Here is a 57671-nt window from a genome sequence, read left to right as displayed (position 1 = left end):
AACCGAGCATCTTCAGTAATTTACCCTCAGTTAGCGCTTGTCTAACTTCCTCAACAATGATTTTGACTCGTTTCGGCTCAAGGTGGTGCAAATGCCCTGTCATTCGCAGGTTTTGTCCCTGTTCCAGATAGGTCATGTAAATTGCACACTTTGCAGCCGTTGCTGCTGCATCTAAAAATGCCCCATGCCTATGCCCACTTGTGCGCATAGCGCTAAAAGCTAGATATAGCATGATCTGATCCATTGCACTGGGGCCGAGACGTTTGATCAGATCTACGTCGTTACTCATATTACAAACAGTTGAATAGCACGTTTACAAAATTGTCAGTCAATGGAAAGTAAGTAGTATACACCCACGTTAGGGTAATGTGTTTCCCTTAGATCATCTATTATGCGTTAAGTATGAGTGTTGATGGTAGTCATCGTTGGTAATTCATGCGTGTTTTCAAGCAAAAAATCCGAGCTTGCACTCTATATGTAGAATTCCCTTAGGAAAAAACCGAAAATTTCTGTCACTTAATCGCAGGTATCATATAGAGCATATACGCAGGATAAACTGCCAACCATTTCGTAAGCGCACCTTTCCTCTAGAGGCTTGAACCAACACAATAGAAAATTAGTTCCGACAAAGAAGGCATGGTTTCAAGGAGAATCCCTGCTTTGAAGGGATTGTTTCAGTTCAACAACTAGCTAGTACGTACGGCTAATGGATGATGTATCTTTTAAACAAAGGTAACTTTCGTGGGGTTTACCCTGACTTGCGAAGGGTTCTTCCGAATTTAGGTAGTACTAGGTAGAGCAAGATAATTGTAAGCGAGTTACTCCCGAACCGCATTTATTCGATATCTTCCCTACAGTTTTAGCCTGCCTCAATATAGATCCCGATAAAATCCAGGTTTCAGTGTTTCACCTGCCTTGGTAATAAAGTTGACACAATAACAGGTGGTGCGGCTCTTTGCAAATTGCTATGCTGCTCAAAACTGATAGTTATGTTTTGGGTGTAAAAGCAACTTCTTTTCGGGAAAATCGCTGACCTTACGTTGAAAAGATAATCCAAGGTTCAAACTACCTTCCTGTTTCGACAATTTTTGTTAATTTTATCAATCTGGCTGAGAGAGTAATGTTAGACAAGATACAAAATATTCAAGTATTTTTTTGAAACAATATATATGACAATTGATTTATAGTATTAAATATATTTAAATATTTTTTATTAAATAAAAAGTCTAATTTATGGTATAAATGTAACTCAGATTTTCAAAAAAAAATCAACAAAAGGTACAAATTAACAACTTATTTGTCTAATAAATGCTTGACTTGTTAGTACTTGTAGGCATTTTTAGGAGCAAACAACATAAATGTATATCTTAATAAGTGGAAGAAAAGGGTGTGGGGTTTAACCCCTCAGTCTTAACAAGACAAAATTCTGAATGAAACCCTCCTTGTAATAAGTATTAAATTGCTAACAGTACATAAATGAAATGTGTAAAAGACAAACTTTTTTGTAAATTTTCCGGATTTAGCACTAAAGTTCAGAATTTAGAGCTAACTGTTTATTAACTAAATGCTTAGTGGGTTTGCGGTATAAGATTTCCTTTTTTTCTCCGGAGTTCAAGAACTGCTCGGTTAAGCTTCCCGTGCTGCCATAATGGGTAATACTGATTTCAAAAAATAATGCGACAGATGGTTAGGTTATGTAGGACACTTACCTCAGAAGAATAGAGGCGTCAGTCGCCACGAGGAGCCAGCACTGCGCACGAGAATTTCCTGACCGGGACGATTTTAGATTTTAAATTTTAGATTTTAGATTGGGGGTTGGTCGGTACAAGCCCCGTCCTTCTAGGACGGAATTAATTCCTCAATCCGTCAATTTTAGATTTGCGATTTTAGATTTTAGATTGGGTTGGTTCGTTGTCCCACGAGTTAATACCATTTCTCTAAATAGTGGCTACATTTAGCGCTTGAAGAATGTAGTCCCATCCAGTCAAAGAAGCTATCACTTCTGGAGTGCGGTTATTTAACACCGTTCTTGTATGCGATCGCAGCTGTTCTAAATTGTCGTAAATCCCCCAACAAATCGTGGTTTTTAATATACTGCCAGAGCCTCTCTATCGGATTCAGTTCTGGGCTGTGAGGTGGTTGAAATAATAAAATAATATTCGGAGGAACCTGCAGAGCTTTGGTAGTGTGAAAGCTACCATTATCTAGTTGAATAATATTCAGTTGTTCTGGATATTGCTCTGATAATTTATTCAAATAAATTATCAGAGCAATCGGTATCTAGATGAGAAAACTCTAAGAAAAAACTTTCCCCTGTTCTTGGTTCAATTACCCCATAGATATAAAATGCTTTAAAGTCCCACGCTCACTGTGCCGATAGGCTTCACCCCCAAACCTGTAATCCGTCGTCTCTCAATGGTTTTTAATCCCAAACGAGTTTCGTCTTGACACCAATAGCGAACTGACGCTAAAGATTTTGTAGCTTCAGGACAATACTGTTTTAACCATTGAATGACTTTGAGGACGAAAGGCAGTTTTTTTTAAAGGAAATTGCTAACTGCGAGTCTTTTTTCACACTTTGGCGTCGAGGGACTTTAAGTTTTGCTTTTAGCTGATAACGTACTGTTGCATAGACCGTTTTATAATCAACCTTTACGCCGTCAAATTCTTGCAACCACTTGTGAATTTCACCATAGCTTTTAAAGCCGTTGTTTGGGTCTTTTAGGCGTTCTTCTAAAACGGCGATCGCTTCTGGAGGAATAATCTTTTGCCTCCCTCCACCGTGACGCACCTCCAACAGTCTTAAAATCCCAGCTTGGCGGTATTTATGTAACCAATTTTGTACAGTTACTCGGTGGGAACCGATTGCTACAGCTATATCTTTGATTGTTTTTAGCTGACCAGTTTTGAACAAGTACAACGTTTGCACTTTTTGAAAACCTATGGCTGTTTTTTGCTGATTTAAAAGGGTATGAAGTTCTTCCCCTGTCTCCTTTATGTTTAGTTGGCAAACCCTAACCATATTGCAAGCCTAATAATTTTAACCACCATTATATGTAGCTTACCAAAAAAGAAATGGTATGACTCCTTCTTACAGCGCTTTTCAACAATTGTGAAGCACACTATCCACCTGCCCAATACGGTTCGGTTTAACCGAACCGTATTAGGACGGGGACTCATTCACTACGAAGACTGATGAAAAGGCTTAGTCCTGCGGATTTTCTCAAAACACAGAGCTCCTGCTCCAAAGCTAACCAGCAGCACTCCCAAAACTTGCTCAAGTTGCAAGGTTTCCTGAAGAATCAACCCAGCAAAAATGACCGTTAGAGCAGGGATACTGGCACCGATAATTGCTGAGCGTGAGGCACCAATTTTACGAATTCCAAAATTATTGAACAAATAGCTGAAGAGCGTTAGTACACCCAATAGGAAAGCACATAAAACAAGTTCTAGCAGGTAACCACGGTTTAGTTGCAAGTTCCAACTTGTGGGTAAAGGCAGTATCAAACCGAAGACAGACAACAGCAACATCGTAGCAAAGTTAATTAACGTAAGAGACACTGGATGCACTTTAGCTGCACACATGCGGGAAACTAGGAGGTACACAGCAAAAGCACCTCCTGCAGCAATTGCTGCAATGCTGCCGATACGAGTATTACCAATGACACTACTGTTAGAACTTCCTAAAACGAATAATTCACCCATGCCAATAACAGCTATAGCGCCAGAACTAAATAAAGTTAGGCGATCGCGGAACAAAAACCATGACACCAGTCCGTTGATAATTGGATAGACAAAGAAAAGTGCGATCGCCATCCCAGTCGGAATTTGACCGATAGCAAGGTAGATCAGGATCTGAGAAAGAAACAAAAAGCATCCACTAACAACTGACAGTATCAACACTCGTTTTGTACTCGGATTACTGGAGTTTCCTCGAACTGAGTCACCCAGGTATTGCAGATCTTGCCATACTCGTGAATGTAGCATGGGAGCCAAAAGCAACATTAGCGGTAGAACCACCAGCATCCTGAGCATCAAAATGAAAAGTGAATTACCCAAATTTGGTGATATCAGGCGTTGTGCATCAAACACACCCAAAATTTGGGAGCCAGGCAGGAAAATTACCTTAATAGCTACGTTGTACAGCGCTGTTGCGACTGTTGACAATGCTAGCAGCATAATTCCTGTGATTTGTAAAGAAGAAATTCCCCTCTGCCTTGGTGTGAGTTGTGGTTCTGGTGGAGGAGATGTTTCTGGCTCTAAAACGGCGCGTCTTGGAGATGCTACCGGAGTTGGTTCTTCTGACACAGGAGGAGACTGAGTTGTTTCGCTTGGCGAGACTATACTTTGGGAAAGAGAATTCCAAGCAGGGGTTTCTTCCTGGGGTAAACTCCTAGGTAAAACTGTAGTTTCTGGAGGAATTTCTCTTTGCAACTTTGTTGGTACTTCCTCAGAAGTCAGCTGTTGCTGTTGTAGAATTTGTTCAATCTCAGGAGGGGGAACTGCTGCAATTGTAGAATTTTGTGGTGTTTGTTCCAGTTCTCTACGCAGAGAATTCACTAATTCTATTAAAATTGCTTCGCCTTCCCTTTGTTGGACTATCATTCGGGATAACTGTTGAGAAAGACCGCCTTGATAGTTTTTCAACTCCTGCTGCAGTGAGTTAAAGGTAATAGTGAGGGTGTCATCCAAAGAACCCAGAAGTTTTTGGGCATACTCATTTGCTTCACTTGTGGAGCGACTTGTGGTTTGTGTGGATTCAGAACTTCCCACTGGTTGGGAAACACGCTCCATAGCTTGGGTAGCTAAAGTTTCCAAAGAAGATTGCAGCTGCGTTGATATATGATTAGCTAATACTTGTGACAACTGACGAATCAACGTTTGCTGCTCATTAATTTGATACGCCTGTTGAAGATGTTCTTTTTCCTCCTCCAGCCGTCTAATGTCTTGAGTTAAGCGGTCTTTTTCTGCTTGCAACCGCTTGGTATCTTCCTGTAAGGATCTAAGCAAATTCCGTTGGAGGATTTGCAATTCCTCAGTGACAGCTCGTAAAGCAGTTTCTGCTGTCCCATATGGATCGCCTTTTTCTCGTGGGTTATCTGGTCGCCTTTCGTATCGCCCCATTCGTCTTTAACCTCTGACCTTTGATGGTCAAGCAGCTTACTATTGACTTGACCGGCGCTTATATTCCTATTATTTCTGTTTTCTGTCAATGGATATATCTCTACCTTCAGAGAAAAATTGCTGCAAGGGCTTGAAAGGCAATTTTTCCTAAAACGGAATCCACTTCAGCCTAACTTGAAAATAGGAGTGAAGGCTACTAATTTATTTTCCTGTCATCTTCTACACAATTTGTTATAAAAATACTTGCTTTGCGCATTCTATATGTGCAATTATGTCTGTAGTCAAAATACTGTTAATCGAGCTTATTACCGGAATATTAGCAGGGACATAGCACCAATCAATTTGTAGCCTATAGGTCACAAATGTGTGTCCAACAAGTCTGAAGTTTCATCACTCAGGCTCGAATCACCATGCTTAACCTAGGTAATCAAAAACTGATCAGGAGAAATCAATGAACGAACGCAAACTACCAGCAATTGGTCGTCGTCAGTTTGTGGGGACTGCACTTGCCAGCACAGTCTTGACATTAGGAGGCTCAAGTGTGTTTTCTGCTGTCGCTGCCAAACGAAAGCGTCCGAACATACTGTTCATTTTGACGGATGACTTGGGCTGGGGCGACATTGGTATTTATGGAAAAACCTATCAGACGCCAAATTTAGACCAGTTGGCAAGGGAAGGTACACGCTTCACCAATGCCTATGCAGCACAAACTGTTTGCACGCCAACACGGATCGGCTTTTTTACAGGTCGTTATCCAGCGCGATTGCCAGTTGGTCTTCAAGAACCTTTAGCTGGAGGCGAGACTGTAGGATTACCGCCGGAACACCCAACAATCGCTTCCCTTTTAAAAGCCAATGGTTACCAGACAGCATTGGTTGGTAAATGGCACACTGGCTTTCTTCCCGATTACGGTCCACTTAAGAGTGGTTTTGATGAGTTTTTTGGAAATTATAGTGGGGCGATCGACTACTTTACCCACAAAGATGGAAGTGGAAAACTTGACTTCTATGAAGGTGAGGTGCCTGTAGAAAAACCTGGTTATGCTACAGACTTGTATACTGAGCGTGCTGTTGAATTCCTCAAAAGACCCCGCAATCAACCGTTTTACCTAAGCCTTCATTACAATGCGCCCCATTGGCCTTGGGAAGGACCAAATGATGAAGAGTTGAGTCGAACTTTCTACAATTCAAATGCTTTCACTGCCGGAGGGTCAAAAGAAACTTACGCTGCAATCCTAAAAAGTCTAGACGACGGAGTTGGTAAAGTCTTGCAAGCTTTAAAGGAGTCTGGGCAGGCTGATAACACCATAGTTATTTTTGTCAGTGATAACGGGGGTGAGAGGTACTCTGATATTGGACCTTTTCAAGGGAGAAAGGGTGGTTTGTATGAAGGTGGTATACGAGTTCCCACTTTAATCCGGTGGCCGGGAGTGATTCAACCCAACCAAGTGAACAGCCAAGTTCTTATCACGTTTGACTTGACAGCAACAATTCTGACAGCAACAGGTACTTCACCCGACCCCAACTATCCACTTGATGGTCGGAATTTGCTCCCTGTCCTTCTGGGTAAAAAACCTGTTTCCCCTCGAACGCTGTTCTGGCGCTACAAATCCAATATCGCTGGGCGTCCTTCAGGGACTCTTCAAGCAGCAGTCCGAAGCGGGGATTGGAAGTACTTGCGGCAAGGAGAGAAAGAATATCTGTTTAATCTTGCCAGTGACGAAGGCGAACAAACTGACCTTAAGGATAACAATCCTAGAGTATTCCAGCAGTTGCGCGATCGCTTTGAGGAATGGAACGGACAAGTTCTGCCTTACCCAGCATAAGGAAAAGTCATTCATGCAGGAACGTACAGTACATCAAGAGGTTTCATCTGGTAAATCTGACAGGCAAATCGCGATTAAGCGTCCTGGTAAAGCACCTGATAAAGATATCGTCTGGATACCAGGTGGCGCTTTTGTGATGGGGTCTGACCACCATTACCCAGAGGAAGCTCCAACCCATCTTGTCCGTGTAGATGGCTTCTGGATGGATCGTTATGGTGTTACTAACAAGCAGTTTCAACGTTTTGTGAAAGCAACTGGTTACGTGACAGTAGCAGAACGTCCACCAAAGCCAGAAGATTATCCTGGAGCGATACCGGAACTTTTAGTACCAGGTTCGGCTGTATTTCAGCAGCCGAAACATCCAGTGAATTTACAAACTTGTAGCTGGTGGGTTTATGTACCAGGTGCAAACTGGCGACATCCAGCCGGACCTGGAAGTTCTATCAAAGGGCGAGAAAATTATCCTGTGGTACATATTGCCTTTGAAGATGCTGAAGCTTACGCAGCTTGGGCTGGTAAATTGTTACCGACGGAAGCACAGTGGGAATTTGCGGCTCGCGGTGGGCTGGAGGGTGCTGTCTACTCCTGGGGAAATGAATTTGCTCCTAAAGGTAAGCGCATGGCTAACACTTGGTTCGGTGAGTTTCCTTGGCAAAACCTAAAGCCGCGCTCTCCTGGACCAGAATCTGTCGGCTCGTATCCTGCAAATGGTTATGGTTTGTACGATATGATCGGCAACGTTTGGGAGTGGACAACTGATTGGTATCGAGACTCTCACCCGGAAAATAAGACTAAATCTTGCTGTATTCCAGTCAACCCCAGAGGTGGAACCCAACAAGAGAGCTTTGATCCAAATACACCATCTCAAATACCTAGAAAGGTACTCAAAGGTGGTTCCTTTCTGTGTGCCCCTAACTACTGCCAGCGTTATCGACCAGCCGCACGTCATCCAGAAACAGTAGATACCTCAACTTGTCATATTGGATTTCGTTGTGTAGTTAATGTGTGAACTCTGCTTTAGCGACTCCAACTGTTTCTACGTTTCCAATACTCAGCAACTCGTTGTTCCCATTGCTTCCAGTAATCTTTCATGATTTCTGGCTCAAACCAAAATACCTCAGCTTCTGTGTCTGGTATTGCTACAACCAACAGGGCGTGATTCACTTCAATATCATATTCTTGATAACACTGGTTAACTGCTCCTATGTAAGCTGTTAATTGCAAGGGATGTTCATATAAACGCTCAACTGAACCTTTAGGTTTATCTGCTGTTTTCCACTCGCAAATGCAGGGAATACCTTTGTAACTTGCGACACAATCTACTTTGCCGGAATAGCTCATGTTGTAGTGAAAGACTGAGCCTTCTACAAGTTTGACTGTATCAATTTCTTCTAAAACAGGTTTGATACTTTCCCAATAAGGACGACTGGCTTCAGGACAAGTAGGATTTTCTCCGAGTAGATAACGTTCAATTTGTTTGTGGGTTTGCGTTCCGCGACGACTGGCTCCTGTTGTAATTCGCGTGGCTTCTTCACCTCCAACACGTGCTTTCCAATTTAACAGCCGATCACGGTCTTCTTGCGGTTTGGTGGCGTTAAGTATTGTCGTCACACTAGGAAAGCGATTTCCCTGAGTATCCACGTAATATTGTTTACCATTTTCCCGCATTGATTTGGCATTGATGCGGGGTAGCAGTTGGGTATCAAAGGACATTGCTGGTTTTTTTTCGTACTATATCATTCAAGCAAGGAATAAGTGTGTTTTAAGGAAAATCCAAAAGTCAGAAGTCAATGCACATCGCGTAACCGAGATGGTGCAGCATTTTTGCCAAGAGATTTTAGCGATAAGAACTCGTAATCGTTTTAGCTGTCGCTGCGATGACTTTTGCACGCTCCTTTGAGGATCGCCGTGACTCTGCCACAAAAACAGCAACTGAGATCGTACCGCCGTCCGGTGCGGTTAGTATTCCGACATCATTGGTCACCGCAGTAACGCCCCTCCAGGTAAGGCTAGTTCCTGTTTTATGGCCAAGTGTCCAGCCTTCCGGCACCCCTGCTTTCAAGCGATCTGGAAAGGTTACGGTTTCCTGCATCACTTTTAACAGATGCGCAGTTGATTTGGCTGAAAGGAGTTTCCCGGTGGCAAGAGCACTTAGAAAGCTCACCATTCCTCGTGGCGTCGCCGTATCACGCTTGTCTTTCAAGTACGCAGCAAAAGACGCATCGCGACGACCGGACGGTACAGCTTTTATCGCTTTCTCAAGTACATTTGCATCAACATACTCAGGCCGCCAAATCAAACCGACAATCTCAGTTTGGAGGTGTTTCTCGTCCCTATCCACGCTAAGACCTGAAATCCTCTTCGTTTTCAAAAACGTCCTAATACCTTCCGCACCGCCAACCCGCGCAAAAAGAAGATCTGTCGCGGCACTATCGCTCTCGATAACTGCACCAGAGATCAAATCGGCGACAGTTGTCTTTACTTCTCCACGTTCTGCAACAAGATCGGCAATCGGCTGGACATAAAGGCTTAGATCGTTCTTGCGGACAGTTACAACATCCTCAAGACGCATCTGGCCACGATCAATTGCATCCATCACGGCAGCAGCAACGACCAACTTCATAACACTCTGAAGCGAGAAACGTTGGTCACCGTTGACGCAGGTAATGACGCCCGATTTTATCTGCTCTGCACAGATTCCAACCCGACCATCAGACCCCTTTGCAACAACTTCCAAGTTCCGTTGCAGGGTAGAGGTGTCCGCTAGTGATCCAGCCTTGGTAGGGGAGATAGACACCAAGCAAAAAACATACAGAGCGCCTGCTAACCAGTTCAACGATCGCGTGCTTCGCGGTTTCTTCTTTTTGTCCATAAAGTTTTTCTTCTTGAAAACTAGCAAATCTCAACTATGCTTGTAGACATATCTCTCAAATGAGATGAAAAATTTACAAATATTTAATAACCTAGAAAAATAGTTATTGATTTGTGATTGGAGATAACAGCAATGATGAAAACTAGCTATCTAACCCAATTGACCAGGAAATTTTAAGAGAAAACTGTCAAGAGCCGTAATGGGTTTTCAACCAGAAACCATGAAAAATGTCTTACTTTCGTTCAGCTTTCTGGCAATAACAGCATTTTCTCAACTTTAACAAGTGTATATTCCAGTACCTTTTGTTTGTCAAGTTTACTCTCTAATCAGAGTAAAAGAGCTTTCTTATACAATTTTGTCCTAAAAATAATATAAAGTTTGGGGAAAAACAATGAATATCAAGATATTCGCTGCCTTAGCTATAGTGGCAGCAACTGCTGGATTACAAACCAAAGTTTATGCACAGTCCTCAGTCCCATCAAACTCAAAAACTGGGAATTACACAATTCAAGGAAATTCTTTAACTGGCGTAAATAATAGAACAGCCCAAGGTGATTTCGCAAGATTTTTTACAGGACTAAATTCTCAAAATAATGTCCCACAAAAAAATTATGCAGAAACTGTATCTCCAGGTGAAGTTTTGCAACTGGGCGATCAAGTCGAATTACGCCGTAGAGAACCGTTAACAACTCCAAACAATCTGCTTTTCCCCCAAGGAGATGACTCGTTTTACAGCAATGATGGGGTGAAAGTACAGGTTGACTTAGATAGAGATGGAAATTAGTAGAAATAATGAGTTTTCTTGTTGTTTTACAGGAATATTTGGGTAAAATCTCCATAAAAATGCGAAAGACTCAGATCCCCTCCAAATTTTGGGCTAAAATGCCTATAAGTTTGGAGGGTTCTTCATTTTCCGGTAATTACAAGAGTACTAAACACATGAAGTAGACTTCTGTCAAGAGATTATTCTGCTAACACTTTACAGTAGAATGATTCCTTTAGATAGAGGAGGGTAAAACGTGACTCGTGTAATTATCGTGCGCCACGGTCAAAGTACTTATAATACCGAAAAACGCGTACAAGGACGCTCGGATGCTTCTAGATTAACTGAAAAAGGTCGTAGTGATTCTACTCAAGTAGGCAAAGCCCTCAGTAATTTCCTATTTAACGCAATATATAGCAGTCCTTTGCAACGTGCAAAAGATACAGTAGATATTATTCACCGTGAGCTGACAATTCATACTGAGCAGTCTGCTATTCCCCAAACTTCTGATCTGTTGATGGAAATTGATCTGCCTTTATGGCAGGGAATGCTTTCTGCTGAAGTTAAAGAGAAGTTTCGTGAAGACTACCGCATTTGGCAGGAAACTCCCCAGCTACTGCGGATGTCTGTAAAAGATGGTGAGGAAACAAGAGAACATTTTCCTGTTGTGGCTTTGTATGAACAGGCGCGGCAGTTTTGGCAAGAAGTTTTAGCTCGCCATCAAAACGAAACAATACTTGTTGTGGGGCATAATGGCATTAATCGTGCTCTTTTGGGCACGGCACTGGAAATTCCTCCAGAACGTTACCATTCCATACAACAATCTAACTGTTGCATCAGTGTACTTAATTTTTCTGGAGGATTGGGAGAACCTGTCCAACTAGAATCTCTGAATCAGACGCAACATTTAGGAGATATTCTACCCTCCTTGCGCCCAAATCACAAAGGTGTAAGGTTGTTGCTGGTGCGTCACGGAGAAACTGAGTGGAACCGCCAAACCAGATTTCAGGGGCAAATTGATGTCCCTCTCAACGACAATGGTAGACAGCAGGCACAAAAAGCTGCTCAGTTTCTCAAAGACGTAGAAATTGATTTTGCAGTCAGTAGCACAATGGTGCGTCCTAAAGAAACTGCAGAAATTATTTTGCAGTACCATACTGATGTCAATTTGGAATTGCAGGATGGTTTACGGGAAATTAGTCACGGACTTTGGGAAGGTAAATTAGAAAAAGAAATAGAGCAGGAATTTCCAGGAGAGTTGGATCGCTGGCGCACAACACCAGCGCAAGTCCAAATGCCAGAAGGAGAAAACTTGCAACAAGTGTGGGAACGTAGTGTCGCAGCGTGGGAGTCAATTGTCCAAACTGCATTGGCAAACGGACTCAAAATCGGATTAGTTGTTGCTCATGATGCTACTAACAAAACCCTGCTGTGTCACGTTCTGGGTTTATCATCAGAACATTTTTGGAATTTTCGTCAGGGTAACGGTGCGGTAAGTGTTATTGACTACGCGTTAGGAAAAAATGGGAAACCAGTACTGCAAGCGATGAACATCACCGCTCACTTAGGCGGTGGCGTACTTGATAAAACTGCGGCAGGGGCATTGTAATGTATAATATGTCAGCCTTTTGCTGTTAGTTGATTCTTGGGTTATGTAACACAAACGCACAGTTAACAAAATAAAAAAGTTAAAAAGGTGATAGCTGAGATTTGATAGCTGGTAGCTAAAATGGCAAGTGAACTGCTACAACAAGTCAGGGTTATCGACCCTGTTTCTGGAACTGACCAAATTGCTGATGTGCTCATTGATGATGGCTATATCAGGTCTGTGATGAATCACATATCTGATGTGCCGGACAACACTCGTGTCAGAGATTGTCAAGGGTTGATATTAGGACCTGGGTTGGTAGATTTGTATAGCCACTCTGGAGAACCAGGATTTGAAGAACGCGAAACCCTCGTCTCTCTCCTGCAAGCTGCTGCTGCTGGCGGGTTTACACGAATTAGTATCTTACCCGATACCCTACCCGTGATTGATAATCCAGCTGTGGTCGCACAGTTGCAGAAGCGAGGAGGGGAGTTGGAGGTGATGAGCCACATGAAAAGCCAGCGCCAGGGTGAGCGTAAACTCCGGGAAGATTTACCAGAGCAGGTGACTGGTGTAGAAATCAGGGAGAAGCAAAATTCTCCCTTGTCCTCCTTGTCTTCCTCTACTCCCCTGGTGAATGTCTGGGGTGCAATCAGTTTGGATGTTGCTGGAAAGCAGATGACTGAATTGGCAAACTTGGCTGCAGTTGGAGTGGTTGGCTTTACTGATAGTCAGCCTTGGGAAAATTTTGGGCTGGTGCGTCGGGTGTTGGAATATATCCAACCTTTGAGGAAACCAGTGGCATTTTGGTGTTGCGATCGCCAATTGATGGGAAATGGCGTCATCCGGGAAGCTCCAGATGCTATCCGTTTTGGGCTGCCTTTTATACCTTCCAGTGCGGAAACCTCTGCGATCGCCGCTTTGTTGGAATTAGTCACCGCCACAAATACGCCAGTACATATCATGCGTGTTTCCACTGCTCGCAGTGTCGAATTGATTGCATCAGCCAAAGCGAGAGGTGTACCGATTACCGTCAGTACCACTTGGATGCATCTTTTACTTGACATACACGCAGTGAAAAGCTATAATACGAGCCTGCGTTTAGAACCACCTTTGGGGACTTCTAATGACGTAGCAGCGTTACGGCAGGCAGTACGCACAGGTGTTATAGATGCAATAGCCATAGACCACAGACCGTACACCTACGAAGAAAAAACCGTTGCCTTTGCCGAAGCTCCACCAGGGGCAATTGGTTACGAGTTAGCATTACCCCTTTTATGGCAGGATCTAGTAGAAACAGGAGAATTTACAGCATTAGAATTGTGGAAAGCTTTTAGTACTCGTCCGGCGGAGTGTTTACAACAGAGAATGAGTGCGATCGCGCCAGATCAAAAAGCCGAACTCACTTTATTTGATCCCCAGCAAAACTGGAAAGTCGAAAAGCAAAATCTACATACACTTTCTAGTAATACATTTTGGCTGGGACAGCAATTGACAGGTCGAGTTGTACAAACTTGGTGTTAGTTTCTAGAAGTTCCACAATTAAAAAGACCCAATTTCTCAAAGAAATTGGGTCTTTGACCGCGAATGAATTAACAGAAGATTGTATTAATCTTGCTTAATTCAAACCAGGTGCGTTCGCCAATCACTCCATCCACAGTTAACCCTGTGCGCTTTTGCAAAGCTTTGACTGCTTTTTCTGTATTATTACCAAAATTACCGTCAATTTTACCCTCGTAAAAGTCGCCGAGTGCTAATCTTTCTTGAACCTTCTTTACAAGTTCTCCCTTGCTATCTTTCTTCAGGATAGGCATATCAACTGGCGCATTTTTAAAAAGTGCTCGCCAAGTTTTATCTGCAACAATTCCATCTTGTAGAAGAAACACCTTACCTTGGAAGAGTATAACCGCATTTTTTGTCTTGGAACCAAATACACCGTCAACAACTTCTTCACCAGGAAATACACAAGCACCCTCGTCATTGAGAGATACAAAAGCACCCGATTTTAATAACAGTTTTTGCAGTTCTTTAACAGCGTCACCTTTTGAACCTTCCTTGAGAACAGGCTTATTAAGTTGAGCAGAAGCAGCTTCATTTGTAATGGTCATTGTTCTTTCTCAATGTGTTTGTATGCTTAGAACCACTGGCTGATTAGTTCATTCCGCAAAGAAAAATCTGAAACTTAGAAATTTCCCCCAAATCAATGAACAGTAAACAGTTACCAGGGAACTGGCTATCTATGGCTGACGCCACGCCTGACGGCTATCGTAGTCTGAAGGACATACTCGAAGGACTTTGGCATTCACGTTCACTGGAGGATATCAAACCGCCACTCACTAATCGCTTTTGACACTCAGCATGAGTATTCGCTTAATTTAAAGTATGCCCTCTGGGCAGGCTGGTTGAATAAAATCGCGAGTGCATCCACAGCAGTCGCTTTGTCTGTTGTTGAAACAATTGATGAAAGCTGACCAACCAGCAGTTCTTATCCAGATTCCTAGGCAAAGTCGTCGAAGAGTTAAAAACCTTGAACAATTTGAGAGTATCCTCGATATCAAGGTATCATCGGATATTGGCAGGTTGCCATGTGTATTGGTAGACATCAATGAGCGCTTCTTACTCTGCATCCCAAACAACCCAACCCAGTAACCCAACTGCACCTCACGCTGACCATCGGCTGGTGGATCGCAGTAAGCTGACTCAAATGTTCCAGCATTATGTGGATATCAAGGATAAGTATCCTCACGCGATGCTACTGTATCGAGTGGGAGATTTCTTTGAATGCTACTTTGAAGATGCTGTGACTTTGGCGCAGGAATTAGAACTCTCCCTCACCAGTAAGCTTGTAGGGGACGTCGGACGGGTGGCGATGAGTGGTGTACCGCATCACGCCTGGGAACGCCACGCGACGCAATTGGTGGAAAAAGGGTATGCGGTTGTTATTTGCGACCAAGTGGAAGATGCTGCTGAAGCGGCTGGTCGATTGGTGCGGCGGGAAGTTACCCGTATCCTCACCCCTGGAACTTTGCTAGAAGAAGGAATGCTCAAGTCAAGTCGCAATAATTACCTTGCGGCTGTGGTGATTGCTGGAGAGCATTGGGGTTTGGCTTATGCAGATATTTCTACTGGTGAATTCCTCACTACGCAAGGTAGCAATTTAGAGCATTTGACACAGGAACTGATGCGCTTGCAGCCTGCGGAAGTCCTCGTTCCGACGAACGCACCAGACTTGAGAAGTTTACTGCTGCGTGCAGGAGAAAAATCGGAACATTTACCTGAATGTTTGCCACCATCTTTTTGTTATTGTTTGCGATCGCAAATTCCCTTCTCTCAAGCAGAAGCAAGAGCAAGATTGTTGCAAAAATTTAAAGTGCGCTCCTTAGAAGGACTTGGCTGTGACCAACTCCCCCTAGCCGTCCGCGCTGCAGGTGGGTTGCTGGAATATTTAGAAGATACACAAAAAGAAAACGCGATTCCTTTACAGTTGTTACGCACCTATACCCTCACTGACTTTTTAATTGTTGATTATCAAACTCGACGTAACCTAGAAATTACGCAAACAGTCCGCGATGGTAGTTTTGTTGGTTCGCTTTTATGGGCTTTGGATAGAACCAGTACAGCGATGGGCAGTCGTGCGTTACGACGGTGGTTATTGCAACCGTTACTAGATGTTAAGGGTATTCGTTCCCGGCAAGACACTATCCAAGAATTGGTAGAAAATACAACTCTTCGTCAAGAACTACGGCAGTTGTTACGTCAAATTTATGACTTAGAACGCCTGACGGGACGGGCTGGTTCTGGTACTGCTCATGCAAGGGATTTAGTTGCTTTGGCAGACTCACTCTCTCGTTTACCAGAATTATCCCGCTTGGTGGGTAGTGCTCGTTCTCCATTTCTGAAAGCATTGCAGAAGGTACCACCTGTTTTAGAAGAGTTAGCACAGAAAATTCGCGCTCATCTGGTGGAGTCACCACCTATACATATCAAAGAAGGTGGGTTGATTCGCCCTGGGGTGAATGGTCAATTGGACGAAAGACGTGCAACTGTGGAAGACGACCAAAAATGGATTGCCAATTTGGAAGTTGACGAGAGAGCAAAGACGGGAATTCCGACGCTGAAAGTGGGATTTAACAAAACTTTTGGTTACTACATCAGTATTTCTCGTGCAAAAGCTGACCAAGTGCCGTCTAATTATATACGCAAGCAAACGCTGGTGAATGAGGAGCGTTACATCACGCCAGAGTTGAAGGAACGGGAGGCGCGGATTCTCACGGCGCGAGATGATTTGAATCAGTTGGAATATGAGATTTTTGTGGCGTTGCGGGAAGAAGTGGGGGGAGAAGCGGAAGTTATTCGCAATATTTCCCGTGCGGTAGCGGCGGCGGATGTGTTGTGTGGTTTGGCTGAGTTGGCGGTTTATCAGGGGTATTGTCGTCCGGAGATGGTGGAAGGACGAGAAATTATGATTGTGGATGGACGTCATCCGGTGGTGGAACAGTCTTTACCTGCGGGGTTTTTTGTTCCGAATTCGACGTCATTAGGAGGGGAAACGAACCGCAGAGGCGCAGAGAACGCAGAGGAGGAAGAGGAGAAGGGAAGAAAGAGACAAGGAGAAAGAGGAGGGAAGGAAAGTTCTCTCATTCCCTCACTCCCTGACTCGCCCCATCCTGATTTGATTATCCTTACTGGTCCGAATGCGAGTGGTAAGAGTTGTTATTTGCGTCAGGTGGGGTTAATTCAGCTGATGGCGCAGATTGGTAGTTTTGTGCCTGCTGGGTCTGCTAGGTTGGGGGTGTGCGATCGCATTTTTACTCGTGTAGGTGCAGTAGATGACTTGGCGACGGGTCAATCGACTTTTATGGTGGAGATGAATGAGACGGCGAATATTCTCAACCATGCAACGTCGAGATCACTCGTGTTGTTGGATGAGATTGGCAGGGGAACCGCAACGTTTGATGGTCTTTCTATTGCTTGGGCTGTGGCGGAGTACATTGCAACGGAGATTCTGTCGCGGACGATTTTTGCGACGCACTACCATGAGTTAAATGAATTGGCTTCGCTATTGCCAAATATTGCTAATTACCAAGTGACGGTGAAGGAGTTAGCTGACCAAATTATCTTTTTGCACCAAGTCCAACCAGGAGGTGCTGATAAGTCTTACGGAATTGAAGCGGGAAGGTTGGCGGGTTTACCTAAGGTTGTGATTGCACGGGCAAAACAAGTGATGGGGCAAATTGAAAAGCACAGCAAGATTGCTATGGGACTGCAAAATTTGGAATAGTTATTGTCGAATAACGAGATTATTTGTCGTCGTTAACAGATTAATGTCGTGAAGCTTTATCGGTCTTTCATAGCCCTTGGTGAGTAGCGATAGGTTCACTGCTGCGCTGCGTGCAGAACGCCCCCTCACGCAGCCCAATCCTTACACAGTAACTCTGCTTGTTGCAGGACTGTCACCATCGCCTTCTCTTGCTTTTCTGGTGGATAACCGTATTTCCGCAGTAACCGCTTGACTAAGCGCCGGAGGTTGGCTTTGACACTTTCTTTCTGTGTCCAGTCAATAGTAACGTTGCGACGAACTGTATCTACAAGGTCACGAGCGATCGCTTTGAGGGTATTATCGCCTAATGCTTGGACTGAGGTATCAGTTAAATCCAGGGCATCGTAAAAAGCGAGTTCATCTTCAGATAACCCCAGGTTTTCACCTCGCTTTGTCGCTTCCCGGATTTCTTTTGCTAGTGCGATTAATTCGCTCATCACCTGGGCAGTTTCAATAGCGCGGTTCTGGTAACGTTGAATTGTCTGTTCTAGCATTTCGGCAAAGGAACGGGACTGTACCAAGTTACGATGCGATCGCGTTTTGATTTCGTCGTTGATTAATTTCCGCAGCAGTTCTAAAGCTAGGTGACGTTGGGGTAATTGGCGGACATCTGCTAAAAATTCATCGGAGAGGATGGAAATATCAGGATTCTTCACCCCAGCAGCAGCGAAAATATCTAGCACCTCATTACTCGCAACGGCGTTAGAGACAATTTGGCGAATTGCAGTATCTACATCTTCGGGACTTTTACCCCCAGTTGTGGTATGTTTCACGAAGGCAGCGCGGATTGCCTGAAATAAACCGACTTCATCCCGAATTTCTATGGCTTCATCACTGGAACTGCACAATGCAAAAGCTTTGGCTAATTCATTCACAACTTGGATAAACTGCTGTTGTCCATCTTCCAGTCCGAGAATATGATCCATTGCGGCGGGGATGATGGAGACACGCTGGGTTGCAGTACCTGTAAAGAACAGCGAATAGTCGAAACCGTCTAACAGTGCTGTGACGTTTTCGTATTTTGATAGCATGAGAGCGATCGCTTGTGCTTGAGGAATGCCTGTTTGACCTTGGCTGTCAGCAGTATAATCTCTCAGAGCTGATCTGAGTTGGTCAGCAATACCCAAGTAGTCCACAACTAAACCGCCTGGTTTGTCTTTGAAGACGCGGTTAACTCTGGCTATAGCTTGCATTAAACCATGACCACGCATTGGTTTATCTATGTAGATACTGTGCAAACATGGCGCATCAAATCCTGTTAGCCACATATCCCGGACAATTACCAATTTCATCGGGTCATGTTCATTTTTAAATCGCTTTGCTAGTGCTTTACGTCTGGATTTATTGCGGATATGGGGTTGAAATTCTAGAGGATCTGCTGCGGAACCTGTCATTACAACTTTCAGGTTTCCTTTGTCGTCGTCGAGATGATGCCAATCAGGGCGAATTTTGATAATTGCATCGTACAAATTTACGCAAATTTGACGACTCATGCAGACAATCATTGCCTTCCCGTCGATAATTTCTTGGCGACGTTCAAAATGTTCTACAATGTCTTTTGCAACTAGGGCAATGCGTTTTTCTGCTCCTACCAAAGCTGCTAATTTTGCCCATTTGGTTTTTAACTGTTCTCTGGTTGACTGTTCCTCACCTTCGGTGACTTCTTCAAATTCTGGATCAATGTGAGGACGTTCTGATTCTGACAGTTCCAGTCTCGCCATGCGTCCTTCATAGTAAATGCGGACAGTGGCTTCATCTTCAACTGCTCTTTGAATATCGTAAATATCAATATAATCACCAAATATTGCTGGTGTATTAATATCAGTTGATTCTATGGGAGTTCCTGTAAAGCCAATAAATGAGGCGTTAGGTAAAGCATCTCTTAAATGTTTCGCAAAGCCATAAGCTATATACGTGTTGCTTTCATCTTGAGTTGTGACTACACGCGCCTCTAATCCATATTGGCTACGGTGTGCTTCATCAGCAATCACAACGATGTTGCGACGGGGAGAAAGTTCGGGGTATTGTTGCCTTGGTTCTGGTGCGAATTTCTGAATGGTGGTAAAGACAACGCCACCAGAGGACACTTGTAGAAGTTCTGTTAAATTTTCCCTATCTTGCGCTTGGACTGGGTTCTGGCGCAGTAAGTCAGAACAGTAAGCAAAGGTATTAAATAATTGGTCGTCTAAATCGTTGCGATCTGTGAGAATTACCAGAGTGGGGTTTGCCATTTCTGGATTCTGGATAATTTTTCCGGCGTAGAATGCCATTGTTAAACTCTTACCGCTACCTTGAGTGTGCCACACCACACCCACACGTTTATCACCTACGGGTGATGTGGCTATCACAGTGCGTTCAATGGCTTTATTGACTGCATGGAATTGGTGGTATCCTGCCATTTTTTTGGTAATGTCGCTACCGTCTACTTCAAAAACAATGAAGTGTTGCAGTAAGTCGAGAAAACGGTGTTTTTCAAAGATACCTTTAATTAAAACTTCCAGTTCTGCGGTTTTTTTAGGGGCGATGTCTTCTCCATCAATTGTGCGCCAAGGCATGAAGCGTTCCCAGTCGGCGGTGAGGGTTCCGACTCTGGCTTCTGTGCCGTCGGAAACTACTAATATTTCGTTGTAGGGAAATAAACTAGGGATATCTTGTTTATAGGTTTGGAGTTGGTTAAATGCGCCTTTAATTGTGGCGTTTTCGGTGACTGGATTTTTGAGTTCAATTGCAGCTAAAGGTAAGCCGTTGATGAAGACTACAACATCAGGACGGCGTTCTTTTTTATTTTCAATAACAGTAAATTGATTAACTACCAGCCAGTCGTTATTGTCTGGGTTGGTAAAGTCGATTAATTTAACTTGGTCGTAGACAATTCTTTCTGATGTTTGGTATTCAACATTTACCCCATCGGTGAGCAATTTGTGGAAGCGGCGATTGTTTTCAAATAAATTAGGTGTGTCAGTGCGGGTAAGTTTGCGAATGGCTTCTTCTATTGCGTCGGCGGGAATTTGAGGGTTAATTGTTTCTAGGGAAGAACGCAGACGGTTAATGAGGACAACATCGGCGTAGTCTTGGCGTTCCGCGTTGGGTTCACCAGGGGCAATTTCCGAGGCGTTGAGGGTAGTGTAGTTTAATTGTTCAAACCATTCTAGTGTGGCGGCTTCTACATCGCCTTCGGTTAATTTTCCTGACACCGTTATGAGTCCTTTGAAACTTGCTGTTGGTATCTATTTTGGCATAAGGAACCTAACCCCCCTGCCCCCTTCCCTGCTAGGGAAGGGGGGAAATAGAATTATTTAGGGCAACCACATCTAAAAATTGTAACTTATCACTCATCGTCTTGATAAGCTTTAATTTTTTCATACAAACTATCAACATCCTCCTGAACAAACAGTTTTTCTTTTAGTTGTAAATAATCACCTTCGCCTAATTTACAAGCAGCCCAGAATTTCATCACTTTGGATGGCTCTAGATGTGTGAGTAGAACTTGTATTACTTCTTGTAAATTTTGCTGTTCATTAATAACTTTAATTGTCATCTTCTATATCCAAAATAAAATCAGTAGGGTTGATTGTTTTAAGTGTTAAGCTTTGAGAGCGATTGATTAATCTCTTATCGCAAGTGATAAAATAATCACTTTGAGAAGCTTCGGCACAAGCAACGTGGAGAGCATCAATGGCTTTAATCCCTTGTTGTTCTAGTTGTTTTGCTCTCGCTCTAATGTTTTCATCTAGTAATACTCTCAATGTAGCTATTTGTAAGTATCGCTCCATTGACTGTTGGTTTACAGGAAACGGGTTACGGCTATTTTCATATTCTAGAACTGAAGAACTAACTAATTCTATTAATTTTGCTTCAACCATTTGTAAAATTAAGATGACCGCTTGTGTTTCTAGAAATATTTTTGGCTGTGTTTGGTCATCAAAGGGGCGGTTATAAATACTTATATCTAAATAAACCCTGGTCATGTCGCCGCCTCTAATACTTTCTCAGCTTCTTTGACACGGATTTCGCCTGATAGGAGTTTGGGTAGTAGGGTGTCGCGGATAGATGCGAGTGTCTGTGATTCTTGCTCATTCGCGCCAATTTTATCTTCGATAATTCTAAGAGGTTGACTAATTTTTTGTTGTTCAAAAAAAGGTGGAATAACTAAATCAACCTTACGCAATTCACTTTGGCGTATACCAAGAACAGTTGTACCAGTAGCTCTAGCATGAAGTTGTTCTTGTACGAACGATGACAGCATTAAAAATTTTAAATAAGTATTATCCATAACTCCAGGCTTACCCCGAAGTGTTATTAAACGTTGAGCAAGTGCAACTTTTCGCCCATCAAGTTGTGCAATTTCTCCTAGTGGAGCTTCCGTTGTCATCAGAACATCACCACGTTCTGGAAATCCCCGACGCATCCACAAATCATAATTTTTGGGTGCAATATATTCCTGTGGTTCGTTAATTCGCCCGTCTTTAACAATTTTGGCTGTAATTAAAGGAATACCAGATAAAGTTTTTGTAGGGGTTTTTCCTCGGTAATCAATTATTGCAGCCATACAGTCTTCTAATGGCAGTATTTGCCAGGTGTCAGGAAAGCTATCATCTTTAAACCAGGAATTAAAGATTGCCCGTGCGATCGCTTCCAGCGTTTGGTTCATCTCCCGGTTTAGTTCGATTTTGTCGTCGAGAGAGGAGAGGATTTGGGCGATCGCTTTTTGTTCAGGCAGGGGAGGAAGAGGAATAGGCAAGCATTTTATAGTTGGGATATTTGTGTATCCTTGAACAGAACCACTTTTGTAAGCAGAGTGTGCTTGTTTAAACAAATTACTAGTTACTACGTAGTACAAAAAATCTGGATGTAGGACTGATTGATCTGGTCGTAAAATGGCTACTGAACTTGATACACCAAAATAGTCTGTATCTTTATATCTATATGCGTTTCCAAAAGTTCCAATAATACCTATTAAGACATCCCCAGTTTGAAGTCTACGTGTTGCTTTCGACTTTTTAGAAAATAGTTTTTCAAAGTCTTCTTCACTTATAAAATCAACATCATCTAGTTTGAGATTACCGGAGCCTATATTTTTAGATGTTAAATACGGAATACCAAAAGTTTGACGAGTAACTTTGGAATGGGCACCATCTCCAACAGAGCATACATCCCGTATTGTTGTCCACAAAAACTCACTTGCCATACCCCAGTCTCCGCAAATTTTCTCTAATAGCAGTTTCCAACCTTGCCGACTCCTCAAACTGCTGCCCTAACTTCTTCGTCAAATGCAATATCTTCTCCTCAAACACCTCATCATCTTCAACTTCCTCTGCCCCCACATATCGCCCCGGCGTGAGAACATAGCTATCATTCAAATAAGAAATTTCTGCCACAACCTGTGGCAGATTTATCATCAATAATTTGTGCAGCAGACTGCTGCACAAATCAAAACTAGTCTGATGCATTAATATATTTCTACTCCAGCCATTTTCTATAGTTTTTTGTACATACCATAGCTTTGCTGAAGAATCTTTGACAGCATCCAAAATACGGACATTATGCCCCCAAGGTATTTGTCCAACAAGTTGTTGGACAATTTGTTGATCGGGGTAAGCTTCTGCAAAGGCTCTCATATAAAGCAGGTTTGTACGCGAGAATCCCTTCATATCTGGGAAAGCTGCTTTTAAATCTCTGGCGAGACGTTCGATAACTTTTGCACCCCATCCCTGCTGCTGCTGTCTGACGATAATTTCGCGCCCGATTTGCCAATAAAGTAACACTAACTCACGGTTTACAGACAAAGCTGCTTTTACTTGGGCGCTGCGTATGCGTTCTTTTAACTCCCGTAAAAAGTCATCATAGCCATCCATTGGTGATAACTTATCCGCCATACCCCAACCCGCGTAAATTCTCTTTAATTATTGCCTCTAGCTTGGCACTCTCAATAAACTGCTGCTCTAACTTCTTCGTCAAATCCAACATCTTCTCCTCAAACGCCTCATCATCATCCTCAACTTCCTCTGCTCCCACATATCGCCCAGGCGTGAGAACATAACCATGTGAGACAATTTCTTCTAACTTGGCATTCTTACAAAAACCAGGGATATCCTTATAGTTACCCGCTTCCTTTTCACCCCGCCAAGCATGGTAAGTTTGAGCAATCCGCTTTATTTCCTCATCTGTCAATTCCCGATGTACTCGGTCAAGTAAAACTCCCATCTTCCGTGCATCGATAAATAATGTCTCCCCAGTCCGGTTACGAAACTTGCCATTTTTCTTATTCCGCGCAAAAAACCACAGACAAGCCGGAATCTGGGTGTTGTAAAATAACTGCCCTGGCAATGCCACCATACAATCGACCAAATCCGCATCAATAATGGTTTTGCGGATATCACCCTCTCCCGAAGAGTTAGAACTCATCGAACCATTCGCCAACACAAAACCAGCAATGCCGTTACTTGACAAATGGTGAATCATCTGCTGTACCCAACCGTAGTTAGCATTACCTACGGGTGGTGTGCCATATTTCCAACGGGTATCTTCTCGCAACCTCTCCCCGCCCCAATCGCTCATATTAAATGGGGGATTAGCTAGGATAAAATCAGCTTTGAGGTCTTTGTGCAAGTCGTTGTGGAAAGTATCAGCATTGCGATCGCCAATATTCCCATCAATGCCGCGAATTGCCAAATTCATCTTGCACAGCTTCCAAGTTGTCGGGTTTGACTCTTGCCCATAGATAGAAATATCGCCAATCTTTCCCCCATGCGCTTCGACAAACTTCTCCGACTGCACAAACATTCCCCCAGAACCGCAACAGGGGTCATAAATTCGCCCTTTGTAGGGTTCAATCATTTCCACTAACAGCTGCACCACACAACGCGGTGTATAAAATTGTCCGCCTCTCTTTCCTTCCGCAGTGGCGAACTGTCCCAGAAAATACTCGTAAACTCGCCCCAAAACATCCTTAGAACGGCTGGCTTCATCTCCTAACCCAATTTTGGCAATCAGGTCAATGATTTCTCCCAGCAGTTGTTTATCTAAAGCTGGCTTATTGTAATCCTTAGGTAACACGCCTTTGAGCGATGGGTTCTCCTTCTCAATTGCATCCATTGCCTCATCTAGCAGTTTCCCAATGGTGGGTTGTTTGGCGTTAGCTTGTAAAAATGACCATCGTGCTTCTTTGGGAACCCAGAAAACATTTTCTGCTGTGTACTCGTCGCGATCTTCCGGATCAGCGTAAGGTTGCTTTGCCAGGATGTCGTAAACTTCACCGAAAGCATCGGAAATATACTTAAGAAAAATCAACCCCAAGACGACGTGCTTATACTCTGCTGCGTCCATGTGACCCCGCTGCTTATCCGCAGATGCCCAAAGGGCTTGCTCAAAGCCTAAAGTCGCCCCATTGCCGTTTTTCTGTTCGGTTTTTTTCTGACCACGAGCCACTAAGTACTACTCCCTTAAGTAAAATCTCTTCTGATGCGAGTTAAGGCCTAGTTTAATCCGTCACTGTGAATCCAACCGACAAACCTTACTTTTCACGGGATCTGGAAAACCTCGCTTCCATTCCTCTCTCCTGCATTAGCGAAGCGGCGCGTCAGCGCGGAGAGAGGCTTTGAATTCTCCCCCTTCCCGCAAAAAAAGTTTTTCCGCTTCCCTCTCCTTTTAGGAGAGGGTTAGGGAGAGGTGGGAAGGGGGCTGGGGGGTTAGGTTTTGCGTTGGTTTTTCCACATGACGTGAAAAGTCAGGCTGACAAACCCGCCGTAAATCATTAATAAAATATAGCAGTCCGAAATCATTTGTAAACAACAAGATCCCCGACTTCTTAAAAGTTGTCGGGGATCTGTGTCTCTCAATTTATGCGCTACGCGCAGCCACTTTCACACAAATCAAATAGGATTGCTATAAGTAAGTCGGCACAAATAAATCGAACGTACTTTTCAAACTCCTACCTTGTAAGTGTCTTGCATTTTTCTAGTGGTCGAAGGAACATCGTTGGTAACAGTTTTCGCATCTTCAAAAGCTTCTCTGCCTGTAATCAATCTAGAGCGACGACTACGAGTCAGATAATTCCATGCCCACTGAAATACTACTAGTAATTTAGTGTCGAACTCGATTAAGAAGTAGATATGAACGACTAACCAAAATATCCAAGCAAGGAAACCTTGGAGTTTGATGAAGCTTAAATCTACAACAGCTAAATTTTTGCCAATCATCGCCAAACTACCTACGTCATTGTAACGAAATTGTGGTAGCGTTTTACCTTGAAGGCGTTTTTTAATGAGTTTAGCTACATACTCTCCTTCTTGTTTGGCTACGGGTGCAACACCAGGTAAGGGTTTTCCATCTTGATGAGAGAAGTTGCCTAAATCTCCGATGACAAAGATGTTTTTATAACCCTTTATCGTCAAGTCTGGTTCTACAATGACACGTCCGGAGCGATCGCACTCTACACCTGTGCGGTTTGCTAAAACTTGCCCCAAAGCGGAACCTTTCACACCTGCTGCCCATAATATAGTTTTTGAGGCAATTTCTTGAACTTGATCACCTTGCTTGAAAGTAACGATATCATTTTCAATATTTGTCACTCTGGTATTAGTTTGGGTATCCACACCCAACTTTTCCAAAGATACTTTTGCGACTTTTGATAACTTTGGTACCATATGAGGGAGGATGCGATCGCCACCTTGCAATAATAAAATCTTCGTTTCTGAGGTGTCGATGTTGCGGAAATCGTCGTTGAGAGTTTTGTATGCCAATTCTGAGATCGCACCTGCTAACTCTACACCAGTGGGACCCGCTCCGACAATCACAAAAGTCAACCAAGCACGGCGTAGTTCGGGATCACTTTCTTTTTCTGCGGCTTCAAATGCCGAAAATATCCGGCGACGTATTTCTATGGCGTCTTCAACAATTTTCAAGCCAGGAGCCAGTGGTCTCCAGTTATCGTGACCATAATAGGAATGGTTAGCACCTGTAGCAACAATTAATGTATCGTAGGGTATTATTCTATCACGCAGAATAACTTCTTTGGCTTCTGGGTCAATATCATTTACTTCTCCCAACAACACTTTTGTATTCTTGCTTTTCCTGAATACAGCTCGTAATGGTGAAGAGATATCAGAAGGTGATAGCGTACCTGTCGCAACTTGATATAAAAGCGGCTGAAATAAATGAAAGTTACGTTTATCAATAAGAGTAACATTGACATTCGCTTTGGCAAGAGTCTTTGCTGTATACAGTCCACCAAAGCCTCCACCAATGATTACAACGTTATGTAGTTCATTATTTTCATGTACAACTACCATAAAAACTATTTCCTTTTGTTAAGGGCTTGTAAATTTTCTTAACAAAACTCTACCAAAGGTCGAATAAAGGCTGCCGTTTATTTGTAGCTTTTGAAGAAATACTAAAAGTAGTCAAAATTACAGCAATTAAAGCCGGTAGCTGATATATACGGACGTGTGAATCTGAGACAGGTCTGACTTTTCACGGGATGTGGAAAAGGGAAAGTGGTTCGCGAATATCGTTTTTAGTACTTATCTTGTAAAGAGTTTACATATATTTGAGCCACATTCTTAAACTTTTTGCATAGAAAATATCAATGTTAAATCTTTTATAAACAGATATTAAAGAGAATAACAACAACATAACTTTTAAGTGTTATCACTGAGTTTTAATTTGAAAAAAGTTTCTTAAATAAGTATTACTAGCATTGGCTGCTGATGAGCACTTATATGACTTTTTGTACAAATGTTAGCAAAATCACGTGTGTCTATAACGTAAACCATTTGACAATAAACAGCTATATTTTACAGATATGTCACACTATCAAGGTAAATTTGATACCAATCACCCAACAGTGACTCATGGTAAGTTTTTGACAATGTTTCAATGCAAACTTTTGCAAAAAAGTCTACAGCAAGATTTACCTGAGTTATACCGCCAGCGTATCCAGATTATGTTGCTGGTAGATGAGGGGAAATCCCAAACGGAAATTTGTCGAACTTTAGGGTGTTCTCCAGCAACAGCAAGGCATTGGACGCATATAGCGCGTACAGGTATGGCGCACCAATGGCAGGATTGTCCAATTGGTCGTCCAATGGCTGTGAATGACGAATATTTGCAGCGTTTGCAGCAACTAGTCAACGATAGTCCTCGTGATTACGGCTATTCTTTTCAACGTTGGACAGCAAACTGGCTGAGAAAACATTTGGCAAAAGAATTTGGAGTTGAGATAAGCGATCGCCATATTCTTCGCCTACTCAAACAAATGGGGTTATCTACTAAACCACAACCGAAAAATGCTGACAAAGACACGGATAAGAGTGACTTTGCCAAGAGTTCAAAAATTTTAATTCGTGACCTCAATTCGGCTAATCCGCCGGATAGCACTGAATTATTGCCTCTTAATCTCACAAAATTAGGGACTGATTCAGATATCTATGGCGCACAATCCAACACAAGCGCACTTGCTTTCTCTACAACAGTTGAACAATGCTCTAGGATATCCTCTTTCTGAACAAGAGTTTCAACGTTGTCTTCAGGCGGCTAAAATTCTTAATCCAAAAGTCGGAAAATTCTGGCAAGGAAACCACGTTGAACCTGGCATCTATATTGTTGTTGCTGGGAAGGTAAGGTTGCTAAACGACGCAGAAGAATTGATCGTCTCCTTGGAGGTGGGTGCGTCGTTTGGCGAATTTACTTTATTTCCTGAGTCTGATTTTCAGCCTTACAAAGCTAGGGCTGCTTTGAATTTACAAGTGTGCTTTATCCCAAAAGAGGTGCTGCTACCACTTATGGCTAAACACCCACAAATTCGGGAACACTTACACACCCAAGTGCAAACGCGCAACTCCCGACTTTTGGGGAGAAATGATTCTCAAACAACAAATGTAGACAAACCATATCCTAAGATAAATGTTTCCTCAACATCAGCAGTACAACCAAAGCAAGGGAAAAGGATAAGCAAAGCTTACTTCCCCAATCCTACGCAACGAGTTGGGCATTTTTGGCAACGGATGATTCGGCGCTATCCGTTTTTTGCCCAACAAAGTGCATCTGACTGCGGTGCAGCTTGTTTGGTGATGGTATCTCGTTATTGGGGGAAACGCTTCAGTATCAACCGCGTCCGGGATATTGCTAATGTTGACCGCAGTGGCGCGTCGTTGCGCGGGTTATCGGCGGCTGCGGAAAGTCTTGGATTTGGTACTCGACCTGTAAAAGCGAGTCTTGACCAGTTGGGGAAGCAAAAACTACCTGCCATTGTCCACTGGGAAGGCAAGCACTACATCGTTCTCTATGAAATTGGTCCAAGAAAAGTCGTAGTAGCAGATCCCGCCATTGGTCAACGTACCCTCAGCCATGCGGAATTTAAAGCAAAATGGACTGGCTACGCGCTGCTGCTGCAACCCACAGTCTTATTAAAGGATGCCAAAGAAACGACAACTGCTTTTTGGCAATTCTTTGAGTTGATCAAGCCCCACTCTGTTGTCATGCTAGAAGTGCTTGTCGCTTCTATATTTATCCAGATATTTGGACTTGTTACTCCCTTATTTACCCAATTAATTTTGGATCGAGTGGTGGTGCAGCGATCGCAAGTCACCTTAACGGCGGTGGGGTTAGGGTTGCTGATTTTTAGCCTGTTTCGTGTCGCGATTGTGGGTTTGCGACAATATCTGCTGTTCCATACGGCAAATAAGCTAGATGTGGCATTAATTGTGGGGTTTATTCGCCACACTTTGCGACTTCCGATGAGTTTTTTTGAATCCCGTTATGTTGGGGATATCATCTCTCGTGTACAAGAAAACCGCAAAATCCAACGCTTCCTTTCCGGTGACGCTTTGTCTATCCTACTGGACTTCCTGACAGTTTTTATCTATGTAGGATTGATGTTTTGGTATAGCTGGAAAATGGCATTGCTGGCGTTGGTGATCATACCGCCTTTTTTCTTGCTGGCGTTGATTGCGACACCTTTTTTACAAAAGATTTCCAGAGAAATCTTTCATGCTGTGACCAATGAAAGTAGTTACCTGATTGAAATCATGACTGGCGTGCGGACGGTGAAATCCACCGCAGTCGAACAAACAGTGCGTTGGCATTGGGAGGAGTTATTACATAAGGAGGTAAAAACTAACTTCTCCGGGCAAGTTATCAGCAATTTATTACAACTATTTAGCAATACAATTCAAGCTGTCGCAACTACCGTCTTGCTATGGTTTGGAGCATCCTTGGTGATTCAAAACCAATTAACCATTGGGCAATTGGTCGCATTTAATATGTTATTGGGAAATATTATTTCACCCTTCCAACGATTAACAGTGTTATGGAATCAATTACAGGAAGTGGTAATTGCAACCGAACGCATTAATGATGTGTTGGATGCAGAACCTGAAGAAGATTTGCAGCATGAACTGCGGCAATCACTATCAGAACTTCATGGACAAATTCGCTTTGATAATGTTACTTTTCGCTATCACAAAGAAAGTGAAACGAATATTCTAGAAAACCTCAACTTTGAAATACAACCAGGGCAAATGGTGGCGCTGGTGGGACGTAGTGGTTCGGGAAAGACGACGATTTCCAAGTTGGTTTTAGGGTTATATCCTCTAACAGATGGTCGCATCTTGATTGATGGACTAGATATTACGAGTATTTCCCTACGTTCCTTACGTTCCTGTGTGGGAGTTGTTGATCAAGACACTTTTTTGTTTGGCAGCACGATTCGAGAAAATATCAGTTTAGGACATTCGGGAGCAACTTTAGAAGAGGTTATAGAAGCAGCAAATTTGGCAGGTGCTGATGAGTTTATTAAAAAGTTGCCAATGGGCTATGAAACCCAAATTGGTGAAGGTGGAGGTTTGTTGTCTGGTGGACAGCGCCAGCGGATTGCGATCGCCAGAGCATTATTAGGTAATCCCCGCTTATTAATTTTCGACGAGGCGACTTCCCATCTAGATACAGAATCAGAACGAATTATTCAAAGGAACTTGAATACAATCCTTAAAGGGCGAACCGCTTTAGTCATTGCTCACCGCCTCTCAACAATACGAAATGCAGATTTGATTTTGGTTTTAGACAAAGGTGTGTTGATTGAAAGTGGAACTCACGAAGCATTAATGGCAAAGCGGGGACATTATTTCTACCTCAATCAACAACAGCAGCTGAACATGGCGGCGTGAGGGGACAAGGAAGAGCGCTTGGGTTGCAGGGAGCAGGGAGCAGAGAGCAGGGAGCAGGGAGCAGAGAGCAGGGAGCAGGGGAGTAAATTGACTATATTACTCTTCCTCATCTCCCCATTTTCAGCTGCCAAAATCCAAAACTTTGTAAGGAGAAATCATGACAAATACGTTAAATGGAAAAGTTCACACTCACAACATCCAGGAGAGTAAAAACTATCAAGAAATTCTCAATTCTCAAACATCAGTTCAGCCAACTGATAAGGTAACTGATAAACCAAAGGATGATTGGTCTGAGGTCACTCAGGATTTACTTGATAGCTTACCTCATGTTTGGACGAGAGGATTACTATATTTTCTGTTGAGTTTTTCGGCGATCGTTTTGCCTTGGACGATGTTGTTTAAAGTTGATGAAACAGGCACTGCTAGAGGAAGACTTGAGCCGAAGGGTAAGACAGTTAACTTAGATACTCTTGTTACTGGAACTGTTGCCAAAATTCCGGTTAAAGAAGGTGAATTAGTCAAAGCTGGGGAACCTGTGTTGATATTGGATTCTGAATTAGTTAAAACAGAGTTGCATCAAGGAAAAGATAAATTGCAAGGTCAGTTAAATCGCCTGTCGCAGTTGAATGTTTTGAAAAAGCAGTTAGTTGTCGCTTTGACAACTCAGCAACAACAAAATCAAGCACAAGAGTTAGAAAAACAAGCTCAAGTTGAGCAGGCGCAGCAGAATTTGAGTGCTTTGCAAAACTCTTATGAATTACAAAAACAAGAAAAACTGACACAAGTCAACCAGGCAAGACAAACTGTTGAGTCTAGTCAAACAGCTAGTAAGTTTGTAGAGAGTAGTTTAACCAGCACTCAGCAGGAATTGGAACGCTATAAACAGTTAAGTAAAGAAGGGATTATTGCAGAAGTTAATGTTGTACAAAAACAAGACATGACAAATGAAAAGCAAAAGTTGCTTGCACAAAGTCAATCAGACATTGAGCAAGCAAAACTACGCTTGACAGAACAACAAAGTAATTATCAGCAGACTATTCGCAAAGCAAAATCTGAGATTGAGCAGGCTGACTTACGCCTGAAGGAACAGCAAAGAAGTTATCTGACTTTGACTCATTCTGGTAAGCTAGCTATCTTAAAAAGTCAAGAACAAGTCAATAATCTAGAAACAGAAATAACTACTTTGAAGTCAGATATTGCTCAAAGTAAAAGTCAAATTCAAACTTTACAGCTACAGTTAGGGCAAAGAGTCTTAAAATCACCTGTCGCAGGTAGAGTGTTTCAGTTACCAATACAAAGGGCTGGGGCTGTTGTGCAGTCAGGAACAATGGTTGCAGAAATTGCTCCAGAAGGTGCGCCTTTAGTTATTCGGGCACAGATAGCAACAGCCGAGAGTGGTTCATTGCAGAAAAAAATGCCAGTAAAGCTAAAGTTTGATGCTTATCCATTCCAGGATTATGGAGTTGTAGAAGGAGAGTTGGTGGAAATTTCTCCTACAACAACAGAGGTAGAAACAGCTAATGGGAAGGTAGCAGCTTATAACTTAGAAATTGCCCTTAAACACAATTGTATTCCTAAGGGAGATAAATGTATTTCCTTGCGTCCAGGCGATACAGCGACAGCTGAGGTGATTGTACGACAACGTCGAATTATTGATTTTCTGCTCGATCCATTCCAGCAGTTACAGCAAGGAAATTTTAAATTGTAGAGAGTACTAGGTTTAAGTTTGTTTACTTAACTGGAATAAATATTATGTTAAAGACTGTTACTATTACTAGTGAAGATATTCTTCAACAAGTCAAGCTATCTTGTAAAACTCCTGAGATTCTCCAAGAAATTATCACCCGTAAAATTGTTGTAGCTGCTACTGAGGAGATTGGCATTGAGGTAGAAGATCAAGCACTCCAGAAAACTGCAGATACATTGCGATTCATTAATCACCTTAAAAGTGCTGAACAGACATGGCTATGGCTACAAAAGCATCACCTTTCTATAGATGATTTTGAAAAAATCGCATATAACAACTTCATTTATGGAGAGTTGGCAAAACATCTCTTTGCAGATAAAATTGAACCCTATTTCTTTGAAAATCAACTAGACTATGTTGGTGCAGTCATATACGAACTAGTCTTAGATGACGAAGATTTAGCAATAGAGCTTTATTACACCATAAAAGAAGGTGAAATGAGTTTTTATGATGTTGCTCACACATATATCCAAGACACAGAGTTACGCCGAAAATGCGGATATCGGGGAATAGTACATCGTAAAGATTTAAAGCCAGAAATTTCTGCTGCTGTCTTTGCTGCTAAGCCACCTCAGCTTCTCAAACCAATTGTGACGTCTTCAGGAATAAATTTAATTCTTGTGGAAGAAATAGTTCAACCAGAATTAGATGAGAAGTTACGTAACCAAATCATTGCAGATTATTTTTCAGAGTGGGTTAAACAACAAATCTATCAGATGGAAATCATTCCAGATTTTTAATCATACAACAAAGTGATTCCTAGTTCTGGCGACTGGCAAATTTTGATTTAATAAAGTTCCTGCATCTTTTTTATTAAGATGCAGGATGTTCTCTGTTATAGGTTTAACTTTATCTTGCCTTCTCCTGTTTACTATACTCTACTATTTACTCTGGTTTTTCAAGGTTGGAATGACTACTAAAAAGACAAAAAGGATGCAGTTATATTTCTTATATAGGAATTCGGTTTGATTTATGTTAGCTTGCGTGGCGGAGCCATACTAACTCGTGGGGGTGCTTAACGCTTAACGCTTAACAGAAAAAATACTGTTGGGGGTATACCTAGGTTTCACAAAAATTAAATAGGAGTTTTATATATTTTTGAACCAAATACTTATCTGAGTAGCACATAACTAAAACAATTGTGTCTATTTTTTGGGGTCATCCCGATTTTTCAAAAACAGAATGACAGATATAGGGCTACGAATTTGTGCAATGTGGTTTAAATAGGTAGGTACAAAATATCAGTTCAGCAATAACTGCATCAGTTATGTCAGTTCTATCTATACTTTGCAGTTGATTTACATCTTAATTTTATATACACGTATAACTTGTTATGACTCCAACTCCTCTAATTCGGCGTTTTTTGACTAGTTAGCCCATAGCTAATTAAATTAGTGCTAATTTCAATCAAAGCGAAAATGTAACTATTCTGTCCAAAAGCCTAGTTAAAAATACTTGAATCATATGAGTTTATTACTTAAGCTGGTAATCAGCAATAAAACATTTCTGTTTTGTTGAAAAACACAAATAATTCTTACTTAGAGGTAAATTAAAATGGCTCACATTACTTTTGGAAATCTAGAATCTGCTAACGCTGATTTGTTTTTTGAGAATCCTGAAAGTTTCATCACCGAATTAGGTGCTGACGAAACTGGTAAAATTCAAGGTGGATTACTAGATAATATCAGTCTACTAAATGGTAATACTGTAGGAGTTGCTGCACCAATTAACTTATTGGGTAACCAGGGCGGTGATAATGATGGTATTGACAATAAAGTAACATATCCTGTGCGATACTAAGAACCTGAGACGTTGCTTAACAGGTAACGCTTGACAACATAGATACAAGCTGAATCTAAGCTAACTGCAAATTTCATTACTGAACTTACTTGCTTGTAGTCTGTCCAATGTTCTAAAAAATTGTGTCAAAAAAACTGTATTCAGTTAAGTACGAATACTTGCTCGGCTCTAAAACATCAATTCAATAATTCAGAATAGTAATCGGAAGATGGAGATTTTAGTATTCCCTTTTCTAATATCTACTGGCTGAAGTCTATAAACTTGGCATTATTAAATTGATGTTTCAGACGACACAAAGAATACTTGTGAGGACTATGTAAGCGCACTTTTTGCTTGAGTTGGGAGTCAGATAATCGATATCCTTACTCCCACTTCTTACTTCCGAATGAATTGTCACCATAACTGCCATTAGCCAAACTACTAGAGAATAGCCAAAGTCATTTTTCTATTGGCTTTGGCTATTCTCTGTAAAATTTATTCCTCGGCAATTACTATCAAATAATTTTCTGGATAAAGTTGCATTTTTTGTCTTTCCATATATGGGTAAGTATGAACATATTGAAGAAATACCAAGATGGAATAGCCTTGAAGCCTAGTATATATTTATTTTTTCCATCAAAACAGAAAACATTACTAACAAATGGTCAACAGTCTTTTGTACTATCTAACATTCCTCAAGAGGTAGTGCAAGCATTAAAGCAAATGGTTGTAGGAACACAACTTAATACATTAGCATGTTTACTACCAGGGGATAGACTTGAAAAAGTTATCTCACTTTTGGATTCTAAGGGTGTCGTAAGACCTTTATACACAAACGAATTTAAAGAAACACCCTTCGAGAAGCAAGTCGAATTTTTTTCAGATTTCGTTGACGATCCCAATGCTGCACAACAAAAGCTTTCAAAACAGTCTGTGTGTATCATTGGTTGTGGTGGAGGTGGAAATATTGCAGTTCAACATCTGGTAGCTGCTGGCATTAAAAACTTTATATTGCTCGATGATGATACTGTGAATATAACAAACTTTAACCGTCAGTTTTGTTTTAGTCAGACTGATCTTGGTACACCGAAGGTTGAAGCACTACGCAATTATATTTTAGCGAGAAACTCTGATACAAAAATCCATACTCGTAAAATCAGGATCAATTCAATCGAAGATTTATACACAGGTTTAAAAGACTTAGAAAAGCCAGATTTTATTTTGTGTTGTGCTGACACACCACCAATTACTATTGGGTCATGGATAGTACAGTATTGCATACAGGAAAATGTACCATGTATGTTCTCAGGTGTGGGAGTTTATCATGGCATCGTAGGTCCATTATTGACTCACAAGAGCCATATGGAAAAGTTTCTTCAGCACAATAAAGAACTGGAAAAGGGGCTGGATGATAATTCTTCAACAGTTGTATCATCGTCAATTTCATATCTCAATACTTTGATAGCAACTTTGATGATTTCAGATGTAATCAAGTTTCTTTCAAGTATTAGTCAGCCGCTCTCTCTGAATGCGACTTTACAATATAATCCTAATAAAGGTAACCTGGTCAAAATTGCTGAATGGTAGAAAAAAACAGCACAAATAAGCGCTACTTACTTCTTGATATCTTATGGTGGCTCGTGGCTCAAGTCGATTACAATCAACTTGAGCCGTTAAATAAGAGTTTCAAGTCATAACACTCTCTCTACTTATCCGCGATCGCGTTCCCAATCACCAATGACTTTCTGCAAGTACCACTCCTCAGACATTCCAGGATAGTCATACTTCGCTTGATCAATCAATCTTTGCGCCATTTCCCAATATCCCCCAACCAATCTCAACAGACGTTGTCGTAGCAAGTTAGACTTTGCTTCTTTGGAGTTAGAACTGGGAGAGTGAATTTTATTGAGACTATCTAAAACTTGTTGGTAATTTTCCCAATCTTCTTTTTCACAAAACAGACTTGCTGCACGCTGATAATCTTCAACAGCACGTTCCATTTCTTCTAAGCAAGTGTAGGCAATGCCACGATTGTAGTAAGCTGTTGCATCATCGGGATTTATTTGCAATGCTTGGCTATAGTCGTTGATTGCACCAAGATAATACCCCATGACTCGATAGGCATTGCCTCTGGCAACATACAGCATTGCATCTTGGGGTTGCATTTGGAGTGCTTGATTGAAATCAGCGATCGCCCCTTGATGATCTCCCAAAGAAGAACGCGCTTTTCCTCGGTTGCGATAGACGATCGCATCCTCAAAATTCAGTCGCAGCGCTTGGTTGAAATCAGAGATCGCCTCCCGATAGTTACCCAACTTGCAACGCACCACCCCTCGACAACAGTAGGCTTGTGCATCCTGTGAATCAACCCGCAAAGCCCAGTTTAAATCCTCCATTGCTTCGCGCGTGTCGCCTTTTTCTGCTTTTTCTAGCAACTGCGTGAAATATTCTTTTTCGGATTTGAGTGGCGCAATGATCGGACTTGGTTGTACAAAAGCAGGTTTTTGCTTTGGTTGAAGCTGTTTAATTTTTTCTAGACACTGGCGACAATTCTCTGTGTCGTTTTGTTGCAAATATAATTCTGCTGCTTTTTTAAAGCTGGCGATCGCATCTTGAATATACCCTTGTTTACGGTGCACGATTCCCCGTAAATTATAAGCAGCCGCATAATTTACATTCAGACGAATAGCTTGCTCTACATCCGCAAGCGCCCCTGGCTGATTTTTCAGCGCCACTCGTGCTAAGGCGCGACAGTAATGAGCCTCTACACTTTGAGGGTTAAGTTTCAGCGCTTCTGTGAAGTCAGAAACAGCATTCAACATTTCTCCTAAATCATAGTATGCTAAACCCCGTTGATAGTAAGCTTCGGCAAAGTAAGGCGCTAGCTGCAAAGCACGGGTAAATTCCTCAATGGCTTCAGCATAGTCTTTTTGCTTGGCTCTTTCCAATCCTTTATTGTAAAATTCGTCATTCATGGCGTTTATTTGAACAATGAAGTCAGGATACAGGTTGAAAAGTGAAATACTTTAATCTTTACACTCATACTTAAATCTTCCGTTGACTCATTTCAAATTGTTAATAAAAATCACCAAATGACTAACGACTACCTTTACCGCTACCCACCTTTATATCCTGGTGTCTTGCTCAGACGCTACAAGCGATTTTTTGCTGATGTTGAACTTGCTTCTGGAGAAATTGTAACAGCCCACTGCCCGAATACAGGACCAATGACAGGAGTTTGTACTCCTGGTAGCGCAGTGCAGCTGTCTTACACTGATAATCCTAACCGCAAACTTCCCTATACCTGGGAAATGATCCAGGTACACGACAACGAACCTACATGGGTAGGTATAAATACAAATCTTCCCAATAGGATTATCAAATTAGCTTTAGAAACATACCTTTTTCCACAATTGGGAAACTATAGCCAAATTCGTCCTGAAGTTTCCTATGGAGAAAATAAATCAAGTCGGGTAGATTTCTTGTTATCTCCACATACAAACATCAACGTCCCATCTAGCGATTTGTTTTTAAAAAGTGATAATTTACTTTTAACAAAAAATCCTTGTCCTATATATCTCGAAGTCAAAAATACAACTTGGGCGCATGGGAAATTAGCACTATTTCCAGACACAGAAACAACGCGAGGACAAAAGCATTTGCGAGAACTGACAGCACTCTTACCTCAAAATCGTGCCGTTATGCTTTACTTTATAAATCGAAGCGATTGCACTGAATTTGCCCCTGGCGATAGTACTGATCCTGTATATGGTAAATTATTCAGGCTTGGTATCGAGCTTGGTTTAGAGATTTTGCCTTGTCGTTTTGAAGTTAACCCAGAAGGTGTGCGTTATTTAGGTTTAGCAGAATGCAAGTTTGGAACTGCTGTCTGTATTTCTACTGAAGAACCTGCTGTAAAGCGTGCAATAATTCCTTAACTGTGTAAGGCTTCGGTAGAAATGATTTGACATTATTGCCCACTGTAGGCAGTTTAGTGGTGAACATCAGTCCACTAGTAGCAAGAATTTTAACTTGTGGATTGATTTTTTCCAAAGTACGCATGACGGTTAAACCATCTAGCGCAGGTAGCATCATATCAATCAACACAGCACTAATTTCGTTCTTATGTTGAGCATATACGGCGATCGCCTCAATACCATCGCTCGCAGTCAGAATTTGATAGTTGTATGCTTCTAATGAAGCTTTGGTAATTTCTTGAATTGACGGTTCATCATCTACAATCAGAATAACTTCTCCATGTCCTGCAAGAATTTCTAATTCTTGTACCTGTTGTGTTTCGGTTCCCTGCACTGCTGGTAAGTAAACCTTAAAGTGTGTACCAGATCCCACCTCACTGCACACGTTGACAAAACCACCATGACTTTTGATAATACCCATAACAGTGGAAAGACCTAGTCCTGTTCCTTTACCTTGTTCTTTGGTTGTGAAAAATGGCTCGAAAATTCTATCGATGACTTCACGAGGAATACCAACTCCAGTATCTGAAACAGTTATGACTATGTAAGGTCCAGTTTTTGCCTCCAGATGCATTTGAGAATAGTATTCATCAATAAAAAAATTCTCAGCAGAGATAGTTAAAGTCCCATTGCCCGTCATAGCATCACGAGCATTGACACAAAGGTTCATTAACACCTGATGAAGTTGTGTCCCATCTCCAGAAACCATCCACAAATCTTTTGCTATTTCTGTGTAGACTTCGATGGATTTTGGAAATGTTTCTCTAAGAATTTTTGTGACTTCGCTGATCAGGTGTTTGGGTTGTAAAGTCATGCGCTTTCCTTCCACACCTCGCGCGAATGACAAAACCTGCTTGACGAGTTCAGCTCCTCGTTTGGCACTATTTTCTAGTATTTCTAGCAGGTGCTTATCTTGCTTGTAGACGTGAGGGAATTTTAGCGGTAATAATTGAGCCACTGCTAAAATTGGCGTGAGAATATTGTTCAAGTCATGAGCAATACCACTAGCCAAAGTGCCAAGACTTTCCAAACGTTGAGCGCGGAACAATTGCGCTTCCAAAAGTTTTTTCTCGGTAATATCTGTGTCAACAGTCAGAATAGACTTGGGGTTTCTGTTTTCATCACATACTAACGTCCGGCGGCTGGCTACAAGAACTTCTTTGCCATTTTTAGTTACTTTAGTAATCTCGCCTTGCCACTTTCCTTTGCTCATAACAATCGAAAGAGCAGCGTCCATTTCTGATGACTGTTCCTTGTACAAAAGTTGATTAGCATTTTTACCAATCACCTCTTGAGCTTGCCATCCGTAAAGATTTTCTGCACCTTGACTCCAGAATATAATGCAGTTATTTAAATCTCGCACAAAAATTGCATCAGTCGTGACATTAAGCAAAGCCGCTTGTTGGCGAATTTGTTCAAGAGCAAGTTTACGTTCACTAATATCGATGCTAGCGCCGGTGATACCTACGATTTCTTGCGACTCATTGCGTAATGGTTCTACAGTTAAGTCGTAATATCGTTTTCCTTGAGCGGTTTCGATAGAAACTTCCTCTCTAGTTCCTATACCTGTGGTAAGTACACCACGTTTAATACTTGTGAAACGTTCAGCATCTTCTGCACAAATCAAATCGCAATCTTGTTTGCCTATCATTTCCTCAGGTGTAGAGCCAAGATTGGCATTGTAAACCCAGGTGTAGCGTAACTCTTTATCCTGGTTAAAAACAATAATTGGCGAATTTTTTAGGGCAACCCGAAATCGCTCCTCACTTTGTCGCAATGCTTCCTCTGTTCGCTGACGCTCAATAGCATAGCGCATTGAGCGCACTAGTAAGTCACCATTAACTTGTCCCTTAACTAAATAATCTTGCGCTCCCTGTTGCATAGCTTTAATTGCCAAGGTTTCATCATTAAAACCTGTCAGCACAATAATGGGAATGGCTGGAGCTTGATGATGGATTTTAATAAATGTTTCTAATCCTTGACTATCGGGAAGTAAAAGGTCTAGCAAAATGACATCAAAGCTTTCTTGCTCCAAAAAGCGCAGCGCTTCGTCCAGTTGCTCCGCCTGCTTCAAGTAGAACTTTACAGAAGTAACATCTTGTAAAAACTCTTCTAAAAGAACGACATCACCAGGATTGTCTTCTACTAATAAAATTTTCATTATTTTATTGATTCGTTTCTTCACTCCGGTGGTAGCTTGACAACAGTGAACCAAAAATTTTCTATTGAATGTACTATTTTGACAAACTGATCAAAATCAACAGGTTTCGTAACATAGCAGTTAGCACAGAGGTTGTAAGCCTTTAAGACATCTTCCTCAGCTCTAGATGTTGTCAAAACAACTACGGGAATACGTTTAAGGGTATGATCTGCTTTAATTTCTTCTAGCACCTCCCTTCCATCTTTTCTAGGCAGGTTTAAATCAAGCAGGATGATATTAGGAGTGGGTACCTGAGTATAGTTTTCCTGTTTGCGTAAGAATGCTATGGCTTCTACGCCATCCACCACGACATTCAAGTTCACGGAAATTTTGCTGTCTTCGAGAGCTATCTGGGTTAATCGCACATCGCCAGGGTTGTCTTCCACTAGCAAAATCTCAATAGGCATGATTGATTCAAAGCTCACAATTTGTTTTCTGCTGTATCAGGAATTGTAAAGAAGAAAGTTGTACCATGTTGCGGTTGTGACTTCACCCAGATATTTCCACCGTGGCGTTCTACAATTTTCTTACATATTGCAAGTCCAATGCCAGTACCAGGATACTTATTTCTAGTGTGTAAACGCTGAAAAATCACAAAAATACGCTCTAAGTATTGAAATTCTATACCTATTCCATTATCACACACAGCAAATTGCCATCTTTCCTCTATACGTTCAACCCCAATATGAATTTGAGGTGGCTGTTGACTACGGAATTTGATGGCATTGCTAATGAGGTTTTGAAACAACTGCGACAGTTGGGTAGCATCCACCATCACTTTGGGTAAAGTATCGTAGGTGACGACAGCGTTACTTTCTTCAAGAGCAACTTTGAGATTTGCTAGAACGCAATTGACAATACAATGACAATCCACAAGCCCAAAAGATTGAGCACGTGTGCTAACACGGGAATAGCTCAACAAGTCATTGATAAGTGTCTGCATTCGATGTGCACCGTCTACAGCGTAACCAATGAACTCATTAGCCCTAGCATCAAGATTATCCTTGTATCGTCGCTCTAAAAGTTGCAAGTAACTCCCCACCATTCGCAATGGCTCTTGCAAATCATGAGAAGCAACGTAGGCAAATTGTTCTAATTCGGCATTGGAACGAGCTAGTTCCTGACGTTGACGGGTTTCTTGTTGTAAAAGTTGTGCTTGAGATAGGGCAATGCCTATTTGGTCTGCGAGCTGTTGCAACAATTCAATTTCTACATTATTCCATTGTCGGGGGCACTCACAGTGATGAGCAATGAGTAAACCCCAGAGGTTTTCTCTTTGAAGAATTGGGACAACGAGGTTCGCTTTGACAGCAAATTGGGAAAGAAATTCTTTATGGCAAGGTTGGATGTTTGCTGTTTCAATGTTGGCTATCGCACTGATTGTCCCCCGACGATACGCTTCTTGATAATCTCGGGCAAAGCATGGATCAAGAATATTTTGTCCTAGTACAACCGGAAAACCAGGTAACACTGACTCTTGCACCACGGTTCCTGAACCATCTCCCCAGAATCTGAAGATAATAACTCTGTCTGCTTGTAGCAGTTTTTGAACTTCAATCACCGTGGTTTGTAGAATTGCCTCAATTTCTAAAGATTGACGAATTTTGAGGGTAATTTCGGCAAATAGTTGAGAACGCTTGGTTTGACGCTTGAATTCCTCTTCAGCTTGTTTACGAGCAGTGATGTCAAGTGTGACACCAATCATGCGAGTGGGATTACCCTCAGTATCATAAATTCCAGTACCTCGTGCCAATATCCAGTGAATGGTATCATCAGACCAGATACAGCGATACTCTGCCTCATAATCTTGGCGTTCCTCTAAAGCAAGTCTTACAGCTTCCTGCCTATAGGCGCGGTCTTCGGGATGAACGCGTTGCTGTAGCGTATCATAAGAAAGCTCAATTTCAGGCGGCAAACCAAAATTTGCCTTGCATTGGTTGGAGCAAGATAAGTCGCCTGTTTTCAAATCTAGCTCCCAAGAACCGAGTTTAGCAGTCTGCAATGCTAGCTTTAGATGTTGTTCGCGATCGCGTAAGGAAGCCTCAGTTCGCTTACGTTCAGTGATATCCCGTGTCACTGCTAACAAAGCAATGATGTCTTTCTCAGAATTACGCAGGGGAACGGCGTGGGTTTCCAGCCAGCGACGAGTGCCTTTAAGACCAATAATTTCAAACTCCAGTATTCCTGATTCGCCTTGAAAAACCTCCTGTGCAAGTGTTATGAAGGCTTGACAATACTCCGGGGCAATCAGGGGATAAACGCAGCTTCCCTGTACTTGATTGAGGGAATCAGCTTCAATCATCGCCAATCCAGCTGGATTCATTTCCAGTAGTGTGCCATCTTTGGCTAACAATTTGACACACTCTGGTTCTGACTCAATGATTGTACGGAGAAGATTTTCGCTGTGTGCCAGTTTTTCCTTCGTGCGTTTAAGTTCTTCAGCAAAATGGGATACCTCAGCCAAGTTACGCCTTAGCTCCAATTCACTAATCACTTGGCGAGCTAGTCCCCTAAGTGCTTCTACTTGTTTTTGGCTCAGTTTCCGTGGTACTTGGTCAATCACGCAAAGAGTGCCCACCATATCTCCCTTTGGAGTCATTAAGGGGATACCCGCATAAAACCGTACATAAGGATAAGATCTGACTACTGAATTGTTTGCTAACTTTTCATCAACCCAAGTATCAGAAACGACTACCACATCTCGTAGCTCTTGGCAAAGGTAAGATAATCCGACGCTACGAGGCATTTCTGGCACATCCAAACCTATTTTTGCTTTAAACCACTGGCGGTTTTCATCAATAAAATTGATCAGGACTATAGGAGCATCACAAATCAAGCCAGCTAACTGAGCAATATTGTCGTATGCTTCTTCAGGTTCAGTGTCAAGAATTTGATATTGGCGCAGGGCTTCAAGTCTTGCTGTTTCGTTATCAATCATGACAAGCATAAATCTTGATTAAATTTTTTGAAATTTAATGCTTTGAGCTTTCTATCACTAGACCTCTCCAAAAATGATTTTTAGTGCAAGCGCGGTAAAGGTTTTATAGCCATTTTTGGAGAGGTCTACTTAAAAAAGTAGCTTATTTCGATGAATGTGTGTTCAACTTTATTGTAAAATATACTACTTTTGATAGATGTGATATATAAAGCACATAGATTTAATCACAAAACTGCATGAATCCCTGGTAAAGAGATCTAGGTTAAACTGTAGCCAGAGCGATCGCCCGTATGTGCCTCTGCAATCTTCGATTGCAGCCCTGAACTCTGTTCAGGGGACTCACTGCGTGAGTCAGGCACAGGGCACGCCAAGGGCGATCGCTCGCAGTTTCTCAATCAATCCAAGCAAATCATCTGCATTCAAACGATAACTCAAAGGATGAGCAATCAATCTTGCCGTACTTTGATACAAAGTTTCAATTTCAACCAAACCATTTTCGCGTAAGGTTCGTCCTGTGGAAACCAAATCCACAATTGCTTCTGACATCCCTGTAATTGGACCTAGTTCCACAGAACCATACAGCGGTACAATTTCCACAGGTAAATCCAAACCGTGGAAATACTCTCGCGCACTATTGACATATTTTGAAGCAACTCGACCATGAGGTGGTAACTCCAACACGGAACGGTAAGCACTCTCTTGCTTCACCGCCACCGACATTCGACAATGACCAAACTCCAAGTCAACTAAGTGGGCTACTTGTGGCTTTTTCTCGCGCAACACGTCATATCCAACGATACCAAGTTGTGCCTGACCATATTCTACATATACTGGCACATCCTGCGCTCGCACTAGCAACCCTTTGGCTTTGCCACTAGAGTCAGAAATCTGAAGTTGGCGGTTACTTGAATCCAAAAAAGCACTAAAATCCAATCCCACATCTTGCAGAATCCGGATGCTATTTTTAAGAAGTTCCCCTTTCGGCAATGCAATAGTCAGCATAAGTAGCACTTCATCATCAGCAATCAGCAAAATAATAATATCTGATAGCTAAGTACAATAGCTTGCCATGCGAATTTTACTTGTTGATGATGAAGTTGAATTAACTGATCCTTTGAGTCGCATGTTAACTCGTGAGGGGTATAGCGTTGATGCGGCTTATGATGGGACAAGTGGTAGCCAACTTGCACAAAGCGGTAGTTATAACTTACTGATTCTAGATTGGATGCTACCAGGAAAAACAGGTTTGGAGATTTGTCAAGAATTACGACGCCAAGGCGAAACTACGCCCGTGTTGTTTCTCACTGCTAAAGATACTCTTGATGATCGAGTTGAAGGTTTGGATGCAGGTGCGGACGACTATTTGGTTAAACCTTTTGAGTTGCGCGAGTTGCTAGCACGAGTTCGGGCTTTATTGCGTCGTTCCGGTTCACAAAGCCACGGTACAACAACCCAAAAGCTTGTAGTCGCTGACTTAGAACTCGATACCGAAAACCAAGTCGCCTATCGTCAAGGCAGAATCATCGACTTATCCGAAAAAGAAAGTCAGCTCCTGCAATATTTTATGGAAAATACGGGACAGCTGCTCACTCACGCCCAGATTCTCCAATATCTCTGGAAAGATGAGCAACTACCTAGTAGCAATGTTATTGCTGCATTAATTCGCTTACTACGGCGTAAGATTGAACAAGCTGGTGAAACACAATTAATTCATACAGTCTATGCTAAAGGATATCGCTTTGGTACTTCTGCACCAGGAACTGGAGAAGAAAAGTAGAGTGCGTTATGCTTTTTGAATTTTTTCCTCACCCTCAACTACACGCTTTTCGCGAGCGTGTTTCGTAAAAAGCTGGCGCACTCTTAGGCGATAACCACCTGCTACGAATGAAACAAACACCTTCTTTCCTGTTAAGCGTTAAGCGTTAAGCGTTTTTCTTGAAAGTTATCCAACATTAGGCGTGTTTGAGTTGAGATCTTTTGAGTTGTTAGTTAAGTTTTTTCCCCTTTGCGAAAAAAAAACCAAAGTCACTCGTTTCATAATCCAATGTAGACCGACAAGTATGCCAAAGGTAATAGCAATAATCACTAGGGGCTGTTTACCAAGAATGTCCTCTACACCTTTAGTGAGTACCTCATCCGGTTGAGTGACAAAATCCCAGCTGTTAAAACGTAAGAAACGTCCCCAATAAACACCCACAGCACACAAAGCATGGGTAATTAACTCAACCCACAAGATCCATTTGCTCTTACCAATGCGATGTAAATAATAACCTAAATTAATTAAAGATATAACGTAAGCTTCAAATCCAGCTAAAATAACCAATACATACAACGGGATGAGTATCAGGGTTATGACCCATACAGACTGAATTCTACGGATATCATCTATAAGATGAATGAGATCAGTCAGCAGGTAAGGTGCATTTGGTAGAAAACTATAGAAAACTATAAATCCCAACCACCAAACCCAAGATCGCCCGCGCCCATTGCGAAACAACCAAACACTCAAAGCCAAAGGTATAAAAGCTAAAAATAGGTTCCAAGTCATCCAACGCGCATTGATTTGCAGAACTTGTATGACTTTGGCTATCAATTCAGTGAGTTCCCCTTTCATAGCTACTTCCTTGAAGACGTGTAAATGATTCTGATCTCTCCGTATGGTTATAAGCTAGCTGATTGATTGTCAAAACTGCCTTTCGTAGTAAAAATGGCTACAGACTTAACGGTCAATCAAGCGGGCTAATTCACTAGTATAGCCAATGCGTAAATCAGAGCCACTTTACCATGAACAAGTTTCTCATCTGGAATGGTGCCCTTGTGCTGGCTATAGTTATAGATTTCATCTTGCTCTGGCTCAGTTCCAGAAATCATTGTCAACTGTCTAGAGAAAGAGCTATTATAACAAAAGCACCCATCCCCGTGTGTGGGGATGGGTTGAAGATGAAGTTTGAGTTTATACTAATGCATAGCCCTAATTGATTGTGTTTCCTCAATATCTGGACTACGTAAGTCCTCCACCAGTGCCTGAATTTCTGCTGGAGGAGGTGGTGTTAGACGAGACACCACGAGGGTAACAACTAAGTTTAGCAGCATACCCACAGTGCCAATTCCTTCAGGAGAAACCCCAAAGAACCAAGGTGGCATACCCCCAAACTTAACGCCTACAATGTATGCGGTAGTAAAGATTAAACCTGTCACCATACCAGCGATCGCCCCTTCTTTGTTGGTGCGTTTGTCGAAGATACCCAGGATGATAGCCGGAAAGAAGCTAGAAGCAGCTAATCCAAAGGCAAAAGCCACGACTTCACCCACGAAACCTGGTGGATTCACCCCAAAATATCCAGCACCAACGAGGGACAAACCGACCATCAAACGTCCGACAAACAGGCGTTTTTGTTCTGATGCTCCCGGATCAACGATGCGGTAGTACACATCGTGGGCTATGGAACTAGAAATCACCAGTAACAGCCCTGATGCTGTAGACAAAGCTGCTGCCAATCCACCAGCCGCTACCAAAGCGATCACCCAAGGAGCCAGTTTAGCAATCTCTGGAGTTGCAAGCACAATGATGTCTCGGTCAATCGTAATCTCGTTCGTGTCTTTTTTTGGAGTTAATTGTAGACGTCCGTCACCGTTTTTATCTTCAAAAGCTAGCAGTTTGGTGCGTTCCCACTTGTTTGCCCAGTCTAACTGCCGCACTTCCTCAACAGTATGATTGTGCAGGGAATTAATAAGGTTATAACGGGCAAACATCGAGAGGGCTGGAGCCGTAGTATACAGAATGGCGATGAATAACAGTGCCCAACCAGCAGAAAACCGAGCTGAGCGAACGTCAGGAACTGTATAAAAACGTACAATAACATGAGGCAGTCCAGCGGTTCCCACCATCAAAGCGATGGTAACGAACAGCACATCCAGCATGGGCTTGTTGACAAATGGCTGAGTGTACTGTGCAAACCCAAGATCAACTTGGATTTGATTGAGCTTGTCGGCAATGTCACTAAAGGTAAATGCAAACTGGGGAATCGGGTTGCCTGTAAGCAATACAGCAAGCGCGATCGCTGGAATGAGGTAAGCAATAATCAAGATGACGTACTGTGCTACCTGTGTCCAAGTGATGCCTTTCATGCCGCCCAGCACAGCAAAAAAGCCCACAATAACCATGCCGATGATGACACCTGTGTTGATGTCTACCTGTAGGAAGCGGCTGAAAACAATACCAACCCCCCGCATTTGTCCAGCAACATAAGTCAAGGAGACAAAAATGGCTGCCACAACTGCTACCAGACGGGCAACGTTGGAATAGTATCTGTCTCCCACGAAATCGGGTACTGTATACTTACCAAACTTGCGGAGGTAAGGAGCCAGCAACAGTGCCAGCAGAACGTAGCCTCCAGTCCAACCCATCAAATAAATGGAGCCATCATAGCCCATAAAACTAATCAGCCCCGCCATTGAAATGAACGAGGCTGCAGACATCCAATCGGCAGCAGTGGCTGCACCATTGGCAATGGAAGGAATTCCCTGATCCGCTACAAAAAAGCCTTTACTATCTTTAACTCGTGATTGCCAACCAATGTAGAGGTATACCAGGAAGGAAAGTCCAACTATTAAAATAGTCCAAATTTCAACTGACACAACTTTATCCTCACCTTCTAATATTATGCTTGCGGTCTAACTTGTCCATTTGAAAGGCGTAGATGAAAATCAACACCACAAAAATCAGAATTGAACCCTGCTGTGCCATCCAAAAGCCAAAGGGTACGCCAAAAAAACGCACAGCATTTAATGGTTGTACCAGCAAAATACTAAAAACGAGAGACACCAGCGCCCAAACTATTAAAAGGTTGCGAATTAAAGCAGTGTTCGCACGCCAATAAGAACGACTCTTTTCGCTATCCATTTGTAAGTAAATTTATGAAAAATGTAACCAAGATACTAGCAGAAGTCGGACTTAAGATCTAGAAAAGTTTAAAATTCAAAATGATTTTTTAACGATGGACTAAATATGGGGCAGATTTCCGTGTGACTCATTATCTAGAGATTGAGAAATTGAATCATATTGAGATATAAACAAGTCTTGACAGATAATTTCATCCTAAAGCAAACAGTAGCGCTTACGCGCTACTGGAAACCCACTTACCTCATTTTGATTCGCTACTACAGTACTTGTTAAGCTCAGATGCCAGAGTATCAGACTGTTTCGCAGCATTTGTGGCTGCTGTTAGTGCTGTATCGATTTCTCCTCTTGCCTTTTGAATTTTGATCCTACCCTCTGATGAGGCTTGAGCTGTCTTAGCTGAACCAAGAGCCTTACCTGCTGTAGCAATTGATTGACTAAAAGTCTCAAACACCTTAACAAAACTGCTCTGAAATTGTTGAAGCTTGGGGTCTTTTAAATTTAGCTCCTTAATTTCTTTGGTCACAGCTTCCAAATCCTTGGATAGTTGCAAGCTAGTTGTCACCTGCTGACCTTTATTTTTATCAATCAGGTCACTTCCTTTGTTAATGAGGTTAACCAGTCGCTCACATTGGGAGGCTTTGCTGTCACTGCACGCAGTCACGAACATTGCCATACTCAAGGTAATAGGAATAATAACGGTATATCTACGCAAAACAGACATTAACACCTTACCACCAATAAAACCGAAACAATAGTAACCAATGATTCAGTCGTTTTTATTGGTATTTCGACCAGTTATCAGTTATCAGTTATCAGTTGTTAGTGTTCATTGTTCACTGTTTACTGTTCACTGTTCACTGTTCATTGTTCACTGATTCGATTACCAACCCACGGGTAAACCAAGCTTATCCAGCGTATCAGCATCTTGCAATAACGGCTGAATATCCCTATCTATTGCAATCTGACCACCAGAAAGCACTAAGGCGCGTTGAGTCACTTTACTGAGCCAGTGTAAGTCGTGAGAGGCGATTAATATCACCTGCACGGGTAACCTTAACAAAACTTGAGCTAAGTGACGCCGCCATGCTGGATCGAGACCATTTGTAGGTTCGTCCAAAATCAAAATTGTTGGCTCTAACGCTAAAATCGCTGCTAAGGCAGCCAGACGTCTTTGTCCACCGGAAAGTTCGTGGGCAGAACGGTTGATGTAAGCTTCTAGTCCAAAATCAGCTAACAGGTGTCTTGCTTTGTCAATTGCTATTGCTGGTGGTACACCGTAATTACGTGGCCCAAAAGTCACATCTTCTAAGATGGTTGGCATAAACAGTTGATCGTTGGCATCTTGGAAGCTAAACCCGATGTTACGGCGTATTTGTGGTAAGGTTTTCGGTTCTAGTAGAATATCATTGATCCAAATTTTTCCTGAAAGGGGTTGTTTTAAACCGATGAGGTTCTCTAGTAAGGTACTTTTACCAGAACCTGTCGATCCCATGAGTGCAACGCGTTCGCCTGGATTCAAGGTAAAAGAAATGTCTCGTAAAACTGGTTCTTGATTTGAATAGGCATACACTAGATTCTGAACAACGACCCCTGTTTGTAACATTCTATTTTGTGGATGATGAATGATTTGAATTTCCAGGCTAAGATTATTTGATGCGTAGGGCGTTGTTCATCCTACTGAGGACTAAAATCCAAAATTGGTATAGGAAGCCACAGTCAAACAAAGAGCAATGGCACACATCATCGCCACTGCAAAACGCTCTTTTGGTCTTAATGTCCCATCTGTTGGTAGCTGTCCGTTGTAACCACGAACTTCCATTGCTGCGTAGACTCTTTCTGCTCGTTCCAAACTGCGGAGATACAATGTTCCGATCATAGCTGCACTGGCGTAGCGCAACCACCCAGCAGGACCGTTCAAACCGCGTAATTGAGCACTACGCTGCATTCGCGTCACTTCTCCAACCAAAATTTCTATGTATTGCCCAGCTAACAATAAGTTTTCTTTTAAAACTCTCGGTAGGGGTAAGCTTTTGAGGGCGATGCCAAAACTGTGAGGTGGCAAAGTTAACAAAAAGCTGTTCATCGTTATGAGACAAATTAGGGAACGAACCAGCAAAAAACTAGCTCGCTCCCATCCTAAGGGTAACGCTAGTAACGAGAGAAAAATCAGTTCTGCACCGAGTAAGCCTGTGAGTTTACGAATGGGTACACGTAGTAGACAAGCCCATAACAGTGCGATCGCCCCATACGCACCTAGCCAGTACCAAGCATTAGGCTTAAGGAAAGCACACCCCACAACAATGACTAACGATAGCTGCAAGCGTAACGGTAAAGAAATTCTAAGCATTATTTGGTCTAACCAATTTTGCAATACCAAAGGCGACTCCAAAACAAACAATAGACCCGAGAATTCCAGCAATACTCGTTCCTATACCTTCATTACCATTAACAGTGTAGTCAGCAAATGGCGTGGGGACTGACACTCGTACATTTTCGCCTAACTTAATGAAACCCAAATTTTCAGCAACTTTTTCTAAACCATCTGGGTATGCTGAGGCTAGCAGTGAAAGCACACCTGCAATCAGAAGAATGCTAACAACAGGTACCACCCACCCTTTAAATTCCTGCTGGTTTCCAGGCAAAAGGTCTGGTCGTGCTGTCATCAAGTAAGTTAACACACCTCCAGTAATCAATCCTTCACCAATGCCAATGAGGATATGTACCCCAGTCATCGCTGGTAAAACTATATTGACTGGTGCAGTTCCAGAAAGGGCTAACTCTATAGCACAAGCGATCGCAGCAACCACGACACTAATGCCAGCTGCAATACCAGCAGCTAAAGGTAAACGCCCTTTATATCCTCCAAACAACCGCTGTAAAGTTTGGGTTAAACTCCAGCCAACCCAAACTCCAATCACACCCATGTTAAAGATATTTGCTCCCAAGGCTGTGATCCCACCATCAGCAAATAGAACAGCTTGAATAATTAAAACGGTAGCAATGCACAACATACCTGCCCAAGGGCTACCCAAAATAATAGCCGCCAAGGTGCCTCCCAATAAGTGACCACTTGTGCCACCTGCGACAGGAAAATTAATCATTTGTGCAGCAAAAATAAATGCGGTGGTTAAACCAAGAACAGGTGCGCGACGGATACCAAAAGCGTCTTGGGATCGCCCCATACCTATTCCTAGCCCCACCACACTTACTAACCCAGTAGCTGCGGCTACTGGGAGAGATACAAACCCATCAGGAATATGCATAATGTGCCCCTACATTTTGTGTCATAAATAACACAAAGTAATTTCTATAACTACGGCATAGTATTAATAACAAAACCAAATTTTACCCCTTCTTTGCAATGCCCTCTTGGGGGATTTGAGAGTGTTACTTACGGATTATAGACAATAACATTTATATTTTTACTTGACTTATTTTTAGATTCGTAATTTTTTAAGAGTTTTATTTGGAAGTTTAAAAGAAAAAAAGAATAGACTTCTGGCAAAATTTCTATTTTTCATTTTCATGACTCTTGACTTTTGCAAAAGGCTTAATAATTCTTAAAAACAAGATTAAAAATAACGAAATAAATTCAAGATCCGTTGTCGCAATCGTTCCAAAACAGGTCCTTCTTCGGCAACTCCATCTGCAAATAACATTTCATATATCAATGGCACTCCTAACTGTAACTCTTCTAAAATTTCGCGTTGAGTAAACACATCTTGCGGTTTACCTTCCAAAATGAGTCTTCCTTTATCCATAACTAATATCCAATCAGCCCAGCGATAAACTAAATCAAGATCATGGGTTGCCATCAAGATTGTTGTTCCAGATGCGTGAATTTTTCTCAAGGTTGCCATCAAGTTACGCGTGTGTAATCTATCCAGATAAGCGGTGGGTTCATCTAGCAATAAGAGTTCTGGTCGTAGCACCATCACATCTGCTATTGAAACTCGCTTTTTTTGTCCTAAACTGAGATGATGTACTGGTCTTTGAGCAAGTTCAGTTAATCCAAATTCTACTAAAGCTTGCTCGACTCGCTGTTGAATTTCTGCTTCTGGTAACTGCAAATTACACAACCCATAAGAAATATCTTCTTCAACAGTAGAGGCTACCAGTTGTTGTTCTGGATCTTGAAAAATTAACCCGACTTTTTGGCGTAAAGTCGTCAGGTAGTCACGATTATATTGCAATCGTTTACCTTGCCATGAGATAGTTCCTTTGTCAGGCTTGTATAGACCATTAGCTAACAAAAATAATGTGCTTTTACCACATCCGTTTTGACCAATTAATGCACATCTTTTACGAGCAGGAATTCGTACACTCAGACCATTCAGAGCCGACTGTTGTGCACCTGGGTAAGTATAATGTACCTGCTCAAATTCGAGTAACCATTCCTGCATGCTGCAAAAATTCCAATGCTATTAAGACTACGCACCCAACAATTGCTTCTATAGCATAGCGCTTGGATTTTTGATAGCGATGGGGATGCCAAACCCGCAGTTCTCCATTAAAACCCCGTGCTGCTAAACTTAAGGAGACTTGACGATAATTTTCTATAGTTCGCTTAAGTAATTGTCCAATTAACAGTGCTAAACTTTTCATTCCAATGCGAAAAGTACGATAGCCACCACGAGATTGTTGAGCAGTCAATAACTCAGCAGTGGTATTGAGAAGGACAAAAATAAAGCGATACATCAGCAATAAAAGCTCAGTTATCAGTACTGGAACTCCTATACGACGTAGTGTTTGCAAAAGTTCGGAAAAGGGGATAGTTAGCATCACAAAGTATAGGCAGGATAAAGAAGCAATAGCTCGCGTTAAAATAGTCAATCCCTGCTCAATACCTTGGTGACTGATATATATATAATAAGAGCCAAAAGTCAAGCCACCGAGTGAATCCTTTGGCACTAAATGTATGTGAGAAAGGTCTACTCCATTGATAACTAAAGCTGGTAAACTAGTTAACCAGAAGAGAGTAGCAACATAAACTAATTTCAGATAAGTTTTAGCAGGAATTCCTGCATACATCACTGTCCAAAAACTTATCCAAACAGCAATCAAGACTTGAATGAAAGGATGAGCAAAGGCAGTGATAAGTAGCAGGACAGTGGCAAATACCAATTTTTGTTCTGGTGGTAACCAACGTAAGCGATTTGTGTAAGCTAAGGTATCAATCTGAATTCTCATTTGGTTTTTTGCTTTGTTCAGAACGCCCCTTGTATAACCCAATTACATAGCCAATCACACCAGCACCTATTGCTGCTTGCACGCTAAACATGAGGCTTTCAACTTCCCCACTGGGCAACTCAATTAATGATTTAAACCAAGGTTTATATTCGGGCTGTATCTCTTTAATAGCCGATTCGGCTTGGTCATCAGAACCACTAAATTCTGCACCTTTAATAAAGACTACTGGTGCTGCTGCTAATACCACCACTGCTAACACCAATAGCCAGTTATTCCATTTTTTATTTTGCTTTGTCATGAGTCACTTGTTATTTATTATTTGTTAATCGTTATTTTTAAAAAATGATGACTAACCACTCTCTACTTTCTATTCGGTCTTTGGTTTCATGAGGTTTAACATTTCTAGTTCTTGATGTCCATAGTTAGAAAGCCAATTCCAAACCAAGACTGTTAACAATCCTTCACTAATTGCCAAGGGTACTTGTGTGACGGCAAAAATTCCTGCAAATTTTATAAATGATGCCATGAAACCACCCGTAGCTGCGGGGAAAGCAAGAGCCAGTTGCACAGAAGTGACAATATAAGTTGTCAAATCTGCAACAGCAGATGCTATAAATATCGCTAATCTTTGTTTACCACTTTGCATAACCAAGCGGTAGAGCCAGAAGGCAACAAATGGTCCGACAATTGCCATTGAAAAAGCATTAGCTCCCAGTGTTGTCAACCCGCCATGTGCTAACAATAGTGCTTGAAATAGCAATACCAAACTACCAAGTACCGACATGGCTAAAGGTCCAAATAGCACTGCTCCTAATCCTGTGCCTGTTGGATGGGAACAACTTCCTGTTACTGAAGGCATTTTCAATGCTGACAGCACAAAAGTAAACGCTCCTGCCAATGCTAAAAGTAGTTTGAGTTCAGGAGTGGCTTTGGTGATGCGAGTCAGCGATCGCAATCCCAAAATAAAAAACGGTAATGCCACAACCCACCAAAAAATTGCCCAGCCTGGTGGTAAAAAACCTTCCATAATGTGCATCGCGTAGGCTGGTTTAGGTAAGCACACAATCAAATAAAAACTTACCACTGCCATCAAGATGAGACTGACTAACCTTACTCTGCCTTTTGACTTGGGAATAGTTTTCAACATGCTCAGTACCTGCAGATGCTAAAGCTTTTAGTATAAATCGCTGAACGTCTTGACTCAAGAAATATTTTTGTCAGCAAAGGTTCCCGCTTTTTTAGTCGAGTTTGGGGAAGTGTTGGATAGCAAAAAGGTCTTGGCTACCGCCTTGTTTTCAGCTATTAGGAAATATGTATTATACACCCCATAATTACTTAATATCTTTATATACAATTAAATTCCTGTGACTACCGTATGCAATTTTTTTGAGAAATAACCTCATTTCTATTGAGAATATTATTTTTCATACTTGAGAAAGATTAATAATGAAGTATTGATTGTTTTACCATTTTCTGAGAAAATAATTGAAAAAGATTAGCAATTTTCTCGCATTTTGCCGCTAGCCGTTTACAAAATCATGCCTAACAATTCTGTTTTAGAGCAAGAAAAACTATTGAGTCGTCGTAATCTGTTGATGCTGGGCTTAGCAGGTACTGGTGTGGCTGGTGCGGCTTTATGGCAAATACTGAATTCCCGATCTCTATCACGGGTAAAAGTGCCGCCTATGGAGACACAGACAACTTCTGATTTAGCTACCCCCTCGAAGATGGTACGAGAATTTGATTATGGTACGCTGAAGCGAGAAAATGGACGTGTCGTTCGAGAATTTCGATTAACTGCTGGTACTTCCCCGATTCAGCTCAATAGTGCTGTTTCTTTCAACATTTGGGATTTAAATGGTCGCATACCAGGACCAACGCTTAGGGCAAAACAGGGCGATCGCGTGCGGGTGTTGTTCTTCAACCAGGCAGGACATTCCCACTCTCTACATTTTCATGGCGTTCACCCCTCAGAGATGGATGGCGTTCGTCCAGTTCGCCACGGTACAGCATTTATCTATGAATTTGATGCAGAACCTTATGGCGTTCATTTGTACCACTGTCACATCGAACCAGTCACTCGTCATGTTGCCAAGGGGTTATACGGAATGTTTATCGTCGATCCGCCGAGTCCACGTCCCCCAGCAGATGAGATAGTCCTGATTATGGCTGGGTATGATGTGAACGATGATAACCGTAATGAATATTACGCCTTTAATGGTCTGCCTAACTACTATAAGGATAATCCTATTCGGATTTACCAAAATCAGTTGATTCGACTGTACGTGCTTAACATCATTGAATTCGATCCAGCAGTAACGTTTCACCTACACGCCAACTTTTTTAAGGTCTTTCCTACGGGAATGACTTTAAAACCGTCTCATGAAAGTGATGTGATCACAATGGGGACAGCCGAACGCCACATCTTGGAATTTTCCTTTCGCTATCCAGGTATGTATATGTTTCATCCACATCAGGATGCGATCGCAGCAGAGGGTTGTATGGGTATGTTTGACGTTATCAGCCAGAGTGATAAAAAAATAACATCCTAAAGTCGCGAAGCTGTTTCACCATCCAATGATCATTGATCATTATTTTTTATAGAAGAGAATTTTTGCCGTACTATGTGGTAAAACTTGTTTTAGTATGGCGACAAACATCTGAAGAACAAAAAAAATTCATACCCAAAATTTGCCAGGGAAGCACAAAAGTAGGGGTATGAATGGCTTTGTGCATCTTTTACAAAGAGAAAAGCCGACTTACAATCATTGCTACTTATGCATTACCAAAAAAAATCCTGACTTGATTCTTGCTGTGCAATGACGAGGTCATGACACAATCAATGAATCATATAATTCATGGTGCAAAATGTAACATTAACTGACTTTTTTGCGATGAACATACGTCTCACAGATTTACTAAATTTACCTGGTGTAGCAGTAGAATCTTGTCATTTTTCTCAAGATTCAGTATCTTTTCAATTAAGGGTTTTAACCAAAGGTACATACTGCCCACATTGTCGTAATTACACAGAAGAATTACATCAAACTAGACCAATTTTAGTTAGAGATGTACCAGTAGAGAGTAAAGAAGTTTACCTCAAGTTACCACGTCGTCAATTTTATTGTAGAGTGTGTCAGCGATACATCACTGAGCGATTGCAGTTTATCGATTGGCGAAGGAGGTACACACAAAGGTACGAGGAAAAGATTTATTCCCAAGTAAATCGTTGTAATATTGAGCAAATTAGCCAACAGCAACACCTTCGTATTGAGCAAGTCAAGAACATTTTTAACCACATTAGTCAAAAGCGAAACAAACAGCATCTTGAATTCAGTCAAAAGAGCTATTGCTATGAAAGGTAGGGACAAAATAACCAAAAATTATCACCATTCAGTCAAAGAATAAGAGCATTATTTTTGTTGACTGTAGATTTTTTCGCTAAAAGTATGTATGCTGAAAGAAGTGTCTTAAATGTAAGCTAAAAGCATACACTTAAGAAAAGTTTCCCTAGATCATCCGGGCATCCTATTAATGACATTGCGGGAGATAACTTCCTAATTTACAGTTTTCCCCCCATCCAAATAGTTGTTTGTTAAACACTAACTGAGGATTTTGATAGTGCTAGATTCATGTGTTGATTCAATTTTTAGAGAGTTCCCTCAACAGCCGGATATTCTCAACTTTACAGTCTCTGGACTGAGTATTTTATCTGCTGGCATCTTTCTATTTTTGATATTATTTAACTTACAGGCTTCTAGTCCTTGACGTTGATGATGGAAACAATTCGCGGAAATAACTAGGCAGTTAGAAATCTGCAACGCCGCTAATTTTATAAGCATTATAGTCTACCCTGCATCCAAGGGCTTTGCCCTAGAGCATACCTGCCGAATTGTACTAGTACAGGTTGGCGCAAGTGAGCTTACCATTACAAGTAGGGAAAACATCCGAGTTTGCAGTCTTTAAAAAAGGTAGGCGTATTTGCGCCGCGCGGTACTAGGACTTAGCATATATGCGTTACCGTGCAGAATGGTTGCTGCTACTGTTAATAGCATGTCAGATTAAATAACCGTCCGCAGCCACTAAAGGGAGGCAATCCTAAAGACGCTAGCAAATTGCGTTGTTTCACGGAACTTGCCCAAAAGCAAGCGCGAAACGTTTGCATATCTTTTGTGTACTCTTAAGAAACACGCTTAACGCTTAACGCTTAACACGTGAGACCAGCCGCCGTCTTGGTGAGTCCACTTGCCGTCTTGGTGAACCAGCACTGCGGGAGGGTTTC

The 57671-nt window shown here is 41.9% G+C and carries 47 protein-coding genes (1 of these 47 running past the window's edge); 17 read left to right on the top strand and 30 right to left on the bottom strand.

Features of this window, described 5'->3' with window-relative positions; translation table 11 throughout:
- The 4 genes from hetR to AC5590_RS08495 all read right to left on the bottom strand — a co-directional run.
- Nucleotides 1-289, bottom strand: partial view of a heterocyst differentiation master regulator HetR gene (hetR, locus tag AC5590_RS08510; RefSeq protein ID WP_169263630.1) — the start only. Its footprint begins 611 nt before the window's first position; only the first 289 of its 900 coding nucleotides appear in the window; the start codon lies at nucleotides 287-289; its stop codon lies beyond the left edge, outside the window.
- A gap of 1724 nt (nucleotides 290-2013) precedes the next feature.
- The gene (locus tag AC5590_RS08505) at nucleotides 2014-2256 is read right to left on the bottom strand and encodes a transposase (RefSeq protein WP_169263629.1); all 243 of its coding nucleotides are present in this window, start codon (nucleotides 2254-2256) and stop codon (nucleotides 2014-2016) included.
- Nucleotides 2257-2500: 244 nt separating this feature from the next.
- Nucleotides 2501-3022: a helix-turn-helix domain-containing protein gene (locus tag AC5590_RS08500; protein WP_498823042.1), complete on the bottom strand. Its 522-nt coding sequence runs from the start codon at nucleotides 3020-3022 to the stop codon at nucleotides 2501-2503.
- Between the two features lie 161 nt (nucleotides 3023-3183).
- Nucleotides 3184-5124, bottom strand: a complete 1941-nt coding sequence (locus AC5590_RS08495) for an EamA family transporter (protein ID WP_169263627.1) — start codon at nucleotides 5122-5124, stop codon at nucleotides 3184-3186.
- 451 nt (nucleotides 5125-5575) lie between these two features.
- Here AC5590_RS08495 and AC5590_RS08490 point away from each other — a divergent pair, with 451 nt between their 5' ends.
- Nucleotides 5576-6949 carry a sulfatase gene (locus AC5590_RS08490; RefSeq protein ID WP_169263626.1) on the top strand — a complete coding sequence of 458 codons (1374 nt, stop codon included), beginning with the start codon at nucleotides 5576-5578 and terminating at the stop codon, nucleotides 6947-6949.
- A 13-nt stretch (nucleotides 6950-6962) separates the two neighbouring features.
- Nucleotides 6963-7958 (top strand): formylglycine-generating enzyme family protein, encoded by a 996-nt coding sequence (locus AC5590_RS08485; protein WP_169263625.1) that lies wholly within the window; start codon nucleotides 6963-6965, stop codon nucleotides 7956-7958.
- An 8-nt stretch (nucleotides 7959-7966) separates the two neighbouring features.
- Here the strand turns inward: AC5590_RS08485 and AC5590_RS08480 are convergent, their stop codons facing one another.
- Both AC5590_RS08480 and bla read right to left on the bottom strand, forming a co-directional pair.
- On the bottom strand, nucleotides 7967-8662 hold the full coding sequence (locus tag AC5590_RS08480) for a PD-(D/E)XK nuclease family protein (protein ID WP_169263624.1): 696 nt from the start codon (nucleotides 8660-8662) through the stop codon (nucleotides 7967-7969).
- Between the two features lie 124 nt (nucleotides 8663-8786).
- Nucleotides 8787-9821 carry a class A beta-lactamase gene (gene bla, locus AC5590_RS08475; RefSeq protein WP_169263623.1) on the bottom strand — a complete coding sequence of 345 codons (1035 nt, stop codon included), beginning with the start codon at nucleotides 9819-9821 and terminating at the stop codon, nucleotides 8787-8789.
- Between the two features lie 391 nt (nucleotides 9822-10212).
- Between bla and AC5590_RS08470 the strand changes: the two genes are divergently transcribed.
- The 3 genes from AC5590_RS08470 (at nucleotide 10213) to AC5590_RS08460 (ending at nucleotide 13696) form a co-directional block, all read left to right on the top strand.
- On the top strand, nucleotides 10213-10605 hold the full coding sequence (locus tag AC5590_RS08470) for a hypothetical protein (protein WP_169263622.1): 393 nt from the start codon (nucleotides 10213-10215) through the stop codon (nucleotides 10603-10605).
- A gap of 235 nt (nucleotides 10606-10840) precedes the next feature.
- Entirely contained in the window at nucleotides 10841-12193 is a 1353-nt protein-coding gene (locus tag AC5590_RS08465) for a histidine phosphatase family protein (RefSeq protein WP_169263621.1), read from the top strand.
- 120 nt (nucleotides 12194-12313) lie between these two features.
- A complete protein-coding gene (locus AC5590_RS08460) occupies nucleotides 12314-13696 on the top strand; it encodes a dihydroorotase (RefSeq protein ID WP_169263620.1) in 1383 nt (460 codons plus the stop codon).
- A 68-nt stretch (nucleotides 13697-13764) separates the two neighbouring features.
- Here AC5590_RS08460 and AC5590_RS08455 read toward each other — a convergent pair whose 3' ends face one another.
- Nucleotides 13765-14280 carry a peptidoglycan-binding domain-containing protein gene (locus tag AC5590_RS08455; RefSeq protein ID WP_169263619.1) on the bottom strand — a complete coding sequence of 172 codons (516 nt, stop codon included), beginning with the start codon at nucleotides 14278-14280 and terminating at the stop codon, nucleotides 13765-13767.
- A gap of 95 nt (nucleotides 14281-14375) precedes the next feature.
- On the opposite strand from AC5590_RS08455, the gene AC5590_RS08450 reads away from it, so the two are divergent.
- Nucleotides 14376-14522 (top strand): hypothetical protein, encoded by a 147-nt coding sequence (locus AC5590_RS08450; protein WP_169263618.1) that lies wholly within the window; start codon nucleotides 14376-14378, stop codon nucleotides 14520-14522.
- A 255-nt stretch (nucleotides 14523-14777) separates the two neighbouring features.
- On the top strand, nucleotides 14778-17453 hold the full coding sequence (gene mutS / locus AC5590_RS08445) for a DNA mismatch repair protein MutS (RefSeq protein ID WP_169263617.1): 2676 nt from the start codon (nucleotides 14778-14780) through the stop codon (nucleotides 17451-17453).
- A gap of 125 nt (nucleotides 17454-17578) precedes the next feature.
- Here the strand turns inward: mutS and AC5590_RS08440 are convergent, their stop codons facing one another.
- From AC5590_RS08440 to AC5590_RS08410, 7 genes are all read right to left on the bottom strand, one after another.
- On the bottom strand, nucleotides 17579-20686 hold the full coding sequence (locus AC5590_RS08440; RefSeq protein WP_169263616.1) for an HsdR family type I site-specific deoxyribonuclease: 3108 nt from the start codon (nucleotides 20684-20686) through the stop codon (nucleotides 17579-17581).
- A 134-nt stretch (nucleotides 20687-20820) separates the two neighbouring features.
- The gene (locus tag AC5590_RS08435) at nucleotides 20821-21030 is read right to left on the bottom strand and encodes a hypothetical protein (protein ID WP_169263615.1); all 210 of its coding nucleotides are present in this window, start codon (nucleotides 21028-21030) and stop codon (nucleotides 20821-20823) included.
- Nucleotides 21020-21460: a PIN domain-containing protein gene (locus tag AC5590_RS08430; protein ID WP_169263614.1), complete on the bottom strand. Its 441-nt coding sequence runs from the start codon at nucleotides 21458-21460 to the stop codon at nucleotides 21020-21022. Before AC5590_RS08430 ends, AC5590_RS08435 begins: the two co-directional genes overlap by 11 nt.
- Nucleotides 21457-22680, bottom strand: a complete 1224-nt coding sequence (locus AC5590_RS08425; protein WP_169263613.1) for a restriction endonuclease subunit S — start codon at nucleotides 22678-22680, stop codon at nucleotides 21457-21459. Before AC5590_RS08425 ends, AC5590_RS08430 begins: the two co-directional genes overlap by 4 nt.
- Nucleotides 22670-23368, bottom strand: a complete 699-nt coding sequence (locus AC5590_RS08420) for a DUF1016 N-terminal domain-containing protein (protein ID WP_248277151.1) — start codon at nucleotides 23366-23368, stop codon at nucleotides 22670-22672. The genes AC5590_RS08425 and AC5590_RS08420 overlap by 11 nt, the downstream gene beginning before the upstream one ends.
- Nucleotides 23358-24920 carry a class I SAM-dependent DNA methyltransferase gene (locus AC5590_RS08415; RefSeq protein WP_348982683.1) on the bottom strand — a complete coding sequence of 521 codons (1563 nt, stop codon included), beginning with the start codon at nucleotides 24918-24920 and terminating at the stop codon, nucleotides 23358-23360. Before AC5590_RS08415 ends, AC5590_RS08420 begins: the two co-directional genes overlap by 11 nt.
- Nucleotides 24921-25414: 494 nt before the next feature.
- The gene (locus AC5590_RS08410; RefSeq protein WP_169263612.1) at nucleotides 25415-26782 is read right to left on the bottom strand and encodes an NAD(P)/FAD-dependent oxidoreductase; all 1368 of its coding nucleotides are present in this window, start codon (nucleotides 26780-26782) and stop codon (nucleotides 25415-25417) included.
- A gap of 512 nt (nucleotides 26783-27294) precedes the next feature.
- On the opposite strand from AC5590_RS08410, the gene AC5590_RS08405 reads away from it, so the two are divergent.
- The 6 genes from AC5590_RS08405 to AC5590_RS08380 all read left to right on the top strand — a co-directional run bounded on the left by AC5590_RS08405 (nucleotide 27295) and on the right by AC5590_RS08380 (nucleotide 35768).
- Nucleotides 27295-27996 carry a helix-turn-helix domain-containing protein gene (locus tag AC5590_RS08405; RefSeq protein ID WP_169263611.1) on the top strand — a complete coding sequence of 234 codons (702 nt, stop codon included), beginning with the start codon at nucleotides 27295-27297 and terminating at the stop codon, nucleotides 27994-27996.
- Complete coding sequence (locus tag AC5590_RS08400; protein WP_169263610.1) at nucleotides 27920-30655, top strand: peptidase domain-containing ABC transporter; 2736 nt, start codon at nucleotides 27920-27922, stop codon at nucleotides 30653-30655. Before AC5590_RS08405 ends, AC5590_RS08400 begins: the two co-directional genes overlap by 77 nt.
- Before the next feature lie 157 nt (nucleotides 30656-30812).
- Entirely contained in the window at nucleotides 30813-32363 is a 1551-nt protein-coding gene (locus AC5590_RS08395; protein ID WP_169263609.1) for a beta-barrel domain-containing protein, read from the top strand.
- A gap of 44 nt (nucleotides 32364-32407) precedes the next feature.
- Entirely contained in the window at nucleotides 32408-33142 is a 735-nt protein-coding gene (locus AC5590_RS08390; RefSeq protein ID WP_169263608.1) for a peptidylprolyl isomerase, read from the top strand.
- A gap of 814 nt (nucleotides 33143-33956) precedes the next feature.
- Entirely contained in the window at nucleotides 33957-34202 is a 246-nt protein-coding gene (locus tag AC5590_RS08385; RefSeq protein WP_169263607.1) for a hypothetical protein, read from the top strand.
- A gap of 549 nt (nucleotides 34203-34751) precedes the next feature.
- A complete protein-coding gene (locus AC5590_RS08380) occupies nucleotides 34752-35768 on the top strand; it encodes a ThiF family adenylyltransferase (protein WP_169263606.1) in 1017 nt (338 codons plus the stop codon).
- Between the two features lie 122 nt (nucleotides 35769-35890).
- On the opposite strand, the gene AC5590_RS08375 is transcribed toward AC5590_RS08380, so the two are convergent.
- A complete protein-coding gene (locus AC5590_RS08375; protein ID WP_169263605.1) occupies nucleotides 35891-37156 on the bottom strand; it encodes a tetratricopeptide repeat protein in 1266 nt (421 codons plus the stop codon).
- 117 nt (nucleotides 37157-37273) lie between these two features.
- Between AC5590_RS08375 and sfsA the strand changes: the two genes are divergently transcribed.
- On the top strand, nucleotides 37274-38119 hold the full coding sequence (sfsA, locus tag AC5590_RS08370; RefSeq protein WP_169263604.1) for a DNA/RNA nuclease SfsA: 846 nt from the start codon (nucleotides 37274-37276) through the stop codon (nucleotides 38117-38119).
- Here sfsA and AC5590_RS08365 read toward each other — a convergent pair.
- The 4 genes from AC5590_RS08365 to hisG all read right to left on the bottom strand — a co-directional run bounded on the left by AC5590_RS08365 (nucleotide 38079) and on the right by hisG (nucleotide 44298).
- Nucleotides 38079-40319, bottom strand: a complete 2241-nt coding sequence (locus AC5590_RS08365) for a hybrid sensor histidine kinase/response regulator (RefSeq protein ID WP_211178305.1) — start codon at nucleotides 40317-40319, stop codon at nucleotides 38079-38081. The genes sfsA and AC5590_RS08365 overlap by 41 nt on opposite strands.
- A 20-nt stretch (nucleotides 40320-40339) precedes the next feature.
- Entirely contained in the window at nucleotides 40340-40765 is a 426-nt protein-coding gene (locus AC5590_RS08360; protein ID WP_169263603.1) for a response regulator, read from the bottom strand.
- A gap of 14 nt (nucleotides 40766-40779) precedes the next feature.
- Nucleotides 40780-43305, bottom strand: a complete 2526-nt coding sequence (locus AC5590_RS08355) for a GAF domain-containing protein (protein WP_169263602.1) — start codon at nucleotides 43303-43305, stop codon at nucleotides 40780-40782.
- A gap of 342 nt (nucleotides 43306-43647) precedes the next feature.
- Nucleotides 43648-44298, bottom strand: coding sequence for an ATP phosphoribosyltransferase (hisG, locus tag AC5590_RS08350; RefSeq protein WP_169263601.1), 651 nt, complete (start codon nucleotides 44296-44298; stop codon nucleotides 43648-43650).
- Nucleotides 44299-44365: 67 nt separating this feature from the next.
- On the opposite strand from hisG, the gene rppA reads away from it, so the two are divergent.
- On the top strand, nucleotides 44366-45073 hold the full coding sequence (rppA, locus tag AC5590_RS08345; protein ID WP_169263600.1) for a two-component system response regulator RppA: 708 nt from the start codon (nucleotides 44366-44368) through the stop codon (nucleotides 45071-45073).
- Between the two features lie 165 nt (nucleotides 45074-45238).
- Here the strand turns inward: rppA and AC5590_RS08340 are convergent, their stop codons facing one another.
- The 11 genes from AC5590_RS08340 to AC5590_RS08290 form a co-directional block, all read right to left on the bottom strand.
- Entirely contained in the window at nucleotides 45239-45910 is a 672-nt protein-coding gene (locus AC5590_RS08340) for a DUF1361 domain-containing protein (RefSeq protein WP_169263599.1), read from the bottom strand.
- Nucleotides 45911-46254: 344 nt separating this feature from the next.
- Nucleotides 46255-47934, bottom strand: a complete 1680-nt coding sequence (locus tag AC5590_RS08335; RefSeq protein WP_169263598.1) for a sodium:solute symporter family protein — start codon at nucleotides 47932-47934, stop codon at nucleotides 46255-46257.
- Nucleotides 47935-47944: 10 nt separating this feature from the next.
- The gene (locus AC5590_RS08330; RefSeq protein WP_169263597.1) at nucleotides 47945-48199 is read right to left on the bottom strand and encodes a DUF4212 domain-containing protein; all 255 of its coding nucleotides are present in this window, start codon (nucleotides 48197-48199) and stop codon (nucleotides 47945-47947) included.
- Between the two features lie 241 nt (nucleotides 48200-48440).
- On the bottom strand, nucleotides 48441-48920 hold the full coding sequence (locus tag AC5590_RS08325) for a hypothetical protein (protein ID WP_169263596.1): 480 nt from the start codon (nucleotides 48918-48920) through the stop codon (nucleotides 48441-48443).
- Nucleotides 48921-49079: 159 nt separating this feature from the next.
- Nucleotides 49080-49802 carry an energy-coupling factor ABC transporter ATP-binding protein gene (locus AC5590_RS08320; RefSeq protein ID WP_169263595.1) on the bottom strand — a complete coding sequence of 241 codons (723 nt, stop codon included), beginning with the start codon at nucleotides 49800-49802 and terminating at the stop codon, nucleotides 49080-49082.
- Between the two features lie 81 nt (nucleotides 49803-49883).
- Entirely contained in the window at nucleotides 49884-50546 is a 663-nt protein-coding gene (locus AC5590_RS08315; protein ID WP_169263594.1) for an energy-coupling factor transporter transmembrane component T family protein, read from the bottom strand.
- A complete protein-coding gene (locus AC5590_RS08310) occupies nucleotides 50539-51462 on the bottom strand; it encodes an energy-coupling factor ABC transporter permease (RefSeq protein WP_169263593.1) in 924 nt (307 codons plus the stop codon). The genes AC5590_RS08315 and AC5590_RS08310 overlap by 8 nt, the downstream gene beginning before the upstream one ends.
- A gap of 309 nt (nucleotides 51463-51771) precedes the next feature.
- Complete coding sequence (locus tag AC5590_RS08305) at nucleotides 51772-52602, bottom strand: energy-coupling factor ABC transporter ATP-binding protein (RefSeq protein WP_169263592.1); 831 nt, start codon at nucleotides 52600-52602, stop codon at nucleotides 51772-51774.
- Nucleotides 52577-53389, bottom strand: coding sequence for a cobalt ECF transporter T component CbiQ (gene cbiQ, locus AC5590_RS08300; protein ID WP_169263591.1), 813 nt, complete (start codon nucleotides 53387-53389; stop codon nucleotides 52577-52579). The genes AC5590_RS08305 and cbiQ overlap by 26 nt, the downstream gene beginning before the upstream one ends.
- Entirely contained in the window at nucleotides 53373-53687 is a 315-nt protein-coding gene (locus AC5590_RS08295) for an energy-coupling factor ABC transporter substrate-binding protein (protein ID WP_169263590.1), read from the bottom strand. Before AC5590_RS08295 ends, cbiQ begins: the two co-directional genes overlap by 17 nt.
- Nucleotides 53688-53756: 69 nt before the next feature.
- The gene (locus AC5590_RS08290; protein WP_169263589.1) at nucleotides 53757-54536 is read right to left on the bottom strand and encodes an energy-coupling factor ABC transporter permease; all 780 of its coding nucleotides are present in this window, start codon (nucleotides 54534-54536) and stop codon (nucleotides 53757-53759) included.
- Between the two features lie 391 nt (nucleotides 54537-54927).
- Between AC5590_RS08290 and AC5590_RS08285 the strand changes: the two genes are divergently transcribed.
- Both AC5590_RS08285 and AC5590_RS08280 read left to right on the top strand, forming a co-directional pair.
- Nucleotides 54928-55941, top strand: a complete 1014-nt coding sequence (locus AC5590_RS08285) for a multicopper oxidase domain-containing protein (protein ID WP_169263588.1) — start codon at nucleotides 54928-54930, stop codon at nucleotides 55939-55941.
- A 306-nt stretch (nucleotides 55942-56247) separates the two neighbouring features.
- On the top strand, nucleotides 56248-56754 hold the full coding sequence (locus AC5590_RS08280; protein ID WP_246163054.1) for a transposase family protein: 507 nt from the start codon (nucleotides 56248-56250) through the stop codon (nucleotides 56752-56754).
- Nucleotides 56755-57671: the final 917 nt, after the last annotated feature.

Source organism: Brasilonema octagenarum UFV-OR1 (genome assembly GCF_963888615.1).
Lineage (GTDB): Bacteria > Cyanobacteriota > Cyanobacteriia > Cyanobacteriales > Nostocaceae > Brasilonema > Brasilonema sennae.
Note: the sequence above shows the minus strand (reverse complement) of the source record. Positions and strands in the feature narration are given on the sequence as shown.

What these genes read in the sequence shown, in the direction of transcription:
- AC5590_RS08500 (WP_498823042.1), bottom strand. Translation starts at nt 3,022, where the DNA reads ATGGTTAGGGTTTGCCAACTAAACATAAAGGAGACAGGGGAAGAACTT.
- AC5590_RS08495 (WP_169263627.1), bottom strand. Translation starts at nt 5,124, where the DNA reads ATGGGGCGATACGAAAGGCGACCAGATAACCCACGAGAAAAAGGCGAT.
- AC5590_RS08490 (WP_169263626.1), top strand. Translation starts at nt 5,576, where the DNA reads ATGAACGAACGCAAACTACCAGCAATTGGTCGTCGTCAGTTTGTGGGG.
- AC5590_RS08485 (WP_169263625.1), top strand. Translation starts at nt 6,963, where the DNA reads ATGCAGGAACGTACAGTACATCAAGAGGTTTCATCTGGTAAATCTGAC.
- AC5590_RS08480 (WP_169263624.1), bottom strand. Translation starts at nt 8,662, where the DNA reads ATGTCCTTTGATACCCAACTGCTACCCCGCATCAATGCCAAATCAATG.
- bla (WP_169263623.1), bottom strand. Translation starts at nt 9,821, where the DNA reads ATGGACAAAAAGAAGAAACCGCGAAGCACGCGATCGTTGAACTGGTTA.
- AC5590_RS08470 (WP_169263622.1), top strand. Translation starts at nt 10,213, where the DNA reads ATGAATATCAAGATATTCGCTGCCTTAGCTATAGTGGCAGCAACTGCT.
- AC5590_RS08460 (WP_169263620.1), top strand. Translation starts at nt 12,314, where the DNA reads ATGGCAAGTGAACTGCTACAACAAGTCAGGGTTATCGACCCTGTTTCT.
- AC5590_RS08455 (WP_169263619.1), bottom strand. Translation starts at nt 14,280, where the DNA reads ATGACCATTACAAATGAAGCTGCTTCTGCTCAACTTAATAAGCCTGTT.
- AC5590_RS08450 (WP_169263618.1), top strand. Translation starts at nt 14,376, where the DNA reads ATGAACAGTAAACAGTTACCAGGGAACTGGCTATCTATGGCTGACGCC.
- mutS (WP_169263617.1), top strand. Translation starts at nt 14,778, where the DNA reads ATGAGCGCTTCTTACTCTGCATCCCAAACAACCCAACCCAGTAACCCA.
- AC5590_RS08435 (WP_169263615.1), bottom strand. Translation starts at nt 21,030, where the DNA reads ATGACAATTAAAGTTATTAATGAACAGCAAAATTTACAAGAAGTAATA.
- AC5590_RS08430 (WP_169263614.1), bottom strand. Translation starts at nt 21,460, where the DNA reads ATGACCAGGGTTTATTTAGATATAAGTATTTATAACCGCCCCTTTGAT.
- AC5590_RS08425 (WP_169263613.1), bottom strand. Translation starts at nt 22,680, where the DNA reads ATGGCAAGTGAGTTTTTGTGGACAACAATACGGGATGTATGCTCTGTT.
- AC5590_RS08420 (WP_248277151.1), bottom strand. Translation starts at nt 23,368, where the DNA reads ATGGCGGATAAGTTATCACCAATGGATGGCTATGATGACTTTTTACGG.
- AC5590_RS08410 (WP_169263612.1), bottom strand. Translation starts at nt 26,782, where the DNA reads ATGGTAGTTGTACATGAAAATAATGAACTACATAACGTTGTAATCATT.
- AC5590_RS08405 (WP_169263611.1), top strand. Translation starts at nt 27,295, where the DNA reads ATGTCACACTATCAAGGTAAATTTGATACCAATCACCCAACAGTGACT.
- AC5590_RS08400 (WP_169263610.1), top strand. Translation starts at nt 27,920, where the DNA reads ATGGCGCACAATCCAACACAAGCGCACTTGCTTTCTCTACAACAGTTG.
- AC5590_RS08395 (WP_169263609.1), top strand. Translation starts at nt 30,813, where the DNA reads ATGACAAATACGTTAAATGGAAAAGTTCACACTCACAACATCCAGGAG.
- AC5590_RS08390 (WP_169263608.1), top strand. Translation starts at nt 32,408, where the DNA reads ATGTTAAAGACTGTTACTATTACTAGTGAAGATATTCTTCAACAAGTC.
- AC5590_RS08385 (WP_169263607.1), top strand. Translation starts at nt 33,957, where the DNA reads ATGGCTCACATTACTTTTGGAAATCTAGAATCTGCTAACGCTGATTTG.
- AC5590_RS08380 (WP_169263606.1), top strand. Translation starts at nt 34,752, where the DNA reads ATGAACATATTGAAGAAATACCAAGATGGAATAGCCTTGAAGCCTAGT.
- AC5590_RS08375 (WP_169263605.1), bottom strand. Translation starts at nt 37,156, where the DNA reads ATGAATGACGAATTTTACAATAAAGGATTGGAAAGAGCCAAGCAAAAA.
- sfsA (WP_169263604.1), top strand. Translation starts at nt 37,274, where the DNA reads ATGACTAACGACTACCTTTACCGCTACCCACCTTTATATCCTGGTGTC.
- AC5590_RS08365 (WP_211178305.1), bottom strand. Translation starts at nt 40,319, where the DNA reads ATGAAAATTTTATTAGTAGAAGACAATCCTGGTGATGTCGTTCTTTTA.
- AC5590_RS08360 (WP_169263603.1), bottom strand. Translation starts at nt 40,765, where the DNA reads ATGCCTATTGAGATTTTGCTAGTGGAAGACAACCCTGGCGATGTGCGA.
- AC5590_RS08355 (WP_169263602.1), bottom strand. Translation starts at nt 43,305, where the DNA reads ATGCTTGTCATGATTGATAACGAAACAGCAAGACTTGAAGCCCTGCGC.
- hisG (WP_169263601.1), bottom strand. Translation starts at nt 44,298, where the DNA reads ATGCTGACTATTGCATTGCCGAAAGGGGAACTTCTTAAAAATAGCATC.
- rppA (WP_169263600.1), top strand. Translation starts at nt 44,366, where the DNA reads ATGCGAATTTTACTTGTTGATGATGAAGTTGAATTAACTGATCCTTTG.
- AC5590_RS08340 (WP_169263599.1), bottom strand. Translation starts at nt 45,910, where the DNA reads ATGAAAGGGGAACTCACTGAATTGATAGCCAAAGTCATACAAGTTCTG.
- AC5590_RS08330 (WP_169263597.1), bottom strand. Translation starts at nt 48,199, where the DNA reads ATGGATAGCGAAAAGAGTCGTTCTTATTGGCGTGCGAACACTGCTTTA.
- AC5590_RS08325 (WP_169263596.1), bottom strand. Translation starts at nt 48,920, where the DNA reads ATGTCTGTTTTGCGTAGATATACCGTTATTATTCCTATTACCTTGAGT.
- AC5590_RS08320 (WP_169263595.1), bottom strand. Translation starts at nt 49,802, where the DNA reads ATGTTACAAACAGGGGTCGTTGTTCAGAATCTAGTGTATGCCTATTCA.
- AC5590_RS08315 (WP_169263594.1), bottom strand. Translation starts at nt 50,546, where the DNA reads ATGCTTAGAATTTCTTTACCGTTACGCTTGCAGCTATCGTTAGTCATT.
- AC5590_RS08310 (WP_169263593.1), bottom strand. Translation starts at nt 51,462, where the DNA reads ATGCATATTCCTGATGGGTTTGTATCTCTCCCAGTAGCCGCAGCTACT.
- AC5590_RS08305 (WP_169263592.1), bottom strand. Translation starts at nt 52,602, where the DNA reads ATGCAGGAATGGTTACTCGAATTTGAGCAGGTACATTATACTTACCCA.
- cbiQ (WP_169263591.1), bottom strand. Translation starts at nt 53,389, where the DNA reads ATGAGAATTCAGATTGATACCTTAGCTTACACAAATCGCTTACGTTGG.
- AC5590_RS08295 (WP_169263590.1), bottom strand. Translation starts at nt 53,687, where the DNA reads ATGACAAAGCAAAATAAAAAATGGAATAACTGGCTATTGGTGTTAGCA.
- AC5590_RS08290 (WP_169263589.1), bottom strand. Translation starts at nt 54,536, where the DNA reads ATGTTGAAAACTATTCCCAAGTCAAAAGGCAGAGTAAGGTTAGTCAGT.
- AC5590_RS08285 (WP_169263588.1), top strand. Translation starts at nt 54,928, where the DNA reads ATGCCTAACAATTCTGTTTTAGAGCAAGAAAAACTATTGAGTCGTCGT.
- AC5590_RS08280 (WP_246163054.1), top strand. Translation starts at nt 56,248, where the DNA reads ATGGTGCAAAATGTAACATTAACTGACTTTTTTGCGATGAACATACGT.